At 47.5% G+C, this 49,779-nt stretch carries 47 protein-coding genes, 2 tRNA genes and 1 pseudogene (1 of these 50 only partly in view); 23 read left to right on the top strand and 27 right to left on the bottom strand.

The window, feature by feature from the left end; translation table 11 throughout:
* Window positions 1-707, bottom strand: partial view of a protein kinase domain-containing protein gene (locus tag ACQY2K_RS01055; RefSeq protein ID WP_428040412.1) — the start only. It extends 784 nt beyond the left edge of the window; only the first 707 of its 1,491 coding nucleotides appear in the window; its start codon is at window positions 705-707; its stop codon lies off the left edge, out of view.
* A gap of 64 nt (window positions 708-771) precedes the next feature.
* On the opposite strand from ACQY2K_RS01055, the gene murI reads away from it, so the two are divergent.
* Both murI and ACQY2K_RS01065 read left to right on the top strand, forming a co-directional pair.
* Complete coding sequence (gene murI, locus ACQY2K_RS01060; RefSeq protein ID WP_428040413.1) at window positions 772-1,569, top strand: glutamate racemase; 798 nt, start codon at window positions 772-774, stop codon at window positions 1,567-1,569.
* Entirely contained in the window at window positions 1,566-2,264 is a 699-nt protein-coding gene (locus ACQY2K_RS01065; protein ID WP_428040414.1) for a polyphenol oxidase family protein, read from the top strand. Before murI ends, ACQY2K_RS01065 begins: the two co-directional genes overlap by 4 nt.
* Before the next feature lie 30 nt (window positions 2,265-2,294).
* Here ACQY2K_RS01065 and ACQY2K_RS01070 read toward each other — a convergent pair whose 3' ends face one another.
* Window positions 2,295-3,548: a cation:proton antiporter gene (locus tag ACQY2K_RS01070; protein ID WP_177747719.1), complete on the bottom strand. Its 1,254-nt coding sequence runs from the start codon at window positions 3,546-3,548 to the stop codon at window positions 2,295-2,297.
* Between the two features lie 60 nt (window positions 3,549-3,608).
* Between ACQY2K_RS01070 and ACQY2K_RS01075 the strand changes: the two genes are divergently transcribed.
* Window positions 3,609-4,541, top strand: a complete 933-nt coding sequence (locus tag ACQY2K_RS01075; protein ID WP_177747716.1) for a response regulator — start codon at window positions 3,609-3,611, stop codon at window positions 4,539-4,541.
* A gap of 65 nt (window positions 4,542-4,606) precedes the next feature.
* Here the strand turns inward: ACQY2K_RS01075 and crcB are convergent, their stop codons facing one another.
* Window positions 4,607-4,969: a fluoride efflux transporter CrcB gene (gene crcB, locus ACQY2K_RS01080; protein WP_428040415.1), complete on the bottom strand. Its 363-nt coding sequence runs from the start codon at window positions 4,967-4,969 to the stop codon at window positions 4,607-4,609.
* A 65-nt stretch (window positions 4,970-5,034) separates the two neighbouring features.
* Window positions 5,035-6,579 carry a phosphoglucomutase gene (locus ACQY2K_RS01085; protein WP_428040416.1) on the bottom strand — a complete coding sequence of 515 codons (1,545 nt, stop codon included), beginning with the start codon at window positions 6,577-6,579 and terminating at the stop codon, window positions 5,035-5,037.
* A gap of 111 nt (window positions 6,580-6,690) precedes the next feature.
* Here ACQY2K_RS01085 and ACQY2K_RS01090 point away from each other — a divergent pair, with 111 nt between their 5' ends.
* The 3 genes from ACQY2K_RS01090 (at window position 6,691) to ACQY2K_RS01100 (ending at window position 8,451) form a co-directional block, all read left to right on the top strand.
* Window positions 6,691-7,389: an outer membrane beta-barrel protein gene (locus ACQY2K_RS01090; RefSeq protein WP_177747707.1), complete on the top strand. Its 699-nt coding sequence runs from the start codon at window positions 6,691-6,693 to the stop codon at window positions 7,387-7,389.
* A gap of 6 nt (window positions 7,390-7,395) precedes the next feature.
* Window positions 7,396-8,295: a UDP-N-acetylmuramate dehydrogenase gene (gene murB / locus ACQY2K_RS01095; RefSeq protein ID WP_428040417.1), complete on the top strand. Its 900-nt coding sequence runs from the start codon at window positions 7,396-7,398 to the stop codon at window positions 8,293-8,295.
* Between the two features lie 81 nt (window positions 8,296-8,376).
* Window positions 8,377-8,451 (top strand) — tRNA-Asp (locus ACQY2K_RS01100).
* A gap of 261 nt (window positions 8,452-8,712) precedes the next feature.
* Here ACQY2K_RS01100 and ACQY2K_RS01105 read toward each other — a convergent pair.
* Entirely contained in the window at window positions 8,713-9,201 is a 489-nt protein-coding gene (locus tag ACQY2K_RS01105; protein ID WP_177747675.1) for a deaminase, read from the bottom strand.
* A 91-nt stretch (window positions 9,202-9,292) separates the two neighbouring features.
* Here ACQY2K_RS01105 and ACQY2K_RS01110 point away from each other — a divergent pair, with 91 nt between their 5' ends.
* Both ACQY2K_RS01110 and ACQY2K_RS01115 read left to right on the top strand, forming a co-directional pair.
* Window positions 9,293-10,585 (top strand): POTRA domain-containing protein, encoded by a 1,293-nt coding sequence (locus ACQY2K_RS01110; RefSeq protein WP_428040418.1) that lies wholly within the window; start codon window positions 9,293-9,295, stop codon window positions 10,583-10,585.
* A 101-nt stretch (window positions 10,586-10,686) separates the two neighbouring features.
* Entirely contained in the window at window positions 10,687-11,211 is a 525-nt protein-coding gene (locus tag ACQY2K_RS01115; protein WP_428040419.1) for a ferritin-like domain-containing protein, read from the top strand.
* Window positions 11,212-11,258: 47 nt separating this feature from the next.
* Here the strand turns inward: ACQY2K_RS01115 and ACQY2K_RS01120 are convergent, their stop codons facing one another.
* Complete coding sequence (locus ACQY2K_RS01120; RefSeq protein ID WP_428040420.1) at window positions 11,259-12,488, bottom strand: protein-glutamine glutaminase family protein; 1,230 nt, start codon at window positions 12,486-12,488, stop codon at window positions 11,259-11,261.
* A gap of 157 nt (window positions 12,489-12,645) precedes the next feature.
* Here ACQY2K_RS01120 and ACQY2K_RS01125 point away from each other — a divergent pair, with 157 nt between their 5' ends.
* Window positions 12,646-15,006 (top strand): sodium-translocating pyrophosphatase, encoded by a 2,361-nt coding sequence (locus ACQY2K_RS01125; RefSeq protein WP_428040175.1) that lies wholly within the window; start codon window positions 12,646-12,648, stop codon window positions 15,004-15,006.
* A 74-nt stretch (window positions 15,007-15,080) separates the two neighbouring features.
* Window positions 15,081-15,935 carry a hypothetical protein gene (locus ACQY2K_RS01130; protein WP_428040421.1) on the top strand — a complete coding sequence of 285 codons (855 nt, stop codon included), beginning with the start codon at window positions 15,081-15,083 and terminating at the stop codon, window positions 15,933-15,935.
* A gap of 44 nt (window positions 15,936-15,979) precedes the next feature.
* On the opposite strand, the gene ACQY2K_RS01135 is transcribed toward ACQY2K_RS01130, so the two are convergent.
* Complete coding sequence (locus ACQY2K_RS01135) at window positions 15,980-18,025, bottom strand: M3 family metallopeptidase (RefSeq protein WP_428040422.1); 2,046 nt, start codon at window positions 18,023-18,025, stop codon at window positions 15,980-15,982.
* A 67-nt stretch (window positions 18,026-18,092) separates the two neighbouring features.
* Here ACQY2K_RS01135 and ispH point away from each other — a divergent pair, with 67 nt between their 5' ends.
* From ispH to rlmB, 3 genes are read left to right on the top strand one after another with little or no spacing between them, the layout of a single operon-like run.
* Window positions 18,093-19,784, top strand: coding sequence for a 4-hydroxy-3-methylbut-2-enyl diphosphate reductase (gene ispH / locus ACQY2K_RS01140; RefSeq protein WP_177747654.1), 1,692 nt, complete (start codon window positions 18,093-18,095; stop codon window positions 19,782-19,784).
* Between the two features lie 18 nt (window positions 19,785-19,802).
* The gene (locus ACQY2K_RS01145) at window positions 19,803-20,903 is read left to right on the top strand and encodes a 6-phosphofructokinase (RefSeq protein WP_428040423.1); all 1,101 of its coding nucleotides are present in this window, start codon (window positions 19,803-19,805) and stop codon (window positions 20,901-20,903) included.
* 7 nt (window positions 20,904-20,910) lie between these two features.
* Window positions 20,911-21,660 (top strand): 23S rRNA (guanosine(2251)-2'-O)-methyltransferase RlmB, encoded by a 750-nt coding sequence (rlmB, locus tag ACQY2K_RS01150; RefSeq protein WP_177747648.1) that lies wholly within the window; start codon window positions 20,911-20,913, stop codon window positions 21,658-21,660.
* Window positions 21,661-21,704: 44 nt separating this feature from the next.
* Here the strand turns inward: rlmB and ACQY2K_RS01155 are convergent, their stop codons facing one another.
* Both ACQY2K_RS01155 and ACQY2K_RS01160 read right to left on the bottom strand, forming a co-directional pair.
* On the bottom strand, window positions 21,705-22,337 hold the full coding sequence (locus ACQY2K_RS01155; protein ID WP_428040424.1) for a pilin: 633 nt from the start codon (window positions 22,335-22,337) through the stop codon (window positions 21,705-21,707).
* A gap of 623 nt (window positions 22,338-22,960) precedes the next feature.
* The gene (locus ACQY2K_RS01160; RefSeq protein ID WP_428040425.1) at window positions 22,961-24,175 is read right to left on the bottom strand and encodes a metallophosphoesterase; all 1,215 of its coding nucleotides are present in this window, start codon (window positions 24,173-24,175) and stop codon (window positions 22,961-22,963) included.
* Window positions 24,176-24,258: 83 nt separating this feature from the next.
* On the opposite strand from ACQY2K_RS01160, the gene ACQY2K_RS01165 reads away from it, so the two are divergent.
* Genes ACQY2K_RS01165 through ACQY2K_RS01180 form a run of 4 tightly spaced genes read left to right on the top strand, consistent with a single transcriptional unit; the run spans window position 24,259 to window position 27,426 of the window.
* A complete protein-coding gene (locus tag ACQY2K_RS01165; RefSeq protein WP_428040426.1) occupies window positions 24,259-25,137 on the top strand; it encodes a hypothetical protein in 879 nt (292 codons plus the stop codon).
* Window positions 25,138-25,146: 9 nt separating this feature from the next.
* Entirely contained in the window at window positions 25,147-25,899 is a 753-nt protein-coding gene (locus ACQY2K_RS01170) for an ATP-binding protein (RefSeq protein WP_177747636.1), read from the top strand.
* Entirely contained in the window at window positions 25,896-26,417 is a 522-nt protein-coding gene (locus ACQY2K_RS01175; RefSeq protein ID WP_428040427.1) for a hypothetical protein, read from the top strand. Before ACQY2K_RS01170 ends, ACQY2K_RS01175 begins: the two co-directional genes overlap by 4 nt.
* On the top strand, window positions 26,407-27,426 hold the full coding sequence (locus ACQY2K_RS01180; RefSeq protein ID WP_428040428.1) for an AI-2E family transporter: 1,020 nt from the start codon (window positions 26,407-26,409) through the stop codon (window positions 27,424-27,426). The genes ACQY2K_RS01175 and ACQY2K_RS01180 overlap by 11 nt, the downstream gene beginning before the upstream one ends.
* 157 nt (window positions 27,427-27,583) lie before the next feature.
* Here the strand turns inward: ACQY2K_RS01180 and ACQY2K_RS01185 are convergent, their stop codons facing one another.
* From ACQY2K_RS01185 to ACQY2K_RS01245, 13 genes are all read right to left on the bottom strand, one after another.
* A complete protein-coding gene (locus ACQY2K_RS01185) occupies window positions 27,584-28,087 on the bottom strand; it encodes a hypothetical protein (protein ID WP_428040429.1) in 504 nt (167 codons plus the stop codon).
* Window positions 28,088-28,114: 27 nt separating this feature from the next.
* The gene (locus tag ACQY2K_RS01190) at window positions 28,115-28,687 is read right to left on the bottom strand and encodes a hypothetical protein (protein WP_428040430.1); all 573 of its coding nucleotides are present in this window, start codon (window positions 28,685-28,687) and stop codon (window positions 28,115-28,117) included.
* Complete coding sequence (locus tag ACQY2K_RS01195; protein WP_428040431.1) at window positions 28,687-29,385, bottom strand: FKBP-type peptidyl-prolyl cis-trans isomerase; 699 nt, start codon at window positions 29,383-29,385, stop codon at window positions 28,687-28,689. The genes ACQY2K_RS01190 and ACQY2K_RS01195 overlap by 1 nt, the downstream gene beginning before the upstream one ends.
* Window positions 29,386-29,394: 9 nt before the next feature.
* Window positions 29,395-30,333: a hypothetical protein gene (locus ACQY2K_RS01200; RefSeq protein ID WP_428040432.1), complete on the bottom strand. Its 939-nt coding sequence runs from the start codon at window positions 30,331-30,333 to the stop codon at window positions 29,395-29,397.
* Between the two features lie 8 nt (window positions 30,334-30,341).
* Complete coding sequence (locus tag ACQY2K_RS01205) at window positions 30,342-31,655, bottom strand: hypothetical protein (protein WP_428040433.1); 1,314 nt, start codon at window positions 31,653-31,655, stop codon at window positions 30,342-30,344.
* A 5-nt stretch (window positions 31,656-31,660) separates the two neighbouring features.
* The gene (gene lpoB / locus ACQY2K_RS01210) at window positions 31,661-32,251 is read right to left on the bottom strand and encodes a penicillin-binding protein activator LpoB (protein WP_177747615.1); all 591 of its coding nucleotides are present in this window, start codon (window positions 32,249-32,251) and stop codon (window positions 31,661-31,663) included.
* A 9-nt stretch (window positions 32,252-32,260) separates the two neighbouring features.
* Window positions 32,261-32,701 carry a hypothetical protein gene (locus ACQY2K_RS01215; RefSeq protein ID WP_428037476.1) on the bottom strand — a complete coding sequence of 147 codons (441 nt, stop codon included), beginning with the start codon at window positions 32,699-32,701 and terminating at the stop codon, window positions 32,261-32,263.
* A 39-nt stretch (window positions 32,702-32,740) separates the two neighbouring features.
* Entirely contained in the window at window positions 32,741-33,688 is a 948-nt protein-coding gene (locus ACQY2K_RS01220; protein ID WP_428040434.1) for a DMT family transporter, read from the bottom strand.
* 90 nt (window positions 33,689-33,778) lie between these two features.
* Window positions 33,779-35,518, bottom strand: coding sequence for a [FeFe] hydrogenase, group A (locus ACQY2K_RS01225; RefSeq protein ID WP_177747607.1), 1,740 nt, complete (start codon window positions 35,516-35,518; stop codon window positions 33,779-33,781).
* A gap of 1 nt (window position 35,519) precedes the next feature.
* A complete protein-coding gene (locus ACQY2K_RS01230; RefSeq protein ID WP_428040435.1) occupies window positions 35,520-37,403 on the bottom strand; it encodes an NADH-ubiquinone oxidoreductase-F iron-sulfur binding region domain-containing protein in 1,884 nt (627 codons plus the stop codon).
* A complete protein-coding gene (locus ACQY2K_RS01235) occupies window positions 37,393-37,878 on the bottom strand; it encodes an NAD(P)H-dependent oxidoreductase subunit E (protein ID WP_177747601.1) in 486 nt (161 codons plus the stop codon). The genes ACQY2K_RS01230 and ACQY2K_RS01235 overlap by 11 nt, the downstream gene beginning before the upstream one ends.
* Before the next feature lie 193 nt (window positions 37,879-38,071).
* The gene (locus ACQY2K_RS01240) at window positions 38,072-39,256 is read right to left on the bottom strand and encodes a hypothetical protein (RefSeq protein ID WP_428040436.1); all 1,185 of its coding nucleotides are present in this window, start codon (window positions 39,254-39,256) and stop codon (window positions 38,072-38,074) included.
* A gap of 79 nt (window positions 39,257-39,335) precedes the next feature.
* Window positions 39,336-40,400 carry a DUF1646 family protein gene (locus tag ACQY2K_RS01245; protein ID WP_428040437.1) on the bottom strand — a complete coding sequence of 355 codons (1,065 nt, stop codon included), beginning with the start codon at window positions 40,398-40,400 and terminating at the stop codon, window positions 39,336-39,338.
* 131 nt (window positions 40,401-40,531) lie between these two features.
* On the opposite strand from ACQY2K_RS01245, the gene ACQY2K_RS01250 reads away from it, so the two are divergent.
* Window positions 40,532-41,158 (top strand): hypothetical protein, encoded by a 627-nt coding sequence (locus ACQY2K_RS01250; protein ID WP_428040438.1) that lies wholly within the window; start codon window positions 40,532-40,534, stop codon window positions 41,156-41,158.
* A 161-nt stretch (window positions 41,159-41,319) separates the two neighbouring features.
* Here the strand turns inward: ACQY2K_RS01250 and ACQY2K_RS01255 are convergent, their stop codons facing one another.
* Window positions 41,320-41,877 carry a manganese efflux pump MntP family protein gene (locus tag ACQY2K_RS01255; protein ID WP_428040439.1) on the bottom strand — a complete coding sequence of 186 codons (558 nt, stop codon included), beginning with the start codon at window positions 41,875-41,877 and terminating at the stop codon, window positions 41,320-41,322.
* Window positions 41,878-41,907: 30 nt separating this feature from the next.
* A complete protein-coding gene (locus tag ACQY2K_RS01260; protein WP_428040440.1) occupies window positions 41,908-42,474 on the bottom strand; it encodes a manganese efflux pump MntP family protein in 567 nt (188 codons plus the stop codon).
* Between the two features lie 48 nt (window positions 42,475-42,522).
* On the opposite strand from ACQY2K_RS01260, the gene ACQY2K_RS01265 reads away from it, so the two are divergent.
* From ACQY2K_RS01265 to ACQY2K_RS01280, 4 genes are all read left to right on the top strand, one after another.
* Complete coding sequence (locus ACQY2K_RS01265; protein WP_428040441.1) at window positions 42,523-43,755, top strand: L-serine ammonia-lyase; 1,233 nt, start codon at window positions 42,523-42,525, stop codon at window positions 43,753-43,755.
* A 5-nt stretch (window positions 43,756-43,760) separates the two neighbouring features.
* Window positions 43,761-44,261 (top strand): nitroreductase family protein, encoded by a 501-nt coding sequence (locus tag ACQY2K_RS01270; RefSeq protein ID WP_177747954.1) that lies wholly within the window; start codon window positions 43,761-43,763, stop codon window positions 44,259-44,261.
* 50 nt (window positions 44,262-44,311) lie between these two features.
* Window positions 44,312-46,507 (top strand): EAL domain-containing protein, encoded by a 2,196-nt coding sequence (locus ACQY2K_RS01275; protein WP_428040442.1) that lies wholly within the window; start codon window positions 44,312-44,314, stop codon window positions 46,505-46,507.
* Window positions 46,508-46,660: 153 nt separating this feature from the next.
* Window positions 46,661-46,737: transfer RNA gene (locus tag ACQY2K_RS01280), tRNA-His, on the top strand.
* Window positions 46,738-46,932: 195 nt separating this feature from the next.
* On the opposite strand, the gene ACQY2K_RS01285 is transcribed toward ACQY2K_RS01280, so the two are convergent.
* From ACQY2K_RS01285 to ACQY2K_RS01295, 3 genes are read right to left on the bottom strand one after another with little or no spacing between them, the layout of a single operon-like run.
* On the bottom strand, window positions 46,933-48,372 hold the full coding sequence (locus ACQY2K_RS01285) for a recombinase family protein (protein WP_428040443.1): 1,440 nt from the start codon (window positions 48,370-48,372) through the stop codon (window positions 46,933-46,935).
* Window positions 48,369-48,812, bottom strand: a complete 444-nt coding sequence (locus ACQY2K_RS01290) for a DUF2924 domain-containing protein (RefSeq protein ID WP_428040444.1) — start codon at window positions 48,810-48,812, stop codon at window positions 48,369-48,371. The genes ACQY2K_RS01285 and ACQY2K_RS01290 overlap by 4 nt, the downstream gene beginning before the upstream one ends.
* Before the next feature lie 21 nt (window positions 48,813-48,833).
* A complete protein-coding gene (locus ACQY2K_RS01295; protein WP_428040445.1) occupies window positions 48,834-49,481 on the bottom strand; it encodes a master DNA invertase Mpi family serine-type recombinase in 648 nt (215 codons plus the stop codon).
* A 58-nt stretch (window positions 49,482-49,539) separates the two neighbouring features.
* Between ACQY2K_RS01295 and ACQY2K_RS01300 the strand changes: the two are divergent.
* Window positions 49,540-49,779, top strand: a pseudogene (locus ACQY2K_RS01300) (hypothetical protein); the annotation flags it as partial.

Raw genomic sequence — 49,779 nt, forward strand, 5'->3', positions numbered from 1 at the left:
CGGATAAAATCGTACTGTTCTTTTACGTCCACTTCGCGGCGGCTGAAAGCATTTTTCGGTTGGCGGAAGACATCTTCATAACGCCAATATACAAACAGCAATACCGCCACAAACACCGCTAAAAAGTACAGCGTTACCCAACGCGGTGCGGGCTTTTTGGCCGCTGTTGGCGTGGTTACATCATTGGCTGTTTTAGAGGCTGTTTTTTCGTTTAATTCCAGTTGTAATTTTTGCGCCAGACGAGAGGCGGGATTCAGTTTTAAGGCCATATCCGCATCTAACCGTGCGCGCTCATAATTTTGCTGTTGCAAATAGGCCCCTGCGCGCAAGATATAGGCGCGCGAGTCCTGCGGGGCTACGGCAATCGCCTGTCCGGCCGTATAAATAACATCATCATATTTTGTCAGGCCATCATACGCAATAGCCAAAATCAAATGGAAGCGGTTATCTACAAAATTTTTAGCGGTTAAATCATTTACGCGCTTGATAGCCTCTTGGAATTTTTGTTGGCGGAGCAAATCGTTTAAGCGGGCAATTTCGGCATTGCGGGCAGCCTGATTGAAAACAGCCGCATTGGGGGCCGGGGTTGCGTGCGACGAGAAATTTCCCCCCACCAAAAGCGGAGCACTTTGGTTTTTGGGCGCGGCAAACGCGCTTGCGGACAAGCATAGCGCAACCATTAATAAAAACAACGCCTTTTTCAGCATAAGGATATTCTAGCACAAAGAAAGGCCTTTGTTCCAACCGATATATAATTACTATAATAAGCATATGACAAAAAAAGCGATTGGCGTGTTTGATTCCGGGCTGGGCGGGCTGACAATTTTAAATGCACTGCGCCGCACCTTGCCGCACGAAAATTTAATTTATTTCGGCGATACCGCCAATGTGCCGTACGGTTCCAAATCCAAAGAAGCCGTAACGCGCCTATCCCTGGCCATAGGCCGCTTTTTACAGGAGCAAAACGTCAAACTGATTGTGGTGGCCTGCAATACCGCCTCGGCCCAAGCATTAGACGAACTGAAAAAGAAACTTGCCGTACCTGTTATGGGTGTAATAGAACCCGGCGCCACCAAGGCGGTCAATGTTACTAAAAACGGACATATTGCCGTACTAGGCACAGAGGGCACCGTAAACAGCAAGGCTTATCCCAAGGCACTTTTAAAAAAACTCCCCAACGCACGTATTATTCAGCAGGCTTGCCCGCTGTTTGTGCCGCTCGTGGAAGAAAACTGGACGAACAAACCCGCCGCCGAACTGATTGCGCGCGAATATTTGCTTCCTATACAACAGAGCAGAGCCGACACCGTTATTTTGGGCTGCACCCATTATCCGGTACTAAAAGCAGTATTAGCCCGCATTTTAGGTGAACAAGTCAAGTTGGTGGACTCCGCCGACACCTTGGCCGAAGCCGCGCAAGTTTTCCTACGCAAGCACCATTTAGCGCAAACCACAGGAAAAGGGCGCATAACCGTTTATGCCAGTGATGCCCCGCAACGCTTTAAAAGGCTGGCGCAAATTTTACTGGCGGATAAAATATCCACGGTGCATTTAAAAAAACTTTTATGAAAATTTACGCAGATAACCAAATGCTGGCAGCAGGTTTAATTGGCGGGACACTTTCGCGCCAGACAGGCAATATGCGCGAAACTGCCCTCCAAACGCCCATTTATCAGGAGTTGGATATCCCGCCGGAAAAAATTTTGCATTTTCACCAAACGCACAGCGATAAAATTATTTTTATTTCCTCGCCTGACGAAGCCCGGACTTTTGCCCAAAAACCGCTCCAAGAGGCTGATGCGTGGGTATTTACTAACTGCCCGGGGTGGGGAGCGGCTGTTTTAACCGCAGATTGTGTACCTTTGTTTTTATGGAACAATACAGGGACCGTTTTTGCGCTCGCCCATTGCGGGTGGCGCGGGGTGGCTAAAAAGTTGCCCCACAAAACCGCTTTGGCCTTAAAACAAGCCGGGGTAAAAAATCCGCTTTTCGCCTTTTTGGGGCCACATATCCAAAAGTGCTGTTTTGAAGTACAGACGGACACCGCCTGCCAATTTTCAGCCCAAAGCGTACTTCACCAGAACGGTAAGATTTTTGTAGATTTAAATGCAGAAATACGCTTGCAACTGGAACAGGCCGGACTAGCGCCCGAAAATATCCACGCGCCGAACCGTTGCACTTGTTGTGATAAGGAAAATTTCTTTTCGTGGCGGCGCGACCACATTAGGCAAAATTTGCTTTCCTTTATTTACAAACCCTTGTAAAAATGCCCCTGTTACGGGGCATTTAAACTCTTATTTGCTTTCCGGCGGGAGCGCCTGCGGGCCTGTGTGCCGGCGAAAGAAGGAATCACTAAGCCATTTAAGCCCGCCTTTCTCTATACGGAAAGACATCAGGTTGGAACCGATTACGCTAAAAAAGATGACCGCATAAATTACGTCTTGCACCACGGAACCGTCCGGCAGTTGGGAGGCTATCATAGCCGCCAACACCGCGCTGACAAGCCCGTTGGGGCACATAGCCAAAACAGCGGAACAATCCTCGCGGGATAAGTCTTTTGACAAGCAATAATTTACCACCGGAGCGCGGAAGATAAATTTGGCTGCCGTTAATATAAAACCAATAGCCACCAAATCTAACCGTCCGATTCTCATACAAATACCCATATATACGAAGAAAAGCGTTTTAAAGATAAATTCTACTTCCTCAAAAAACACCTTTTCCCCGTTATTTAAGGTAAGCAAATTACGGAAATCTAACCGCGGCAGGCGCAACCGTTTGATAAGCCGCATATTCCCCGCCACCACGCCAAATGCAAGCGTGGCAATCGCCCCGTCCCCACCGATAATACCACTGACACTATACACTAAAAGAACAAACGCAAATGTAAGCGAAATGGCATTTTCCAATCGGCGCACGCGGTTTAAAATACTCATCCAAAACACCCCGGCCGCCAACGCAAAAACAATACCGATAGCAAAGGATTTGATAACATCAGACACTAAAACGGATGCAGTTAATGTTTCCCCGTGCGAAGCCGCCGACAAAAGCGCAATCGCAAGCACAATGGAGTAAACCCCCGTTAAATTGGCCTCCAAAAACAAAATGGTTTTGGAAGTTTTGGAAACCTGCAATTTAGCAAGCAAGGGCGAAATAATAGCCGTAGAGTTATCCGCCACAATCACGCCGATAATCAGCGCATAGATTTGTGGCACTTTTAAAAGTTCCTGCGCCAGAAACGCAATCACCAAAGTTACCAAAGCAAAGCAAACCGTAGTTAATAAAAGCCCCTGCCCTACGGCTCCGCGCAAGGACAAAATCCTAAATTCAAGTCCGCTTTTAAACAACACCACAATCAGGGCCAATGTGGTAAAAATCTCGCCGGCTTGGCCGAAAGACTGCGGGTCAACTAAATGGAGTACCGGCCCCATCAGCATCCCCAACACCATCAGGGGTAACACGTCCGGCAGGCGCGTTTTTTCAAACAAAGAAGAAAAGATATGCCCCAATACAAGGAGCAAACCGATAAATAAAATGGCATAGGTCATATATTTATTATACGAAAAAGGGCTATTGCACAGGACAGGAATATTTAATTAAATATCCCTATGGAACACAATGCAAAAATTTTACTGGCGGACGATTCACACGCTATCCGCTTTTTAGTTTCGGAAATTTTAACCAATGCCGGGTTTACTGTAATAGAAGCCGAAGACGGCCAGGAAGCCATTGATAAAACCTATAAAGAAAACCCTGATTTGTTGATTTTAGATTACGAAATGCCCCACAAGACGGGCTTTGACGTAGTCCGCGAGGTCCGCAGCCGCACCGGCTATTTACACACGCCGATTATTATTTTTACCGCGGTGTCAGACAAGTCAACCAAATTGGAAGGATTGGGATTGGATATTGACGATTATCTAACCAAACCTGCCGACGAGGACGAAATTGTCGCGCGCGTAAAACTGTTATTAAAACGCAACAAGCAAAAAATGGATTGCAATCCTCTTACGCGCCTGCCGGGGAACCCTTCTATCCAAGCCCGCGTGGAACAGGAAATTTCCTCTGGGCGGACTTTTGCCGTTCTGTACTGCGATTTAAACAACTTTAAGTCCTTTAACGATAAATACGGCTTTGAAGCAGGCGACCGCGTGTTAAAAACCGAGTCCCAAATTATTGTATCTGCCGCAATGCAGGACCCGGCCTCTTTTGTAGGGCATATAGGCGGAGACGATTTTATTGTCGTTTGCTCCTTTGATAAGGCGGACACAATTGCCCAAGAAATTACGTCCAAAACAGATGCCGTTGCTCCCTCTTTCTACAACGAAGAGGACCGCACCAACGGATATATGATTTCCACCAACCGCAAAGGCGAAACGGAAAAGTTTAATTTCCTTTCTATCGGTATCGGCATTGTGCATAACACCAAAAAACCGCTTACCTCGTTTGCAATGGTCAGCAATATCGGCAGTGAACTTAAATGCTTGGCTAAAAAGCACGAAAACGGCAGTTTTTATGTAATGGACCGCCGCGGCGCTTAATTTGGAAACAACTACAAAGGCCCGGCTCTTAACGGGCACGGGCCTTTTTTAATAAAAAAATATCTCTATAACATTTGGTGCAATTTAAACCCGCCCCACACCGCCGCCAAACAAACCAGCACGTTTAACAGCACATTAAGCCCAGCCCAAATAAATTCCCGGTTGTGATACAGCGTAAGCGTATCCAAAGAAAAAGAGGAGAACGTCGTAAACCCGCCCAATACACCTACTATCAAAAACAACCGCCCGGGGTGGGTGGCAGATTCAAAATACGGAGCCAAAAACCCTATCGCCAAACTCCCCAACACATTGACGGCAAGCGTAGCCCAATGCCCGCGCCACGATAACGCGGCGGCAAACACTGTAACACCGTAACGCAAAGAAGCCCCGGCAAAGCCGCCCAAACCTACATATAAAAAATTTATCATATTGCTATTTTACCCAAACAAAAGGAGCGGGCTACCAAGACCGCTCCCGATAAATATTTTCCTTTTTAAGCCAACAGCCGTTGGGCTTGTCTGATGAGTTCGTCCAAGTGTTTCTGGCTGATAAAGGTTTCGGCATAGATTTTTAAAATATTTTCCGTGCCGGAAGGGCGCACCAACAACCACGAGGACTGCAAATAAATTTTAATGCCGTCCGTATCACGCACGCGGGTTACCCGTTCGCCCGCCACTTGTTGGAGCGTATCAAAATCGGCCGATTTTAAGCCCTTTACGCGCTTTTTGGTGGCCTCATCTGTCGGAATATCCACGCGCGTATAATAGGGAGTGCCATACTTGGCGGTCAGCCCGTCATACAGCGCAGCAATATCGCCTTCTACGGCGGTAATTTCCATTAACAGACATACCGCCAAAATGCCGTCCTTTTCCGGGGTCCAGCCGCTGACAGACATTCCTGCGCTTTCTTCGCCGGCCAATACATATTTGCGCTTTACAATGCCCTCCACAAAATATTTAAAACCGACATTTACTTCATCCAATTTTAGCCCATACCCTGCCGCAATCCGGTCCAACAACGACGTTGTACCCAAGGTTCTACCAATGGAACAGGCTTCGCGCACCTTTTGGTGGCGGTATAAATAATCTGCCATTACGCACAAGGCGTGGTTCGGCGGAATCAAACCGCCCTTTTTGGTCGCGCAACCGAAACGGTCCGCGTCCGGGTCGCTGGCGCCGGCAAAATCGTAAGTGCCGTCTTCCACCAATTTGATAAGCGGCGACATAGGATATTTAGACGACGGGTCCATACGGATTTTACCGTCGTGGTCAATCGGGATAAAGTAGAAAGTCGGGTCCTGTATCTTGCTGACAATTTCCATATTATCCAAATGGTAGGTTTTCTTAATGGCTTCGTAAAAAGCCAAACTGCTTCCGCCTAACGGGTGTATAGCAAATTTAAGCGGGGAAGCGGCAATCTTTTTAAAATCAATAAATTTAGACAAGGCAGTAACATAAGGGGTAACCAAATCGGCCTCGCGCACAAGCCCTTTTTCACGCGCCTGCGCCAACGGCAAGGTTTTTATTTCTTCCGTATGGGCCATATAATAATTGGCATACTTTTCAATTTGACCCGTTACCGCAGCATCCGCCGGCCCGCCGTTGGACGGGTTGTATTTAAGGCCCATATCTTGCGGCGGATTGTGGCTGGCGGTACCATTTAACGAGGCACTCGCACGCCCGCTAATAATTTCAAATGAAAAAACCGGCGTGGGTAAAGGCATATCGGGCAAAATAACGGTTAGTCCGTTTCCGGCTAACACCTCGGCGCACAAATTGGCCGTATCACGCGACATTAAACGCGTATCCCCCCCTACCAAAATAGGCCCTTCAATATGCTGCTCCTGATGAATCCGCGCCACCGCCTGCGCAATCGCGCGGGCGTGCAATGCACAAAAACCCGTCCCCAAACTGCCACGGTGGCCGGAGGTGCCGAATTTCACAGGCACAGGCGTACCTTGCGGGTTAAAAAATTGTTCTCTTAATGCGTTTACGTCAATTCTTTCTTTTGTCAGAGTTCCGGCTAATTCGCTTACCATAATTCACTCCTGGGCGGACGGTTTCTACTCCGTACCCGCCGGACGGGTTGCACATCCCCCCGTCATTTTCTATCATATTATATATCTTGAAATTTCGCAACGGAGAAAACTATGAAAAAACTGTTAGCCCTTTTGGTCGCATTTTTCACCTTGGCAGGCTATGCTTCCGCCACCAATATCGCAGACGATTTCCGCGCGCATTATTCCGCGTCTTCCGATTTATCTGCCTATAATAAGGACATTAACGCTATGATTGGCGTGGCCGATTTTCATACAGGCAAAGGCACTGCGTTCCCGGGGTTTGATATCGGGGCAACATTAAGTGCCGTAAAACCCTCCGACAAGAACAACATCACCACGGACGATTACCTGTATGCCGGTTTTATTACCGCAGAAACCAAAATTCCCGTGCTGGATTTGGGTGTAGTGGTGCGTGGTACGGATATGAACGGTTTTCAGTCTTTGGGCGGCGGATTAAAATATCATTACAATTTATTTGATACGATTCACTTGTCCTTGGCTGGTTTTTATGACCGTGGCAAGACTGATTGGTACACTACCGACCATTACTCCGCCTCCGCTGTGGCCTCTATGAACGTGTTGTTCTTCACCCCGTATGTGGGCGTGGGTTACGACTATGGCGAACTGAAAACCAAAAACCTGGGTGCAGAACGCTCCACCAAAGACGGAGCCGTACGCTATACGGCAGGCGTAAACGTAAAACCGTTCCCGTTTGTCTATATGTTTGGCGCTTACACTTACACGGCTGACAACCACGCCTTACAAGGCGGCATCGGGCTGAACTTTTAACCTTTTATGGATTACAAACAAGAATTAAAAACTTTCTTTGGCGAGAACTGCCTTTTTAACGAGCCGATGTCCAATCACACCACCTACCGTGCGGGCGGCCCGGCAGAGGTGTATGTTTATCCCCAAACGCACGAGGAATGGAGTTTTGTTTTAAAATTGGCCCGCACCGCCAATATCCCCCTGCGTCTTATCGGCTTTGGTTCCAATATCTTGGTAAGCGGAAAAGGCTTAGGCGGCATTGTCTGCTCTACCAAAAAAATGAACAATATCCGCGTAGAGGGAGACCACATCCGCGCCGAAGCCGGAGCCGCACTAGACAAAGTATGTGAACTGGCCTGCAAAGCCGGTCTTGCCGGTATGGAAAAATTATCCGGAATACCGGGCAGCGTGGGCGGCGCAGTATATATGAACGCGGGTGCGTTCGGACAAGAAACTTTTGATTGTTTGGAATATTTTGACGTAATAGATTTGGAAGGCCGCCCGGGAACGCTGTTAAAAGAGGACCTGAAATTCGGCTATCGCCGCGTGGAGGGAATTTCAAACTGTATTATTTTGTCTGCCGCCTTTAAACTGGCCCCAGGCGAATTTACACAACTGCTAGAAACCCGCCACACGATTCAACACAAGCGGATAGAAAAACAGCCGCTTGAATATCCCTCCGCCGGGAGTGTGTTTAAACGTCCGGAAGGAGATTATGCGTCGCGCCTGATTGATGAGGCGGGCCTGCGCGGGCTGTCTGTCGGCGGGGCAAAAGTGTCCGAAAAACACGCCGGGTTTATTGTTAATTTCAACCACGCAACTCCGGAAGATATTAAATCCTTGATGGACCAAGTTCGCCAAAAAGTAAAGGAAAAACACGGAGTGGAATTGGAATTAGAACAAATTTTGTGGGGAAATTTTGATTGATTTCCCTATACAAATAAAGTTTTTTGAAAAAGTGTTGACGTAAACCGCAGAATTAGTTAAAATATATATGTAGCAGGTAAAGGAGTCGTGGTGTAGCCTGGTTAACACGCTGCCCTGTCAAGGCAGAGACCGCGAGTTCGAATCTCGTCGACTCCGTATTTTAGTTTTGAATAATTAGCATTTATCCCCGTTAGGATTAACTCCCGACGGGGATTTTTTTGTGCGCCACTTTATATAAAAACGGCGCATTCATTTCAGTTTGTTGGATATCAGGAAAATCCGGCATTTATCCATAAACAAGGCTTAAACGGATAAATATTTTTGCCGCATAAAGCGGGGTAGCCAAATATCCGTCCAAGCCTTTTTTATAGAGGGGATAGAAATTTCTTTTGCTTTTTTCCGGAGCAACTAGCCAAACTAATATCCCCTTGTGCCGCTCAAAGATTCGTCGTTCTCCACCCAGTCCTGCACATTAATTACACGGTAATCATTTTCCGTATCGCGGATAACCACTTTCTCTATCCCCGCATTAATCACCATACGTTTGCACATAGAACAACTGGACGAATTTTTAATATATTCTCCGGTATCGGCTTCACGCCCGGCTAAATAGAGGGTTGATCCCAGCATTTTATCACGCGGGGCACTGATAATGGCATTGGCCTCGGCGTGTACACTACGGCACAGTTCGTAACGTTCCCCGCGAGGAATATTTAACTGTTGGCGGATACAATATCCCAAATCTGTGCAATTCTTCCGTCCGCGGGGCGCCCCCACATATCCGGTAGAAATTACTTCGTCATTTTTGACGATAACCGCCCCATAGCGGCGGCGCAGACAAGTGCCCCGCTGGGAAACCACATCGGCTAAATCTAAATAATAATTTACTTTATCGCGCCTGGGCATAATCCCTCCTATATCTTTGTTGGTTATTATAGCAAATATGCTTTAAGCAATAAATTACCTACCGGTAAGTATAAAAGATATAATTTTATATATGAAGATTTTTTTATCTCTTTTGCTGATTTGTTTTTCCCTTTCCGCCTTTGCCCAAACTGTGGGTAACGTGTCGGTTTCGTCCACGCGGATGCGGCCCGAAACCCTTAAAAAATTATTCTTGCTAAAACCAGGAGATACATTTTCGCCGGAAATCTATGAAAAAGCCCAAGATGATTTGCACCGGTTGCGCGTATTTAAAAAGTTGGATTTTACCGCCACCCCGCAGGGCGACAAAGTAGATATTGCCATTAATGCCCAAGACGGCAGTTATATTTTTCCCCTCGCCTTTGCGGCCGGCGGTGCCAAAAGCGCGGCAGGTGTTTCTTTGGCGGGCGGGAACTTGTTTAAACAGGGTGAAAGCACCTTCCTGTTTGGGGGCGGCAGCCAAGACGGCATCACCGCCAGCGCCGGAATCACCCAAGGGGATGAACATCTGTCTGTATCTTACACCAAACTGAATTTTGACCAACGTTTTTACAGCGGATACCGCTCCAATATGTTTGGCGTTTTCTCCACCACTAATGATGAGGATAAATACACAAGCGATTTAAAGGCGCAAGTCCACTCCAAAAAAGAACAATTTTCCGTTACCTATTCACACCGTTTTTCCCGCACCGTCCGCGCGTTTATCCGCCCGGAATATGTCCGCTATGCTTATTCCTCTCCGGGGTTTGATAACGGTAACCACAATCAAATTACCTTGGGCCTTCACCTGACGGACGATATCCGCCAAGGTACTAATATGGGCGCACTTTCGGGCTATGGGCTGACCGACAAGGAAAAAAGTCTGCGCAATTTACCCCGTGTCCGCCAAGGCTACGCCACCGGTATCTATTATACGGGCGGCGGAAATTGGACGGGAAGTGATTATACCCTTGCAAAACTGGGTCTAAATGCCGCGTGGGTACTGGAACTTAAAAACCGCCATATGTTTATTGTACAGGGCAAAGCGCAGGACGCGTTTAAGGCTTCTTTCAGCGACGAGATTTTATCGGCCGATTTACTTACCTTCGGCCGTTACGACCGCCAAATCCGCGGCGAAAGGGGGGCCGGTATCGGGGCCTCGTTTGTTTATTATCTGTTACGAAACCATACGGGTCTTTTGTCCTTGGCTCCGTTTTACGAAAATGCCTATGTATATGCAGGCGGGAAATACCGCGCCCACAGCGGTGCCGGAGCAACACTTTCTTATAAATTATGGCGTTTTCCGCTCCCGCTGGGTATTAATTATACCCACAATCTGCAAGACGGCGGGAACTTGGTCGGCTTTGTTATCGGCGGGGCCCTTTAACTAACCTTTTTTACCCCAAGTAAAAAGATGCGCTAACTGCTATACTGGCGGTAAGGAGCGGCTTTGCCGCATCCGGCAATAATTAAACAGGGGGTAAAAATATGGGAATGAAAGGAAGAGAAATTGTACAACGAGCAGGGCTGGATGTTCAAGCGTTAGTAACCGCTTTAAACAAGGCTTATTGCGATGAGTGGCTGGCGTATTACCAATATTGGGTAGGTGCCCAAGTGGCTACGGGGGTGCTCGCACCCAAACTGATAGAGGAAATGGAGGAACACGCCGCCGAAGAATTGGATCACGCTAAAAAACTATCCAAACGCATTATAGAACTGGGCGGAACACCCGTTTTATCACCGCAAGATTGGTACAAAGAAAGCACTTGCGGCTATTTAGTACCCAAAGACAGTGAGTCCAAAATTCTGTTAGCGCAAAATCTTCAAGGTGAAAGATGCGCCATAGAAGTTTATAATAAATTGTTAGATATGGTAAAAGGCAAGGACCCGATTACCTTCCACTTACTCCGAGAAATTTTAGAAGACGAAGTGGAACACGAACAAGACTTGGAAGATATCGGCCTGGATATTAAAGACACCATAGGAAAAGATTGCGGCTGTTGCGCCGGATAAAAACCTCTTCCGCTAAAAAGCCCCGCTACTAAGCGGGGCTTTTTAAATCAGTTTCCTATGGGATACGGTGTATAAGTCCTGCCGTTTTTCACAATATTTTTCCCTTTTCTGCTATCCGGACGGACAAGACGTTTTTCGTCCGCTTCCCGTAGCCGAAAGGGCTTCAAATACATTACCGTTGTTTTAGAATCAAACTTTTTCAGCCAAGCAGAAAATTCTACCGGTTCTGTAAACAAAAATTTATCTATTACCACCGGCACAAACTGTCCTCCGCGCCGGATTACCGCCAACGCGGCGGCGTGATATTGCCATTTTGGATATTTTTGGCCGTCCGGCGAAACAAAATTATTTTTTCCGTCCGCCGATACTAGGTATTCTCCTTTTTGCGAACGCATTGTAATTTCATACAAACGCAAGGTGCTTGTACTCCGTGTGTTTTTCCGGCCGACTACGGCGCGGCAAATTTTGCGGCACGAATCATACGTGCAAGCGGCACACTCGTCCGTAGCGGGACGATACAGGTATTGTTTGGAACTGGAATTATAGCGTCCGGCAGTTTTATCCAAAACATCCAAACTGGGCGCGTTTTCCTCATACAGCACCACCTGACGGCTCAACTCTTGCAAGGACGCCTGCATATATTTTTTAAAAAAATTCTTTTCCGTCCCGGGAACAGAGGCCGTCCATTTGGCCCGGGCCAAAACAAAGCCCGCACGTCCGTTTTTCCCGGCGGAGTTTTTCAAGGTATTTAAAAAAGCCGTTTCCACATAATCATTTTTCAAATCATCCACCTTGTATTTGGGCAAATGTGCCTGGCGGAAATAATCAGCCAAACGGGCTTTGATTTCCTTTTTATGACTGCGATAAAAATCTAAACTATCCTGCACATTAAAACGGTCGCGCATATGCTCAAACGCATCCAACGCGCCAAAATAGTTTGCGTTCAAGCGCGCCGGGGCCTGTGCGGCTCCGTACACGGAGGCCGAAATATACATTTGGTACAAATACCCCGCCATTGCGGAAATGATGTCAGACGAATCAAACCAATACGTCATCCGCTCCCAAGTGCCCACCTCGTCAAACACCTGGGTTGACACCGGATAGTACCGCATCCACGCCAAGCGGTTTAAGCCGGGGTTCTTTTGTGCAAAAACGGAACCCGCCATTTTTTGTTTTAACTGTGTATAAAAAGGAGACGAGAGCCGCTGTGCCTGCGCAGAAACGCCCAGCAACCCCAAAGTGCAAACGAATATAAAAAACCTTTTGATACTCTTCATAATGTATAGTATAGAAAACAAACTACTTCATATCAAGGGACTTTGGGTACTCTTTTGTCTGGGCCAAAAGACCTATGTGCCGGGGAAAAGCGATATTTACCAGATTATTTATTATAATATAGGAGAAGTTTCACTTCCGTTCAAAAGGAGATATGCTATGTGGTATGGAATATCGGCCCTACGCACCTTTGAACAATACGCGTTGTTCGGCGTACTGTTTATTGCGGTGTTGGGCCTTTTGTATGCCTTATTTTTGCGCAAGCAGGTTATCAGCGAAGATGCCGGCACCCCGGAAATGTTAAAAGTTTGGGGCGCCATTAAGGAGGGCGCAAACGCCTACCTGAAACGACAACTCAAAACCATTTTGCCGTTGATTGGGTTACTGACAGTCTGCCTGTTTTTATCCGTCTATATTGTGCCCGTATCGCAAGATTCTATGGAACGCTTTGCGGGGTTGTCTCCTGAAAAAGTTAAACTCATTGCCGCTTTTGGCCGTGCGGGGGCGTTTATATTAGGGGCGGTCTTTTCGCTTTTGGTGGGCCAGTTGGGTATGCGTATCGCCGTGGATGCAAACGTCCGCGTAGCGGCGGCTTCCAAACGCAGTTTTGGTGATGCGTTGCGCATTGCCTACCGCGCCGGAACCGTTACAGGAATGCTGACAGACGGACTCGGCCTTTTGGGCGGAACGCTTATTTTTATTATTTTCGGCATTGCCGCGCCGGATGCGCTGTTAGGTTTTGGTTTTGGCGGCACGTTACTTGCCTTATTTATGCGTGTAGGCGGCGGTATTTACACCAAAGCCGCTGATGTGGGAGCAGACCTTGTCGGCAAAGTGGAGGCAGGGATTCCGGAAGACGACCCGCGCAACCCCGCCGTGGTAGCCGATTTGGTAGGCGACAACGTGGGAGACTGCGCCGGTATGGCCGCTGATATTTTTGAATCTTACGAAGTTACCATTGTTTCCGGGCTTATCTTGGGGATTGGCTTATGGAGAATTACGGGCCATCACGAGTGGATTGTTTATCCCCTTTTGGTGCGCGGTATCGGCGTTTTGTGTTCCATTATCGGCACTTATGCGGTAAAAGATTCCAAACGCTCCGCAGGAAACGCTATGAAGGCTATTTTTAAAGGGTATAGCATTTCTGCCGCTATTTCCGTAGTCATCTTCGGGGTATTGGCTTATTACTATATGGACCAAGTCCCCGGCGGCTGGTGGAGACCGTTTGCCGCCACTACCATCGGCATTATTTTGGCTATCGGCATTGACCGTTTAACCGAATATTTTACAGGTACGGAAAATAAACCTGTACAGGAAATCAAAAAAGCTACCGCCACCGGCTCCGCCACTACGATTTTGTCCGGTATTGCGGTAGGCTTTGAATCGGCCGTATGGACCACCCTGGTAATTGCGGCCTCTATCTTTTGTTCCGTCTTTATCTTCGGTACTATTGACGGCCTGACTCCGGCGGAAAAGTTTAACTTTATCCTCTACGGGGTAGCGATGACGGGTATCGGGATGCTGACCCTCACCGGCAACAACGTGGCGATGGACTCCTTCGGCCCGATTGCCGACAATGCCAACGGCATTGGCGAAATGAGTTGGCACGGACAAGAGGATAACGAAACAAAAAAAGCCCGGCAGATTATGGCGGACCTAGACGGTGTGGGAAACACTACCAAGGCTATTACCAAAGGGGTGGCTATCGGTTCAGCCGTAATTGCGGCGGTATCGTTGTTTGCCTCGTATATGGTGGACGTGAGCAACGTACAGCGCTTACTAAATGATGCTTGGGCCGCCGCAGGCGAAAGCAAAATGCTTACACTTTTGTCCCAAGTAGGCATTGTGGTTTCCAACCCGGTTGTGTTTGTCGGGATGCTGATCGGCGGAGCGTTGCCGTGGCTATTTTCCTCCTTTGCTATCAACGCCGTCAGCCGTGCGGCCGCGCTTATCGTGCAGGAAGTCCGCAGACAGTTTAAAGGCGGGGTATTGGAAGGGAAAACCCAGCCGGACTACACCCGCGCCGTAAGTATTTCTACCGTCGCAGCGCAAAAAGAATTAATTATTTTGGCCCTGTTGGGAATTGTCTCCCCGGTGGTGGTGGGTCTTGCGTTTGGGGTGGAAGCCTTAGGCGGATTTTTAGCCGGGATTATTGTTTCCGGCCAGTTGCTTGCCGTATTTATGTCCAACGCGGGCGGTGCGTGGGATAATGCCAAAAAGGTAGTAGAGGACGAGCCTACGGACTTAGCCGCCAACACAGGTAAAGGCTCCGAACGCCACAAAGCCAGTGTGGTGGGCGATACGGTGGGCGACCCGCTCAAAGATACGGCAGGTCCGGCAGTCAACCCCTTAATTAAGGTGGTAAATATGGTGGCTGTTATCGTAGCGCCGATTATCGTCAATTATCACAACGATTTTACCCCCTTGGGCAAAATCGGCTGGGTGGTAGTAATTGTACTCTTGGCGGTATTAGGCTGGGCCATTTTAACCAGCAAAAAGCCCGCCCAAGAAATTAAATAAACCGCTTGCATTAAAAACTCCCCGCTTGTAAAAACGCGGGGAGTTTTTCTTTTGTTTTTTGGTATGATATGAATATGACGATTGTAATTATTCTTATTATGCTTGGCGCGGGTGTGGGCTTATGGGCCACCACGCGCACCCGCACCGCCCGTTTGGCGCAAATGGCGCGCCTGAACGGCTGCCGCTTTGATAAAGAAAAGGACACTGTAACCACCGAACTGACAGCGGGGCGGCTGGAATTTTTTACGTTATTTTTTCATCAATACCAAAACGTCTGCACCTGGTCGGACAATTTGGCCTTTATGCGCGTAGCCGACGATAATATTTACACGGACGACAATCCCAAAACAAAGCCCCTCAAATTAACGCTCTTTACGGCTGAACTGAAAAAGAGGCAGTTTCCCGCGCTTAAAATAGCACCGATAGACTCGCAGTTTGCGCCGTCGCAATATGCGTTAATGAAGACGAATATCCCGGCGGTGGACAGCCGCTACCGCGTACACGCGCCCACACCGGCGGCGGGCCTTGTATTAACCCCATTTTTAATCGGGCTGTTAAAAACACGCGGGAATATGTATTTGGAACTCAACGACAATGCCCTCGTTTATCACGAAAACACCTGCATTTCGGTAGAAGATTACCAATCTTTCCGTTTCCGTGCTATGCAGATTTTGCACGAACTGGAAAACGCTCTTATTAAAATGGAAAAAACCGACCCGGCATCCACTGCCACTTTATCGCCCAAACCGCAGGACGAAGCCGAATTGCGCGCCGAAGCAATGCTAAAAGCACTCTGCTCCCCGCGTGAAGCGGCCGGCCAAAAGGAAGGCAGCGGCTTTCGCGGAGTATGGATTATTATGCTGCTTGCGGTACTGCTAGGCATATCGCTTTTGTCTTGGTTTGCGCTTAACAACTGGGTACAACGGTAGTTTTACATATAAAAAATCCGCGCTCTATAAAAGCGCGGATTTTTTTATTTAATTCCCAAACTTTTTAAAAAAGCCTTGTCGTTATATGGGCGGCCCAGGAATTGCTCCACCATTTCGTTTTCGTCATACACCGTACCGGGGGTATAGATGTACTTACGCAATTTGACTCCTAATTCCGCATTAAACAGCCCCTCCTCCTCAAAGCGAGAAAAGATATCCTGCGCAATCACCAAAGACCACGCATACACATAGTAGCCCACGTCATATGGGTCGGTCAAACTCATAATATGCCCGAAACTCGCCTGAGGATAAGTGCCCTTTGTCATCGGGATACCGCTGATATTGTGCATCATTTGGGCATATAGTTTAGTAGAATCCACGCGCTTGGCGGCTGTATGCAAAGCCAAATCGTACTGGCCCAAAAAGTTCTGCCGCAGAAAAGCAACCGCCACGCCCACATTTTTGGACTTGACCAAAGATGAAATCAGCCCGTCCGGCAAGGCTTCGCCCGTTTTGTAATGGGCGGAAATCTTTTTAAGCACTTGCGGCTGCCACGCCCAGTTTTCCAACAGTTGGGAGTGGGCTTCAATATAATCCCACGCTACATTGTCGCCCGTGAGCGTAGCGTATTTGGAAGTAGCCATAGACATTTGCAAAACGTGCCCAAACTCGTGGAACAAGGTTTCCACCTCGCTGTGCTCCAAGAGGGACGGCATCCCGTTGCCCGCCGGAGTAAAGTTAGCCGCAATCACCACAGAAGGGGTTTGCATTTGCCCGTCCGGTAGTTCAAAGCGGTCCACAAAACTCCAAGTGGCGGCGTGTGTATATTTGCCATCGCGCGGGAACAAATCCAAATAAAAGTTGGAAATCAATTCGCCCGTTTTTTTATCCTTAATTTGATACACCACTACTTCCGGGTGCCAAACGGGCAAATCCGCTTGGGTAAATGTAATTCCAAAAAGGTTTCCAAACACTTCAAACATCCCGCTAATCACTTTATCCGCCGGGAAATATTCCTTAATTTTATCGTCATCTACCTGGTAATATTTCTTTTTGTACTGGTTGCTCCAATACGGCAAATTCCACGCGGTCATTTCGTCCGCCTGCTGCCCGGTGGTTTTCTCTTGTAGTTTTAAATAGGCCTTCATCTCATCCTGGGCAAGCGGTGTAACTTCCTTTTGCAAATTCTTTAAAAACGCTTCCAACGTTTCGTAATTTTTGGCCATACGCACCGGAAGTACATAGTCCGGGTAGCGTTTAAAACCTAACAAAGCGGCCTGTTTGCGGCGCAGTTCAACGGTATCTTCCAGCAATTTTACGTTTTCTTTACCGCCGCGGCGGGCAAATTTTTCCTGCAAGGCTTTGCGCGCTTTCTCGCTCTTGGCTGATGACATAAACGGATTATAGTCCGGGTATTTTAATGTAACGATATATTTTCCGTCCTTCGTGCGTTCCAAACGGTTGATGTAGGTTTCGCCCAAGCCGTCCAGTTCCTCACGCCCAACCACCAGTTCATCTTTATAATTATTTAAATTAACATTATACCGGGTAATTTTATTTAAACGCGCCGTATTTAGTTTGGCATACGCTTCGGCATCCTTTTCCGACAGGGCCATACCCGCCCGTTCAAAACGCTCCAACCATTTGGAAAGCAAGCGCATATCTTCGTGGTTTAACTGCGGGTTCGTGTCTGCGTATTCCTTTAAAGCCTTATACACATCTTTGCGCGCAAAAACGGAAAGTTTTTTATCCACCCCTTTGGCCTCCAAATTAGCGGCGGCATCACGCACGGCAGAATCTTGGTGAAAATACGATAAGAGCGATAAATTCTTCGGCACAAACCAATACGAGGTATAGGCATCCTCCAACGCGCGCACAGTATTGGTAAAGTCGCGCCGGTCAGCCGGGATAGCGGCCAAAAAGTTCAAATTGATATCCAGTTCCTTCGCTGCACGTTCTTCCAACGCGGAAATTTCTTGGGGCGTATAGTCAAAGCGGAGATATCCGTTTTTAAACATATCGCCGTAAGCGCCTGCAAAAGCGGCACAGGGCAGCGTTAAAGCCGCCATACTCATTATTATTTTATTCATAGGTAAATTATAGAAAATCCGTTCTCTCCGGGCAAAAAGCAAGCGCGTAATTTCCTATAATATAAGTATGGAAAAAGAACAAGACGTAACCGTAGCAAAAAGCGCGGGCTTTTGCCCCGGAGTGAAACGCGCCATTGATAAGGTGCTGGAATTGGAAGCAGCCGGGAAGAAGCCTGTCTACACCATTGGGCCGCTTATCCACAATAAGCAGGTAACGGATATGCTGGCTGCCAAGCAAATCACGTCCATTGACCGCCCACAGGAAGCGGCCGATAAAGCGGGCGTGTTAGTTATCCGCGCGCACGGCATTACGCCTTCGTTTCAAAAAGAAGTGGAAAATTGCGGAATGGAAGTAGTGGATGCGACTTGCCCCTTAGTTAAGCACGCGCAAAACATTATTGCCAAATACGCCGGACAGGGTTATCACACCATAATTGTAGGCGACGGCGGGCACGCAGAAGTAATCGGTTTATTAGGCTACACCCAAGGCAAGGGAACCGTAGTTTCCGGACCGGAAGAAGCCGCCAAACTCCCCCACTTTGAAAAAGTAAATGTCGTTTCGCAAACCACGCAAAAAGAAAGCGTTTTTTATGAAACCGCCGAAGAAATCAAAAAACACGCGGACGAGTGCCAAATTTCCAACACTATTTGCCAACCGACTAAGGACCGCCAAAAGGAAACTATTGAACAGGCCAAAAATGCCGATTTAGTGATTGTCGTAGGCGGACGCCACAGCGCAAACACCGCACGGCTGGCCCTTTTGTGCAAGGGCTTGGCCCCGAGCGTACAGCACGTGGAAACGGAGAACGAAATAGACCCGCTCCCCGTGGTGCGGGCCAAAAAGATTTTTATTACCGCCGGGGCATCTACCCCCAACTGGGTCATTGACCGGGTGGCCGCCCGTGTACGCGAACTGCGAAAGCCGGACCCAAAATCTGTTTTATCCCATTTGCCGCAAGCCATATGGCACTTTTTGGTGCGCAACTGTTTTTACACCGCCTGTGCGGCTTCGGCCTTGACCTATGTATGTATGCGTCTGGAAGGCATACCGTCTAATGGGTTATTTTTAGCCTTTGCGGGTTTATTTGTTTATGCGTTAACGGCCTTTAACCGTGCAGCCGAAGCGCAACCCGGGCAGAACAAACGCTTTTTAACGGGAGCCAGTATAGTGGCCGCTTTGGGAGCCACTGTAATGGCCGTTCTGTTAGGCAAGGGAACCGCCGTACTGGGTGTACTCTTTTTAGCCTTGGGCTTTGCGTATCCGTTTAGGCACTTGCTCAAACTCCAACTTTTATCGCTCCCCGGCACCAAAGACATTGTAACCGCCTTGGGCTGGGCGTATGCGTGCGCGTTTTTACCGGCTTATGCTAACGATCTTTTATTAAGAAAGGCCTCATACCTGGCGGTATTTTATACGGTACTGCTTGTTTTTATGCGCTCCGTAACACTGGGTTTTACATCTGCCAACAAGGACCTGATTATCGGGCGCGAAAGTTTTTACAAAGCCTTTGGGATGACAAAAACAAAATGGGCCGTTACGCTCATTTTGCTTGCCTTAACGGCGGCATTGGGCACCTTGCTTACGATGACCTGGAAGCCGGCCTTGGTAGCAATGCTTTTACTGGGCCATTTATACACCGTTTTTATTGTAATATATTATTATAGTAAGACCACCACCCGCAGCGTGAAAGATGAAACGCTGATTGACGGCCAGTTTTTTGTACTGTGGGCGTTAAGCGCATTAGCCGCTTATTTGTAATTTGGAGGGGATAAAAATATGACTATCAAAAAAATCGGTATTTTAACCGCAGGGGGCGATTGCCCCGGTTTAAATGCCGTCGTCCGCGCAGTAAGCAAAAACGCTTTGCGCCACGGCATTGAAGTTTTGGGCCTGAAAAATGGCTTTGACGGACTTGTACGCAACGAATTTATCCGCATTACGGACGAAACCGTTTCCGGTATTTTGACCTTAGGGGGAACTATTTTGGGTACGAGCAACATTGCCAACCCCTTTAATTATACACTTCCGCCCTTTGGCTCACCGGAAACCCCGCGCGACTTATCTTCCGTAGCCATGCACAATTTTAAAGAAAACCAGTTGGATGCGCTGATTACTATCGGCGGAGACGGCACATTGCATATGTCCCAGCAGTTTGTGGATATGGGTATGCCGATTGTAGCCGTGCCAAAAACGATTGATAACGACTTATCCGCCACCGACCAGACCTTCGGGTTTGACTCCGCCTTGGCGATTGCTACCGAAGCCATTGACCGCTTGCACACCACCGCGCAGAGCCATCACCGCGTAATGATTGTGGAAACAATGGGCCGCTACGCGGGGTGGATTGCTTTGCGTTCTGCCTTGGCCGGCGGGGGCGACATTGTACTTATTCCGGAAATTCCGTATAACGAGGATGTTATCGTCAACTCCATTTTGGAACGCCGCAGTAAAGGAAAAAATTTCAGTATCGTAGTAGCCGCCGAAGGAGCCAAAAACGAACAAGGCGAACAGACCGTTGCCCGCACTTTGCCCGGCAGCACGGACCCGATTCGCTTGGGCGGTATTGCGGCTAAGTTGAGCAATATGATTGAAGACCGCACCAAAATTGAATCCCGCGCCTGCGTTCTCGGACACACCCAAAGGGGCGGCACTCCTACGGCCTTTGACCGCTGGCTTTCCACCCTCTATGGCGCCAAGGCTTTGGAAATGGTGTTAGAGGGTAAATTCGGCTATATGGCTGCGTTTAGAGATTTTAAAATTACAGAAGTAAAAATTACGGACGCAATTTCCGATTTGAAACGTGTGGACCCGAACGGGGACGAAGTGAAAGCCGCGTTGGAAATCGGTATGAGTTTCGGCTCGTCCACCATTGGTTGAGGGAAAAATGCAAGATAATTTAGATATGATTTACGGGATTCACCCGGTGATGGAAGCGCTGAAAAGCAAAAAGCGCAATGTTACGCAGTTATATGTATCGGACAGTAAGGCCGGCCACCGCGCTGTGGAGGAAATCATCCGCCTGGCGAAACGGTGCAATGCCAAAATTGACCGCATTGACAACAAAACGCTGGACCGCTTAACCAGAAATGCCAACCACCAAGGGGTAATGGCTAAAATCCAGCCTATTAAATTAATGAAACTTTCTACCGCAATGTATGAGGCTGACGGCAACAAAAAAGACCTTTGGCTCGCCGTGGACGAAATGACCGACCCGCAAAATTTGGGTGCCATTATCCGCAGTGCGGCCTGCCTGGGCTTCTCTACCATTATTCTGCCGCAACGGCGCACGGTGGGTATTACGCCTGCCGTATATAAAGTAGCCTGCGGGGCCATTGAAAATATTAATATTGTGGAAGTAGCCAATCTGTCTGCCGCCCTCAATGATTTGAAAGAGGAAGGCTTTTGGGTTTATGGGGCCGATATGGCCGGGAAACCCATTAACACAATGGAATATGCTTCCCCGGCGGTATTGGTAATCGGTTCCGAAGGTTTTGGTATCCGCGAAAAGACGGCTGAAAATTGCGACGAAATTATATCTATTCCGCAAAAAGGCGGGGTAGAAAGTTTAAACGCTTCCGCCGCGGCGGGTATCATTATGTACGATATGATGTCCAAAGTGCAGTTAAAGAAATAACTGTAACTCTCTTAGTAAAAGCCCCGCTTCCGCGGGGCTTTTTATTACATTACTCTGCATTGGTTACCACCGCAAAGTGATTTACAAAGGCCTTTCTTCCCAACAGGGGCATCGTCGCCCTCTCCACAAATCCAATGGATATCCTCGGAATTTTCATTTGCCTCGTCTAGGTCTGGGACAAAAGCATAGGTGGATAATTCATCATCACATTTACCGTTAATCACTTCGGTTACGGCAAAACCAACCCAATAGGCGTGCGTATAACAATAATGCTTGCTCTTTACTCCGCCCATAATTTCATCTGTTTCCGGGAAAGGCAAATCCTCAAATAAATCACAATCGTCTGTACCCGACAAGACGCACATTTTGTAATTATTGGATATTTTACGCAAGGTTACCAATACTTCCGTAACGCGGGCCTTTTCCACCGCTTTATTGTATTGCGGCAGAGCCACCGCGGACAAAATGCCGATAATGAGGACAACGACAAGCAACTCTATTAAGGTAAAACCAGCACTTGCAATTCGGACAGGTATGATGAAGTTGTCATTCCCGAGTGTGGGGCGGCCCGCAGGGCTCGGGAATCTATCGTTTTTCTTTTTTAATAACAACAGATCCCCGACTAAATTCCTCGGGGATGACGGCAACAAACGCCAAATTCTGTTAAACTCTTTCATTTTTATCTCCTTGTTAAGACCTTTATATTTAACCAAAACGGCCTTTTATACACATTTTTATACGGCAGATACATCCGGGTATATCCACTGCGAATTATCCAAATTTTAACAAAAAAAAAAAACGAAACAACCCCTTTAAAAATAAGTCCTGCGGACGGCTTACCTTTTTCCCCTCTTTTGACTCGTGTAGCCACACTGTTTTTGTAATGTCGCAAACCAACGAAACATCATCAATAAATAAAACAAGGCCGTCATAAAAATTGGGGTCATTCTGAACTGCCGCCCTTACCGCTAGGCGGCACCCCGTAAGGTTTCTGCACGGGATCTATTAATAGGTTTCAGAATCCACATCTTGGGTAGTTGCCGTCATCCTGGAAAGTTGTAGTCCAGGATCTGTCGTTACTCTAAAAGAGGACAACAACAGATACAGGAACGCTCCGCGCCGGCAAACCTTCCAGTACGACCTTGATCTCTATAAATGCCAAACAACACAATCGGTAGATTCTGAAACCCTGCGGGCCACACCCTAGCGAGCCGCCCGTTCAGAATGCCCTCTCTAAAAAATTAAACGGGGCAAGAATATAAAAAATCCTTGCCCCGTTGGTTCGCTTTCAAAAAATACTTTATAAATAAATTTCTAACGTGTCTAACAATTTTCCATTTTCGTTATAGGCTTTTAAGGTCAGTTTACGGTCCACCACTTTGACGGAAGCAAAGTGCCGCGCCGATACAAAGCGCGCCGTGGAAGAATCCCCGTGCTCGCGTTTGGTGGGGGCCGGCGCCGCCGTACCCAAAGTTACATACGTTACCCCGCGCGCAGACGGTTCACCGCGGAACATTGGAAAGGTTCGCTCGTAGTCAGCATCCCCCCCCTGGATAACTAAGTCCACGCGGTAATCTTCAAAAATCTTGCCCCAAGCGGCAAAAACTTCGTTGCGGCTTCCGCGCGCCCCAGTAGAATATGCCGGCGCGTTCATTACCACAATTTTCCATTTTTCTCCGGCCGAAGCCAGGGTGTTTTTCAGCCAGTCGGTCTGCGCCGATTTCTCGCCGATTTCCGGCGCCCAGACGGCCCCCTCGGCTACATTGGTATCCAAAAACACAAAGCGCACATTGGCCGTATCAAACGAATAATACTTTGGGGTGGCCTTGCTCCAAGACATATCGTGAAAACGCGTGTAATTGGTGCGAAGGAAGGACTTGCTGTCACGGCTATCGCGGTTTGGACCGTATTCATTGGGGCCCAATGCCACAAAAAGCGGATTTTTGGCAAGCACCGCTTTAAATGGAGTAAAAAATTCCCGGTCGGCATCTGCATTTAAGCCGGATGCCGTAATATTGCCCGTGTGAATTAAAAAGTCGCTCTTTTCCTTTACCATTAAATTAGCAAGCGCTTCGCGGGCACGGGTGGCTTCGTCCATCGGTTCCGGATTTTCCTCGGTGGGCAAAGGCTCCGGCGCACCCGTTTGGCCTAAAACCAAAAAGTTTACCACCTTTCTTTCTGCCGAGAACAACGTGCGGAAAGAACCCTCTATCGGCTCCTGCACACCGTCGCCCGCCGTATTGTTTACATACAGGCGGTAACAAAAATCTTGGTTAGGTACAAGACCGTACAGCACCGCCTTGTGAACGGTGCCTTCGGGAGTAACCGTCATAATTTGGTTACAACGAGGAGCGGGGCCGTATTCCAACCACGACGGGGTATCCGCATCCGTCTGCCATTTTAAAATCATAGTGGTTTGGGTCGGGTCCTCAATATACGGGCCTCGGACTACTTGGGCCGCCTGCGCAAACACGGCGGCAAAAAGAATTAAAAATAAGGTGGAAAATTTCTTCATATTTTTTATTCTACCAAATAAAGCGGCTCCGTATAGTGAAAAAACATACCGCAAACGCTTTAAATTTGGTTAAATGGGGGTATATGAAAAAAATCACTTTATTTTTTACCTTGTTGTTGCTTTCTTCCGCCGCTTTGCAGGCCCGCACCGTAGATGTATCGGCCGCGTATATCGGCGCATCACATTTTGACCAGGCCCGCGTCAGCGCGGTGGCTGCTTGGAGTTTGAACGTACTGGCCGGGGTAGAAGCCAAATATGTAAAGGAAAACGCCTTTAAGGACCCCGTTTATTCCGTCAATTTGCCCATAGAACTGGATTTTGGCTATTTAAAATTAGACTTAAAACCCTTTTACTATTTTAAAAATAAAAGTCAAAACGAATCTTTCCAAGATTCCTCCGCTTACGGCGTTTCCACGCGCCTGATTATGACATTAGAAGATGATACCGTCAATGATTTATACACGCACGCTTATTTAGGAGCGTCGTTTGCGCGCCAAAAAGGCACCTTGAATTATGCGGACGGAACATGGTCTAACGAAGATTACTCCCAATTTGCCTACACATTGGGCCTTACCAAAAATTTCTTCCGCCGTTTCGGCTTTGAAGCCGCAGGGACAGTCTTTCAATATCCCAACGGCATTGAGGGTGTAAAATCTTTCCGCGGTATTATGGACCAACAGGAATTGGCTCCCACCCAAACCTATGACGTTGTACACGACTTGGGCAAATATGCCTTGGGCGCGCGGATGACGTGGATGTGGCCGGACAGCCAGTCCTCTCTTTATTTAGGCTACCGCTACGGAGAATTTTATACGGCTGACCCGGAGCATTCTTTTATGGCGGGAAATACCTTTGCCATTACCCGGGATATCCACGCGGACTTGGCTTATAACCACGTCCGTACCGTGCATAACGACAACAAACGCGACATTTTATATGTCCGGCTGGTAGGCTCTTTCTAGGAGAAAGATATGACCGAAGAAGAAAATGTATCCATTAATGCACGGGCGTTGACTTTAATTTCCCATAAGTTAAAAACGCCGCTCTCCATTATTAACGGCTATTCGGAAGCCATTTTATCCCAAGCCGGAAAGGAAAAATTTTCCCCTTTTACCTCCAAAGCCTTGGAAGAAATCAACAAACAGGGGGGCAAAATGTCCCAACTGGTGGATAAGTTACTGGCGTTTAACAAAGTAATTACCGCCCAACACGAAGGGATGGAAAAACAATCTGTTTTATTAAAACCGCTTATCAAAGAGTGCGCCTCCAAGGCCATTACCTTGGAAGAAGAATGCGCCTTGCCTGTCAGACCGCAAGAGGACAGTTCCGTTAAACGCGGCACCTTTGTAGAGATTGATTGCCCGGAACGGTTAAGCGTTACCGCCAACGAAGAAATGTTGCGCCTGTGCGTACAGGAGTTGCTCGCCAACGCCATTAAATTTAATAACAAAATGGAAAAAATTATTAAGGTACAATGTGCCAACCACGGCGACAGCATATCCCTGTCCGTACGCGATTACGGCGCAGGCATCCGCCCGCAAGACGTAAACCGTATTTTTGAACCGTTTTATCAGGTAGATGATTTTTTTACGGGGCAAATAAGCGGTTGGGGGCTTGGCCTGCCAATGGTTAAACGTATTTTGGACCTGCACAACGGCTCTATCAGCGTTGTGTCTGACAGAGGACTCGGCTCTATTTTTACTATTAATTTCCCGGTATTATGACTTGTGAAGAATTATTAACTAATATTTCGCACCAATGCGACCTCTTACGCGACGAAATCGCCGCCGCGGCACAGTCCCTGCGCGAATTTAACCGCCGGTTGGAACAAATTTTACAGCAACTGCGCAAAAATATAGACGTGCGAGACGGAGATTTTGCCACACAGTTTAATGATTATTGCTTGGTTTTTCGCAAACAATTAGACGACCGGGAACCTTTTTGGACACAAGCCCGTGCCGCCGCACGCCAAAGCAAGGACAGAGATTGGACCGCTGACTTGGCCTTAGCCGCCAAGGGTTTAAACAGCCGGGCAAAGACGCTTTCCCGCGCGTGTGATGAACTGACAACCGCATATGATTTATTTGCTAAAAATTACAAAAATTTTACCGCCGCCAAATTAAACGTATGGTTGCTTACTTCCTGCCAAAGCGACGTGGAAGCCCTGACAGGGAAAATTTTATTTTTAGCACGGGAAATAGCCAAAAAAACAGAAAAAAACAGGGGGCAAAATGCGTTCTGATAAACCGTTTTACTACTATTTAAAAGCCAGTGCCATTTGCCTGACAATTATTGCCGCGGGTGTAGTAACGGCATTTTTGGTCTATACCAAGACGCTGTTAATTCCGCTGGTTATTTCGGTTTTTCTCTACACTATTTTAACGCAAATCACACTGTTTTTAAAGCACAAATTTTCCTTTCCTTCGTGGCTCGCGATGACGGTATCTATTGTTCTGTGTGCGGCTTTTTTTGCGGGAGTAATTTTGTTTACCGTTAATTCCGTAGGCGGATTTTTAAAGGGAGCGGAGGTCTATCGCCAGAATCTTATTGATACCATTGCCGATATTACCTCCCGTCTGCACCAACACGGTATTACATTAGACCAGAAATTTATTGAAACGTACCTGCGCGATTTGCCTGTTTTTAATTGGCTTAAAAACTTCGGCAGTAAAGTATTTAGTTTGGTATCCAACACCACGCTGATTATTTTGTTTATGACGTTCTTCCTGCTCGGAAGTAAAAAGGCTCCGCCCATTACCAACCCGGCTATTAAGGAAATGCTATCCAATGTGTCCGTATATTTATCCGTCAAATTGGTGGCGTCCTTAGCCACAGGGTTTGTTGCGGCGGCTATTTTATTTGGCTTTCAAGTAAAATTAGCCGCGCTGTTTGCGCTGTTCGTCTTTTTGCTGAATTTCATCCCAAGTGTAGGCTCTATTATTGCGGTGCTATTGCCTACCCCGGTGCTGTTTTTGCAATACGGCTTAGGGCCGCAGTTCTTTGTGGTCGTAGGCTTATTGTCCGCCACGGAGTTCGTCATCGGCAACTTATTAGAGCCGCGCTTTTTGGGCGAGGGGATGGACCTGCACCCGGCGGCGATTGTATCTTCCCTTATCTTTTGGTCTCTTGTTTGGGGCGTACCCGGTGCGTTCCTTTCTGTGCCGATTACGGCCTCTATTAAAATTGTATTAAGTAAAATCAAGCATACGCGCCCGGTAGCCGAGTTTTTGGCAGGCCGCCTTCCCCATTAATACAAGCAATAAAACCGTTGTGTTTTAGCCCGCATTTTACACCATTAACAGCCCCCGCCAAAACCGGGGGCTGTTGCTGTATGTTTTGGTTGTTAAGAAGCACGCAAAAACGCCGTTCCTGCAAACAGAAGCGGCGTTTTATAGAACAATTAGATTTTTATTTAGCGGCGGCTACGTCGCGGCGGACCTTATCAAATAAGTTGCTCTTGGTCGCGCGCTGTAAGAAATCTTCCCACTCTTCGGGAGTCAGTTCAAAATCGTCCATTACCTGATAGGAAATTTCCTTTGCCGTGTCCTTAGTCGTTTTTTTGGCCTGGGCATATTCGTTTTCCAGTTCCACATAGCGGCTGGCGATAGCGTAGTCAATATCCTCTTGGGAATAATCCACCCCGGCATTATCCGTTGCCAAAGAATTGGTATCGGTAATACCTTCCACCTTTTGCTCTTGGCTCGCGCTCTGGCGGAGCGGCTTGTCGCCGGACGGGATAAACATTTCGCTATGGTCAGCGGTGCTGGCAGGCAGCGCAATCTGCGGCTCGGTATCGGGCGAATTGGTTACGCGCCCCATCATTAAGTTAGAGCACGCACTGGGATTTACAATAAAATAAATACTTAAAATAATAAAAACCAAAATGGCTGCTTTGAGAAAAATTTTAAGCACAAAGACCTCCTATTCCCTTATAGAATACTAAATTTTCCCCTGTTTTTTCACGTTTTTTTGCAAATTTGCCCCTTGCAGTTGCTTTACGCTTTCAATAAATTGGGGATTTGTAAAAATTTGCTGAACCGTTTTGGCAAATTCGGGGTTCTTCATATTTTCTGATACAATCTGCCCCACTTGCGGATTTTCCTGTAAAATCTGCGCTAATTTATCCCCGCTGAGCACGCCTAAATTATCCACTTTACCTTGTGTGGCCTCGGCCAAAGCACGATTAAATTGGCGGATATTAGGGTCATCTTTATAATCATCTAAAATAGACACAATGGTATCTTGTGCCTGTTTGATTTGCTGTTCCTCGGTTAAAGGAGCATCTTCCAAATACACATCTTCGGGCACTGGTTCAAAAGCCACCGGATAACTAACAGGCTGGGCTTGCGGCGCCGCCAAGGACACAGGTACATTTTGAAAGGAAAATGCTGAAACGGCCGCCGCTTCCCGCTCGGCCACCTTGCGTTCGTACACTTGGTAAACGCGGGCCGCGCCCATATACAGGAGCGCGGCCGCCATAACCGCTATTAAAGCGTAACTGGTCTTGGACATTATTCCATATCCAGCAGTTCAATATCAAAAACCAAGGCCGAATTGGCCGGAATTTGACCCACCGGGCGGTTGCCGTAAGCCGTATCCGCCGGGCAAACAACCTTGGCGCGCGCACCGGGTTTCATTTGTTGGACAGCCTTTGTCCAGCAAGGAATTACGTCGGTTAAGCGGGTTTTAAAGGCTTCGCCGCGGTCGCGGGAACTGTCAAATTTCGTCCCGTCAATCAAGGTTCCCGTATAATGTACCTTTACGGTGCTGTCGGCCTTAGGCATTTTACCCTTGCCCGCGCGGGTGAGTTTAATCATAGTGCCGTTATCTAAGGTTTTTACTCCTTTTTCTTTTTGGAAATTTTCCATATATTCCTGTTGGGCGGCCTGGCGCTTGGCGGAAATCGCTTTGGCATCATCCTGGTATTTTTGAATGATTTGCGGTTTGTATTTTTCCAAGTCCGTTTGCGCTTTTTTGTTAAGCAGACTGTCGCGCATACCTTGGGAAAGGGCTTTGTAATCGTCCTCGTTATCCAAGATTAACTGGCGTTTTAAATTATCCCCCAACAAAAACCCAAGCGAATAAAGCATTTTATTGCGTTCGGCCGGGTCCTCCACGGCGACGGTATCAGCCGGTTTATCGGCTGCCGCCTGCTGCGCCAAAGCCAACACCGGCGCACATAACAAAACGAATACTAACAGTTTTTTCATTATTATCTCCTATTTGGTTTTTAAGTAGGCTTCCAACCGGGCGGTAATCTGTCTGGCCGCCTGTTCCCCCACGCTCTGCATACTCTGGCGTTGGGAATCTGCCGCACGGGAAGTGCCCGCCCGTTCGTGTACGTTAAAGCGGGAAAAAGTTGCCCCCCGCGCCACATCCACCAAACTGACCGAAGCCCCGCTGGAACACCACACAAGCCCTTGAACTTTTTGGGAGTCGTAACCGTCAACCTCTGTGATAATTTTAACGAGCACCGCTTCACTCCCGTTAGCGGCATCCGCCACTCCCAACCCCATTTGGTTGAGGGCATCTACCACATAAGTTACCATTACTTCGCTTTCCACTCCTTCCACTTCAACCGCCACTAAGACAGCGGCCATTTTTTCTTTAAGAACATCTTTATAAGCGGAAAATTTTTCTGCCTCATACGCTTGTTGCCCCGCATCTAAAAACTGGTACATATCATCCAGCGCCGCACGGCGGGAAATAAGCGGCTGCATTTTAAAGGCTATCTTTAAATCGGCAAGCGGTTGTGCGGGCGCAGAAAACTGGGCAGATAACCCCGCCAGTTTAGCATCCGTTTGGTCCAATAACGGCATAAGCACTTTGCGTGCTTTTTCACGCGGTAAAACCGCAAGCGCGTAATAATGCTTGGCGGACACGTCCGCATCCCGCCACACTTTTTCCACGTCGGCATTGGCAATTAAATCCGGAACGACCCCTTGGTCGGCGGCGGCTGGGGCATTCTGCACCATTTCGCGCTGCATATTGGTAAGCGCATTTTGTGCGGCCTCGTTTTTGCTCATTCCCTCTCCGGCTACCACATAGTATTTAGCCGAATCATATTTGGACATTTGATAATTGACCGTGTTTTTATTCATACCCGCGCACGCACTTAATAAGAACGCTGCGGCACACATCATAAGCATTTTTTTCATAGTTCCCTCTAATAAGCCGTACGGTAGTGCAAAAACACCCGCCCTCCGCGTGGCACATTTACATTTTCAAAGGTATGTTCTCCTATTATATTACCATTTCCGTCCCGAAACAACACCCTGATATTTTGATTACCCGGCAAAACAAAAACCCGCGTCATACGCACCTCGGCTGGCAAGGTGAACCATTGGCGGGTATCGGCCTTTTCCAAGGCGGCCCCCAACGCGCTGACAAACAGCCCGGCCAAGTCGCCCGCCGCGCTGTTATCCGCCGCCGACGCTGCCGCTTGGCGAGCCTGAACGGCGGCAACTTCTTTTACCACCGCGCGCGTAGCCGTACGGAATAAAATACCGGGCATTTTTTCTTCTAAATCCAATTTGGCGAGTGCGGCAAAATCTGCCGCTTTTTGCGTTGTATAAACTTGCCCGCCGGCCAACACCCACGAGGATGCCACCCGGTAGGGTTGGTTTTCCAACTCCGGGAAAGAAAGTGTTACCGCCGAACCGTAAAGTCCCACCATAAGGGCGTTTTGCACTTCGGGCGCGACCTGTTCCGCAGTTTCCGCCGGAGAGGAAGCCATCACCAAGGCCTTATCCCAAGCCACCTGAATCGTTTGCGTTTTTTTAAGAGGCAACAAGCCGTTATAGTGTAGAAAAATCACTTCACCGAAAGAATTGGCATCCGCGGGAACCGAAAATTCCGGCATTACGATTTTTAATTTATCCCCCAAACGCGCATAAGCATTTTGGGCATTTTGGCGGCAAATGCGCGCATCCGAACGCTGGCCGACAGATTCAAAAATCAAACTGGCAAAATATTGTATAAAAGGGTCGTCGTTATATCCGGTGCTTTTGGTGCCGCGCAACTCATCCAAAAAGAAAACAGCCCGGCGCATTTCTATTGCGGCGGCAGACAAGTTTCCCTGTTCCAAAAAATTTACGGCGCGGTAATAATAAGTAAGGGCGTGCTCGTAATTAGCCGCGTAATACGGAGCAGTTAAATCGTTAATCACAAAACGGCCCAGGGAGCCGGTAATGCTTTTAGCATACAAGTCATCTATATATTCTTGTGCCGAGGCAAACAATGCGTCGCTTTCGGCGGGCTGTCCGGCATCGTGCAAAAGGGAAGCGCGGTCCAAATAAAAGAGCGTGGCATCTTTCTTTTTGTAATACTTATTTTGTTTGGAAAGGATTCGCTCCTCCGCCTGTTTGAACTGCCCCGCAGAGACCAATTGATTTACTTCTGTTTTAAAACGCAAAGAAGGCGCCGCACAAGCGGAGCAAAACAAGACCAGCCCCAAACAAAATGCACGCGCCTTCTTCATAAAAACTACCAGGTTACTTTACTGCGTTTAACGTATTTTTTAATCTGCTTTTGTCCGTTCCAGACAATTTGGTTCGTTTCAATGTTAATCAGTTTCATATTGACCTGATAAAAAACCAGGGCTTTACTGCCGGACTTATCCACCACGGAATTTAAAACCCCGCTTAACATAAAATCGGCCCCGACTTCCTTGCCAAACGCCTTACGCGTTGCTTCGGAAGCAAATTCATCCTGCTCCAAACGCTCCGTGCGAATTTCGCCCCGCTCCGTAGAGGACGCCACAAAATCCACCTTGGCCGAATTAATAAGAGCGCGTTGGATTTCCTCCACGAACACACCCGTATTGATATGTTCCATTGTGTTATTTGTTACCGTGCCGACAATCACCACAGGTTCTTTGCCCTTGCGGGTTAAATAGCGGTTATACCAGCCGCCCTGCAAACAATCGGTAATCATTTCCTGCGCTACCATTTGTGCGTCCGTATCGTTCCACCCGCCGCTAACATCTTTCACCAAATTGGTCTCCACACGTTTTACGCTGGGAGAGCAGGCAAATAATAGCGGCAAAGCCAAAAAGGCTAATAAGAGTTTCTTCATATTTTCTCCTTAATTTTTAGAATTTGACAAATTTACCCGGTCGCATATGTGCTGACCGACCAAAGAACCTTCCTCGTGCGAACAATCAATAGAGCCTTGGTCTATATTAATATCAAACCACTTGGGATAATTTTTATGCGCTACACGCACCAAGTTTCCCTCCGCAAGCGAAAAGGTATAATCACTGCATACCATTTCCGTTTTTCCGTCCGTGCGTTCCACCGGACAAGGCAGGTCTGCGCCCAACAGTTCAAAATCCGGCGTATAGGCTTTATAATGCTCTTTATAAGAAGCCTCGGCAAATGCCAGGGATTTACCAATGTCTAACGCTTTTTGCGCGGCGGCAATCGTGCGGTGTTTTTCGTACTGAGGCCAGCCTAAGGCCGCGCCAAAACCTATCAGCATTACCAATACTAAAACGATTGTATGAATAGAACCGTTACGTCCCATAATTTCTCCTTTATTTTTTTATATTGTAGCAAAAACCTGCTAATGATACGGCACAATATTGGGATGAATTCCCTTTACCTTTGTAATATACAAAAATTTTCCTGTACGATACCCCTTTTCCAAAGCCGGGGACATAATCACCAAAGTAACCGCAAAAATAATCAACACCACCCCCAAAGCCGTCGTGCGCGTAAACGGTTCTCCAAACACACATACTCCCACCGTCATAGCAGTTACCGGCTCCATAGCACCCAAAACGGAAGCAAAGGTGGAACCAATCGCCTTAATAGCCGCCACCAAGGTAATGTTGGAAATAACCGTTGGGATAACGGCAAGCAACAGTAAATTTGTCCAGCCTTTCGGCGAAGCGACCCCCTGGAACTTTCCTAATAAAACCGTACCAAGCGTTAAAAAAATGCCGGTAAAAACGAATAAATAAAAAGTAAGTTTAGTGGAACTCATATCCTTGACACACGATTTATTAACCGCAATAATGTATATCCCATAAGATAAGCCGGACAAAACCGCCAATGCGATACCCGTCCAACTCACCCCGCCGCCTTTGCCGTTCCAAGAAAGCAAGGCCACCCCGCTGACGGCCAGCAAAATAGCGAGCATCGTCCAAATAGAATTGCGCTCCTTAAACACCGTAATCATAATAAGTGCAACAAAAACAGGATATAAAAACATCATTGTCGTGGCTATGCCGCTTGCCAAATAATGATACGACCAAAACAAAAATACGGCCGAGCCGATATACAAAATGCTAAGCCCCGCCAATGTACCAAACTCCTTGCGGTTCACCTTAAAGGCGCGCCCCGTTCCCGCCATAAAAACACCCATTAAAACAGCAGCCAATAAAAAACGGTAACACAAAATAGACGGAACGTTCAGTCCGTCTGTAAAAAGGGGCAGCGTAAACAGCGGAATCAGCCCGAAGGTGGCCGAAGTAATCACCCCGCAAATAAATCCTTTCCAGTTAAACATATATATATTCTATCTTACTTGCCGCGCGGGCGTAAAACACCCGGAGCGGAGTCATTCCGTTCCGGGTGTTTTTATATCATAAGGCTCTGTTTATTTTTGTTGGCCGGTGCGGTCTTTCTTGTCGTGATAGTGCGTATGAAGCAATTTATGCGCCAGAGGGCCGCCCACTTTATCCAAAATACGGCCGTACAATGCATTGACACCGCTGTTATCCTGCGACTTGTATGCCAGTTCTGTATCTTCTTGATACAGGCCTTCGGCACGTTTTTTACGGGGAGCCCATCCGTCAAACTGCGGCTGGCCCGCCCCCGCCACACATCCGCCTTGGCAGGACATCACTTCAATAAAATCGTAATGGTCCTTACCGGCTTTAATATCGTCCAAGAGTTTGCGGGCATTTTTTAAACCGCTCACTACGGCAGTGCGGATTTTCACTTCGCCAACTTCTACTGTCTTTTCTTTAAACACACTGCTTTTGCGCAGGCTTGAAAACTTAACGCTGCGCGCATTGGCCGGGTCCAACTCGGCTAAGGCATAACGCAAAGCGGCTTCCATTACACCGCCGGAAGCACCAAAAATTACACCTGCACCTGTTTTGGAACCAAAAGGCATATCAAACCACTCGTTTTCCAGGTTTACAAAATCAATACCCGCCTCTTTAATCATACGCGCCAATCCCACCGTGGTTACCACATAATCGGTATCGGGATTGTTGTCCACATAAAATTCGCCGCGCTTGGCTTCGGACTTTTTGGCCGAACAAGGCATTACGGCAACCACAATTAAATCCTCGCGCTTGCCACCTTTATCCTCAAAATCGGCTTTCAGCACCGGTCCCATCATCTGCATAGGGGAACGGGCCGTAGATAAATTAGGAATAAACTCAGGCGCAAATTTTTCCACATAATTTACCCACGCCGGGCAACAACTGGTAAATTGCGGTAAATTAACTCCTTTTTTAAAGCGTTCCAAAAATTCGGTGGCTTCCTCCAAAATCGTTAAATCTGCCGCAAAGGCCGTATCATACACATAGTCAAACCCCAGCATACGCAAAGCGGCGGCAATTTTCCCGTCCACATTTTGCCCTTGCGGCAGGCCGAAGATTTCTCCCAGCCCCACACGCACCGCAGGAGCAATATGAACTGCCACCTTTTTATGCGGGTTATTAATCGCTTTAAAAACGGCTTCTATTTCCGAAGAATTAGGCATTAACGCACCCGTCGGGCATACGCGGGCACATTGTCCGCAGGAAACGCACTCGTGGCTCTGCCCCAATTCTTTATTAAAAGCCGTGGCGATTTTGGAGCGGAAACCGCGGAACGCAAAATCAATGGCGCCGATGCCCTGCACCTCGTTACAAATACGCACACAGTTTCCGCACAAAATACACTTACTGTGGTCGCGAACCAAGGCAGCGGAAGTGGCATCTTTATGGCTGTCCAACTTTTTAGATTTAAAGCGGATTTCCGTTACGTCCATATCCTTGGCCAATTTCTGCAATTTGCAATTATTAGATTTGCTGCATAATGTGCAATCGTGGTTTCCCGACGACAAAAGTAGTTCCAAATTAATGCGGCGCAAATGGCGGATTTCGTCGCTGTTTACGCGCACTTTCATCCCGTCTTTGGGGGCTACCGTACACGAGGCCACAATGCCCATCCCTTCTACCTCTACCAAACACAGGCGGCACGCGCCGTAGGCGGCCAGTTCGGGGTGGTAGCAAAACGTCATAATATTAAAATTAGCCTTACGCACTAATTCCAACAGGTTTTTTTCCCCCTCAATAGGGACTCTTTTGCCTTCAATAGTAACAAATTGTTCTTTTTGCATATTACGCTCCCGTTACAACCGCGCCGAATTTACAGGTGGATTTACAACCACCGCATTTAATGCACTTTTTGGGGTCAATGTGGTGGGGTTTACCCACTTCGCCGCTGATGGCTTGCACCGGGCAGGCGCGTTTACACATACCGCACCCCTTACATTTGTTCTCTCTAATTTCAAAACGCGCCAAGGCTTTGCACACACCCGCCGGACAGCGTTTATCCACCACGTGCGCCAAATATTCCTCTTTAAAATGTTTGAGGGTGGAAAGCACCGGATTGGGAGCCGTCTTGCCCAAAGCACACAGGGAAGCCTTTTGCACCGCTTTGGCTAAGTCTTCCAAGTTTTCCAAGGTTTTTAAGGTGGCGCGCCCTTCCACAATATCATTTAACATTGTGAGCATTTGCTCGGTACCCTCGCGGCACGGAACGCATTTACCGCAAGATTCGCGCTGTGTAAATTCCAAGAAAAAGCGGGCCACATTAACCATACAGGTTTTGTCGTTCATTACCACAAGTCCGCCGGAACCCACCATCGCTCCTACTGATTTTAAGGAATCAAAATCTAACGGAAGGTCCAAATGCTCCCGCGTCAAACATCCGCCAGACGGCCCGCCGATTTGCGCGGCTTTAAAAGCGGCTTTATTAACAGTACCGTCGTCATTAGTAGTGCCGCCGGCCACATCATCAATCACTTGGCGCAAGGTGGTCCCCATGGGCACTTCCACCAAGCCTGTATTGGCAATATGCCCCGTTACGGCAAAGGTTTTCGTACCCGGGCTGCCCAATGTGCCGATTTTGCGGAAGGCTTCTGCCCCCATTTCAAGCACTTTGGCTACGGTAGCCAAGGTTTCCACGTTATTAATAACCGTCGGTTTGCCGAACAACCCGCATTGGCTGGGGAAAGGCGGCTTAATTTTAGGCATACCGCGCTTGCCCTCCACAGACGCAATCAAGGCGGTTTCCTCTCCGCAAACGAAGGCTCCGGCTCCTTCCATTACATTAATTTTAAAATTCTTACCGGAACCGAAAATATTTTCGCCCAACAAGCCCAAGGCTTCGGCCTGTTTAATAGCGGTGCGCACGCGCTCAATAGCCAACGGATATTCCATACGCACATAAATATATCCCTCGTCCGCGCCAATCGCCCGTGCGGCTATCATCATCCCTTCCAAAACCGCGTTAGGGTTTCCTTCCATTACACTTCTGTCCATAAACGCGCCCGGGTCGCCCTCGTCCGCGTTGCAAATGACGTATTTTTTAGGACCCGGTTCCACACGAGTTAAATCCCACTTTTTGCCCGTAGGAAAACCGCCCCCGCCGCGGCCGCGCAGGCCGGAAGCAATCATCTCTTTACAAACTTCCGCATCTGTCATTTCCGTATAGGCGCGCTTGGCTTGCTGATAACCGCCGTGCGCAATATATTCGTTGATATCTTCGGGATTAATGCGCCCGCAATCGTGCAGTAAAATACGTTCCTGCTGGGCATAAAAGGGAATATCGGCGACTGTTTTGGCCTTTTGGTTATTGGCCGGATTATGATATAACAAACGGTCAATCACTTCACCTTTTAAAAGTGTTTTTTCCACGATTTCGGATACGTCCGCCGGTTTTACTTTGGTATAAAAAATATCGCCCACGCTCACCAAGGGGCCTTGCGCACAAAAACCGCGGCAACCGGAAAAACTTAAATAGTTTTCGTGGCAATCTTTGGTAATTTGCAAGCAAAAGCCGATTTTGCGTTTTTCCATTTCTTCCTGGAACGCCTGATACACTTTTTTAGAACCGCCGGCAATACACCCTGTACCGCCGCAAATAACCACGCGTCCGGTAATTTTTTTGTAAGCCGAGTTATATTCTTCGGCTATTTGTTCAATATTTTTAGTCGGCATTTTTGGCCTCCTGGCGGGCAATTTCGTCAATAATTTCTACGGCCTTAGCCGGGGTGATTTGACCGTGAACCACATCGTCCACTACCATTACGGGAGCCAAACCGCACGCCCCCAAACAGGAAACGCACTCTAACGTAAACATTCCGTCTGCGGTGGTGTCTTGTCCGTCTTTTAATTTCAGTTTATCTTTGACCGTATTAATAACAAAGGACGAACCCTTAACGTGGCAGGCCGTACCGTTGCACACTTTGATAATGTGTTTGCCTTTTGGGGTAATGGCAAAGTGCGCAAAAAAAGTGGCTACACCAAACACTTTGGCAGGCGAAATATCCAACTCATTGGCCACAAAACGCATAATATCTTCGGGCAGATAAGCATATTCGTCTTGTACTTTTTGCAAAATAGGGATTAACTTGGCACTATCGTACTGATGGTCTTGCAGAATCTTTACGGCAGGTGCGAAACGGTCTGTCATACGCGTTCCTCTCTTATAAAAATTAAGCGTTTAAAGCAACGGCGGAGCGAGCGCTCCTGTTTACGGCAGACAACTTATAATTTCGTGTATTACGAAAAGAACAGATATTTCCATTATAACTAGGTTTCTTTAACCTGTCAAACAAAAAACGCGGCAGGCCGAAACCTAACCGCGTTTGCTGAAAAAAGTTCTCTTACCGCTTCCAACCGTTTAAATCCCGGTAATAGAAATAATTGTTAAAATGCTCCATCATTTCCAGCGGCCACTCTTTATTCAATTCAAAGTTTTCCGGCAGAGAAAGCATACCGTCAAACCCTTTATTAAAAAGCCCAATACTAAGCCGTTCCTCGGGTTGAAAAGCCGTAGCGGCCAAAATAACCCCGCCAAAACCTTGGTGGCGTAAGGACGCCGTTAAATAATACCCGCCGCCGCCCGGCACCATTAAGTCCGTAAGGATAATGTCGTATTGCGCACGTCCGTATTTAATATCGTTTAATAACGCTTCCGTATCGTGATAGGCGGTAATTTCCCATTTGGGGCAGAAAACCGTTTTATGTTTATCTTGTATAGCCTCCAACGCACTTGCGCGGTCGTTTAGTACGGCCATTTTAATACCGGCAGGCATTTTGTTTGCGGCCTGGCGCAAACGCAACGAATAGGGCAAATAATTTTTCAAGGAGGCAAGTCGTCCATCTTTCGGCGGTTCCATCATAAATTCCTTTTGGTTAAATTTGCGGTCCGTCCTTTTTTCCCGCAAGCCGGAATCTAACAGTCCCACAAAGTTTGGCTCTATTGTTTCCATGGCATACTGCACATACAGATTGGCTTGAACCAAGGGTTGGTCGTGCGGCGCCACTAAAATATTCAACGCGCGCAGTTGGTTGTGCATTGCCAAAATTTTATCCACCCAACGGGCTTTTTCCACAGCGGGCAAAACGCGCCGTTCGGACGGTTTCATCTGATAATATAAAACGGGATTAATTTCCTTTTTAAATTGTTGGAAATTCTCCAAGGTGGTTTTATATTGCTTTGCTACCGCTAAACGCTGTTCATACGACGGGTCAATCAATAAAAGCGGCAAACGGAACGGCTCCGTAGGCGGCAAAGTCTGCGCTATTAGCCGCTCGGCAATTAAACTGCTTTGCGGAATATTCGGCACGGGGGCTGATAAAATCACTTTCCCCTGCACTTTGCGCACATTATTTAATACAAGCGTAGAAAGCGGAATTTGTGTAAGCGCATTTGCTTGTCCGAGCGTGCGGACTTGCTGTTTGATAATACGCGCTTGTCCTTTTATTTTGGGTGCTTTCGGAACTTTTTGCGCGAAAGAAGGCGCAGCCATTAGACAGGCCAAAACAAAAATTAAGTATTTTTTCATATTTTCCCCTCTATATAGGGTACTAATTAGGTAAGCAAGCCACAAGGGCCAAAAGGCCCTGTTTGATATAGGCCCAGGCCTATAAAGCAATCCACAAAATGATGAAGTAAGCACCCATAAGCACGAGACCTGTCGGCACGGCGACAGAAGCCCACTCGCGGCTTTTAATGCCCAACTTTTCAGCCGCCACAATGTTGGGCAAATTCCCCTGAACCAGCATACTTCCAAACGCCGCCAGACCGATCACCATATAGATAAGGTCGTTCATAGAGATAGTGGGTACAATTTCAATCGCGGCCAAGGTCGCGTTATCAATAATCACAGACACCGCATTGGCCAAAAAGAGGACTTTTCCGCCCAAATGTGTAATGGTACTTTGGGCCAAGGGTCGTAACCCCGCGCTAATTAAATTAAGTGCAGCCACGAACATATAAATATGCCACGTCCGGCGCAACATAGAGCCGTATGTTTCTTTATCCTCGCGGATGTGCATTTGCATCGTAGTACCCGCGTGACGCGCCGAATACCCCGCCGCCGCAGACATTAACAAAATAGCGGGAGCAATCCACACAAAGAAATGACGCATTAAAAAGAAGAAATCCGCAAAGTGCGGCGCCCCGGTAAGAGCGTTATTAATAATTAGCCCCAACGGTTCGGCAAGCGGCGTAAGCACTGCGCCCAACCCAATAGCGTAGCAGGCAAAAACGGTAATCCGAACGGTGGAGAGACGCTCCAAATTAACAACCTTTAATACTTCGGCCAAAACCAAGGCCGCCACTGTTACGCTAACGAGAGAAGACGTAATTCCAAGCAAAAACACCAACAGAGCAAAACTGTATTGCGGCTCTAATTTGCGGAAGAACGCAAAAAGCACGCGGAAAATATAGCGGGAATAATTATTGAAGATAACGCTTACAACCAGCACGATAAACGCCACATTAACGGGATATTGCAAGGTTTCGTAAATAAAATCTACGCTCCAACCGCCGCTAATGGTTACCGCCGCGGCGCCCACTGCCAACAAAAAGATTTCCAAGTGGCTTTCCACCCAGCGCGACGCAAGCGGCCACACCAATAAATTGGCTACCACTATACCTAAAAGCGCGTTTATCCACCAAGGGGTAGAAGCAACTATCGTTTCCATATATATTATTTTATCAAAATTACATCCTCCGCCAAGAAAAAAAATTAATTAAAAATCGGGCGTTGAGTGCGTAAAACGAATTTTTGTAAAATAAAAAAGTAAGATATTTAAATTTCAAAAGGAGAAACAAAATGAAGAAAACAATCTTGTTCGCGCTCGCGTTGACGTTGTCCGCCGCGTGGCCGACTGCCGCTTCTGCCGCTACCGATAACTGCGGTTGCGCCGCTGCGGATGTAACCTGCATTAACGAATGCACGATGTCTAAGGTAACCACGTTAAGAAAGAATCTGGAAACCCAAAAAGCCAATGCCAAAGCCAAGTTGGAAGCGGCTAAGGCCTCCAACAACTCTGCTGACAGCAAGGCCAAAGCCGCCGAAGCCAAGGCCCAGGCCAAAGCGAAGGCTAAACAGGCTAAGGCTGATGCCAAAGCCAATGCTAAAAAGGCTGAAAAAGATTTAAAAGCCAAAGCCACCACCGCCAAAGCGGATGCCAAAACCAAAGCGGCCAAGGCTAAATCTGATGCCAAGACAAAGGCCGAAACAGCCAAAGCCAACGCTAAAAAAGCCGAAAAAGATGCCAAAGCGAAAGCCAAGGCTCAAAAGGACGCTTTAAAACAAGCCAAAGCCGACGCCAAGGCCAAATCCAAAGCGCAAAAAGAAGCCAACGAGGCCAAGAAAGCCGAAGCCAAAAAGGCCGCCAAAGACGCTAAAAAAGCGCTCAAAGACGAAGCCAACTCTTGGAAACAACTGGCCAAATAAGCCTTTTTAGTTTTACTAAAAACCGCGCTCTTTACGGGCGCGGTTTTTTATATGAAACTCCCCAGGCTTACGCCCAGGGTTTATTGTGAGCAGTAGTTATAAACAAACAGGCCCCGGTAGAAAATAAACCGGGGTCCGAACACAACCAACTAAAAATTGCTTTACAAAATAATCAGCCGCACCGCCATTACAATCAGCACAATGCCGGAGGCCAGTTCTACTTTTTTGCTGGCAATCGTTTTAGAAGACTGGCTGCCCAAGTGAAAACCAATAAGCGTCATCAAGAACGTCAGCACGAACAAGATTAGCACTTGCGGGAAAAAGGCCTTTTCCATTGTTTCCACCGCATAGCCCACCAAAAAGGCATTGAGCGCAAACACCGAGGACACCTTTATCATTTTGCGGTTATCATCTGCGTCCAAGTTGCTGAAACTGGGCGATTTTTCAATAGATTCCAACATAAACTTAATACCCAGTAAAAGCACAAAGGCAAACGCCACCCAATTATGTGCAAAATACGCCCATTTGTGAAAGAAAATCGCACTTATGCCATACCCTAGCGCAAAAAACAAAGCATTAAAACAGGAAAAGAACAGCGTCATTTTAACCGAAAAAACGCTCTTTTTTTCAGGGGACATCTTCATAGCGGACATATTGGCAGACACCATATTATCCACACAAATACACAAAAAAATGATACTCACGGCAATTATGCCCATAGGGAACCTCCCGGTTGAGATACCTGCATTTTACCAAATGCCCAGCCCTTCTAGCAATAATTTAAGGCCAATTAAAATTAACGCAAGTCCGCCAAGGGTTTCCATCACCTTGCCAAACCTGCACCCCAAAAACGCTCCCAAATAAAACCCCGCCCAACTGGTAACAAACACACACGACGCCAGCGTAAGCACCGTTACCAAAAAAGGCATCCCGGTAAACGCGAGTCCAATGCCCACCAAAAGCGCATCCAAACTCGTTGCCACCGACAAAGCAAGCAAGGTTTTAAAGGAGTGCAACACTCCGGTCTCTTTTTCTACCAGCGGATTTTGCGCTTCCTTTACCATACGCGCACCGATAAAGGCCAAAATACCAAAGGCAATCCAATGGTCCACCGCGCCGATATAGCGGTCAACCCCGGCCCCGCCTAACCAACCCACGGAAAACATCATAAAATGTGCCACAGCAAACAGCGCACTCACTTTACCGATATAAGACAGGGGAATTTTGTTTTGGTGGGAACAGCCGGAAGCAATCGTAACAGCCAGATTATCCATAGATAACCCCAGTGCCACCAATAAAGCAGATAGAATATTCATATAAATTATGATAACATTTTTTATATATCCCCCATTTTAGGGAGCACTATGCAATCGCTTAAAGAGTTATACAAAATCGGTATGGGCCCTTCCAGCAGCCATACAATGGGCCCGCGCAAAGCGGCCGACGCGTTCAACCGCACTTATCCGACCGCCGAATCCTTTCGGGCGGTACTTTACGGTTCCTTAGCCGCTACCGGCAAGGGGCACTTGACCGACTTCGCTATTAAAGAAGCCTTTTATCCAAAACCTGTTACTATTGAGTGGGAATACGATACTTTTCTGCCCAAGCACCCCAATGCAATGCGCTTTGAAGCCCTAGACAAAGCCGGACACATTATGGGCGCGCAAGTGGCGTACAGTATTGGCGGGGGAGATATCCGCACCGACGAAGCCTTCGGGCGGGAAATCAATCATATTTACCCGCATAAATCAATGGCGGAAATTTTACAGTACACCTCGGACAAACGTATGCTGCTGTGGGAATATGTGGAGGAGTTTGAAGGGGCTGATATTTGGCAATACCTGGGTACTATTTGGAAAACAATGCAAACCACTATGAACCGAGGTTTGGAAAAGCGCGGTGTGCTGCCCGGCTCTTTAAATTTGGAACGTAAAGCCCGCCGTTATCTGTATAAGGCCGAAAACTCCCCCCAATACCTGCGCCGGATGAATAACCTTTTTTCCTATGCGCTGGCTTGCTCGGAAGAAAATGCCGCGGGCGGAGTAGTAGTTACCGCGCCCACGTGCGGTTCCTGCGGTGTCGTGCCTGCGGTGTGCCGTTTAATCCAAGAAATTTACGAATTTGAAGACACCACTATTTTACACGCCCTGGCTACCGCCAGTTTGTTTGGCAATATGGCCAAAACCAATGCCTCTATTTCCGGTGCGGAAGTAGGTTGCCAAGGCGAAGTGGGCGTAGCGTGTGCTATGGCAGCAGCAGCCGTCTGTCAATTAGAAGGTGGCGACAACCGCCGTATTGCATACGCGGCGGAAATGGGCTTGGAACACCACTTGGGGCTTACCTGCGACCCGGTGGACGGACTTGTGCAAATTCCGTGCATAGAGCGCAACGCACTGGCTGCTTCCCGCGCGCTGGACTGCGCCACCTATGCGCTAATGTCTGACGGGGACAACCGCGTTTCGTATGATGACGTTTTAGCCACTATGATGCAAACGGGCCTGGATATGAACAAGGACTACCGCGAAACCGCACGCGGGGGTTTGGCCCGCTTCTTTAAAGAAAAAGTATTGCGGCTTAAAAAAGGGGGTAACAAATGAACGTAATAGAAGGTATTTTAAAGCGGCGCAGTATCCGCCGTTTTACGGACAAACCGATTGAAAAGGGAGATATTACCACGCTTTTGCGTGCGGCTATGATGGCACCTACGGCGCGCAACTGCCAAGAGTGGGAATTTATCGTTGTGCAAGATAAAAACACGCTGCACAAAATTACGACGGTTCATCCGTATGCGCAAATGTTAAAGGAAGCCGCCTGTGCCATTATTGTATGCGGCAACACGAAAAAGGAACACGCGCCGGGCTACTGGATGGCCGATTGTGGGGCGGCTACGCAAAATATTTTACTGGCCGCCACCGAACTGGGTATCGGCAGCGTATGGCTGGGGGTTTATCCCAATGAGGAACGTATGAACGCATTATCCAAAATGTTCGCGCTGCCGGATTATGTTAAACCGCTTAACGTAATTGCACTGGGTTACCCGGATGAACAAAAGCCGGACATTGACCGCTTTGACCCGGAAAAAATCCACCTTGAAAAATGGTAAAGTAAAAAGAGCCGCCGGATTGCGGCTCTTTTTCTTCACAGGGGGCTGAAATGACTGATTCGCTTTCTTTTAAAAAAATTTCCGTAATTATTTTGCTCTGTACCGCCGTATTATCCACAGGCATTTTTTTGTATGTAAACCAGATTGAACGCACCTTAGAGCGTAACCGCACTATGTACTTGGAAGAAGTCGCCCGGCAAACCACCGACGAGGTGGAAACGCAAATCCACAACGATTTGACCTTGCTTCGCTCTATTGCCACGGCTATTGAATCTCTTTCCAAGCCGACCGCCAGCCACATTGACCGCCTGATGAAAAACGAATCTGCTATTAATAATTTCAAGCGTATGGGTTTTGTCCGCCCGGACGGTATGGCAATGTTAAGCGACGGCTTATTATTGGATATTTCCGGCGAGAAGCATTTTCAAAAGGCTATCGCGGGCGAAGCCAACATTTCGGAACGCATTACGGATTCGGCAGACGGAAAAGATATTTTGGTAGAAGCCGTCCCTGCCCACAGAAACGGCAAAATTATCGGCGTTTTGTTTGCTACGCGCTCGGTAGAAGAATTTGCCAAAGAGTTAGACACGCAAAGTTTCCGCGGAGAAGGTTATTCCGCTATTGTCCGCGCAACCGGGGACAGCGTGGCCCGCGCCGTACACAAGAACGCCGTCAGCCAAGTGGTAAACATTTTTAATCTGCCAGACGACCCGCGGGGGCAGTTAGCCCAATCTCTCCGAGAGCCGATGCACCAGCGCCAAAGTGGCACCGTAAAATATACCTCTGCCGAAAAAGGCGAACTGCACATTAGTTACCAGCCCTTAAATATTAACGACTGGTATCTGCTGTCCGTCGTTCCTACCGCACAAATGACCCATCAAATCAATGTGCTCGTCTGGTGGCTTTTAGGGTTGTGTTTGCTGGTCGTAGCCGCCGGCCTGTGCGCGTGGGGCTATATTTATTTCCAGCAGAAAAAAGCCCGGAGGAAATTATTTGTAGCCGCCTTTATTGACCCGCTTACCCGAGGCAAAAATTTAGCCGCTATCCGCCCGGAAATGGAGCAACTTATCCGCGAAAATACCCATCAACCTTACGCACTGGTCGCAATGGATGTAGGTAAATTCCAATCGTTTAACGAGCGTTACGGCTTTAAAACAGGCGATACCTTACTCAAACATTTGGCCCGCGTGATACAAGAGAGTTTAAAGCCGGACGAACTGTTCACCCGCGTGTATGCAGACCGCTTTGCTATATTACTACACTATACAAGCGAAGGGGAATTAAAAAACCGCTTGGAACTGTTGGCCGAACAAATTACCAATTTTCAAACGGAGGACAAAAAGACCTTTGCGCTGATGTTGGCCTTTGGGGTATATGTTATTGAGGATAGAAACGAATCCGCACAGGAAATGTACAACCGTGCGTGCGTAGCCAAAAAACGCATAAAGGGCCGCTACGATGAAATTGTGGCTTTCTATCAAAAGAGATGGCACCAGGAACTCACCGAAGAGGCCCTTATTGAAAGCCGGATGCGTCAAGGCATAGAAAAAAAGGAATTCCGTTTTTTTGTGGAGCCTATCCGCTCTTTGAAAGATGACACCCTTTTCGCGGCCGAAGCGGTGGCGGACTGGCCCATTCCCGGCCGCCAAGACCCGTTGGAACAAGCAGTTTTCCGCCCGGTGTTTGAAAAGAACGGCTTTATCTACCAATACGACCGTTACTTATTAGACTCCGCATTGGATACACTCGCCAACTGGCAAGCACAAGGCAAACAGATGATACCCTTAGTGGTTAAAATTGCCGACGAACATTTAATTGCACCGGGCTTTGCGGACCGTTTGGCGGCCAAAGCCCAAGAAATGAAGGTGGCTACTAAGTGGCTTTATTTAGAACTGACGGAAACGAAGCGCCACATTTTAAACGCGCGCTTAAAAACAGCCGGAGAAGAACTGAAACAAAAAGGGTTTAATTTAACCGTGCGCTACACAGGGCTTGTGTCGCCCGCATTTAAAGAAATGCCGATAGACGGAGTAAAAATCGGACGGCAAATGTGGACCAAATCCCCAGACCGCAAAAGCAATATGCTGGCGCAATCTTTGGGCAAAGTCTGCCAAGAGTTGGGTATCTTTTTGGCGGCAGATGACGTGGCCAGCCAAGCGGATATGGACCGCATCAAAGCATTGGGCTTTTCTTATGCGCAAGGCCCGTTTATCGGCCCAATGATTAAGCCCGGAGAATTGCGGTAAGCGGGAGCCGTCAGCGTTGCCTACGCTCCCACTTTCCCGCTAAGGCTAATTGAAAGATTAGTACGGGTGAACTTTTCTAGGGAAAAAGCCACGCGGAAAGAATAATTTTGGCACACGCACCGGAAAATTGGTATAATATAGTACCGATTTATGGTGGATGTAGCTCAGCTGGTTAGAGCGCCGGTCTGTGGAACCGGAGGTCGCGGGTTCAAATCTCGTCATCCACCCCATATTATATCCCGCTTAACTTTTGGCGGGATTTTTTAATGCCTAATTTAGGGCTTTCCCCTCTTTCGCCGTCGGTAAAAAAGGCCTAATTCCCCTGCGATATCAAATAGATAGATTTTCCTTATCCCGTCTTTTCGCCCTTTCAGCTACTTTTTTGCTATCTTTCTATCTATTTTGCAAAATTTAACACTAAAAACTTAATTTTCTTTTAAGAGTTGGCTAACCCGAGCCGCCGTAAGCCCCAAAGCCCGCGCACATGCGGCCTGGCTAAGGCCGTTTAGGCGCATATATTCGCGGATTTGTAGCGCCAAGGTCTGTTTGTACAATGCTTTATCAACCTTGGGCTGTTTGTCCGCTTTTCGGGCCACCAATTCGGACCGTTTCCAAGGGCCGGAGTGCGGTTTTACATTGGCACAGAACGAAAATTCGGTTCCACTGCGCAATACAACCGTAATTTTGCTTTCTTGGTATTCGTACCCAATACGGCAGATAATAGATTTAAGGGTTTCTTCTTGCTCGTATTCGGATAATTGCTCAAATAGGGCCCGGCTGAGAACCCCATTTTTATCCAATTCTGCAATAAGCGCCAAATGGAACTCTCGTTGCCGTACCGTCCGTGTGGGACAGGACTTATAACCCTCTTCTCGGCACTTCCGGCAAATGTAATAAAAATGTTTCGTATTTTTCTTTTTCCCATAAATAGGAACCATTGGGCTGCCACAGGCTTCGCAAAACAATAAACCACGCAAGATGCCAGGAGTTGCTTTCCGTACCGTCTCATACATTTTTCGTCCATTATTTAACAGTTCTTGCACCGCCTCAAAGGTTTCTATGGACACAATTCCATCGTGTTCACCATCATAAATTTTCTTTTTGTAAAGGACCTTCCCAATATACAGCGGATTATGAATAATATGATAAAGTTGCGCACGCGAAATAGGGCGTGCCGGTAAAACCCGCCCATTTTTGCATTTCCGCTCCCGAAGAACAATTCCCCGCTTTTCTAGTTGCGCAAGTACCGGAACAACACTTTTTTCTTCCAGTACGCTATTAAAAATGAATCGTACTTCTTCGGCGGTTTCTGGGTGTGGTACCAACTTATGGGCTTTTTCATCTAACTGGTACCCAAATGGAATTCCTCCACCTAAAAACTTTCCTTTCATACGGGAGGCCGCCATTTTATCCCGCGTGCGTTCACTAATAATTTCGCGCTCAAATTGAGCAAACGATAACAAGATATTAAGCGTTAGCCGTCCCATAGAGGTTTTGGTATTAAAATTCTGCGTGACAGATACAAACGACACCTCACGCTTATCAAAAAATTCTAGTAACTGGGAGAAATCCAGCAAAGAGCGTGATAATCTATCCACCTTGTACACGACCACGCAATTTACCTTGCCCAGTTTGATGTCCTCTATCAAGCGCTGCAAACCGGGGCGATCGGTATTCGCCCCGGTATAGCCACCGTCATCATAAGAGGTTTCTAGCGCCTGCCAGCCTTCCCCACGCTGGCTTTTAATAAATGCCATACAAGCCTCACGCTGGGCATCTAGCGAGTTGAAATCCTGTTCCAATCCCTCACTGGTAGATTTGCGGGTATAAACCGCACAGTTCATCGGTTTTATAATGTCACTCATAAGCCGAAGAAATAATACCCGCTTAAATGTTGCCCCGTGATGGCACACGCCACGGCGGACAGGGTTTTGAAATATTTATTATTGTATTCAAAACCGTGTTCCAACACTTTGACCACAACAAGATGCCCTTTGTACTTTTTCTCCAATATAGAGCCGGGCAGCGGGATACGGATATCCCGCAGTTTTTGATCCTTATTGTTGTATTTTTCGGCCCGCTGCTTATTTTTAGAAATTAATTGGGCTAGTGGATTAATCTGTGTGGCCACTTCTCGCAGTTTGGCCAATTCTGTGGGGCCAGATATGGGTTTGGAGGATTGTAGGTTATTCCCAGTCGGTTTAGCAGTAATCGCTACTTGCGCCTTTTTGTCTCCGTTCCCCACCTGTTGAGACTTGTCGCTTAATTTATTTCCAGCATTTAATGTCGCAGTTTTTTTCTTCATAAAAACTCCCGATAGTTAAGTTTAATGGGCTATCTTTTGCCCATCTCTATTACTGCTTACTATCGGGAGCGAAGTCAAATTATGTTTATGCATAAAATCTGCCAATGTTAACCGGTGAACTCCTAACATCCTGGCAATTTTATTTTTTGATATTTTAAGTTGTAAATACTTTTCTATTTCTGCTTCTTTACCTTTGAGTTTTGTTCGCTGAGAAGTTGCCCCAATAGGGCGACCTAATTTTTTTCCTTCTGCTTTGACTCGGGCTAGCGCTTCTCTCGTGCGCTGTGAAATCAGATTTCTTTCTATTTCAGCAGAAAGGCCGAAAGCAAACGCAAGAACTTTTGCATTGATATTATCCCCCAATTCATAATGTTCCTTTGTTGTGATGATCTTAACTTGGTTAGTCATACAATGGTTTAAAATGCCCATAATTTGCATCAAATTGCGTCCTAGCCGAGATAATTCTGTTGTAATGATGACATCCCCCGGCTGTAATTTCTCAAGCAATTTACCGAATTTTCGCTTTTTTAACTCTTTTGTCGAGCTAATGGTTTCTTCAATCCATAAATCTATCTTGATTTTATGCTCTCTTGCGAATTTCCCAATCTCAAATTCCTGATTTTTGACAGTTTGTTTATCTGAACTTACACGAATATAACCGTATATCATTGTTTTCTCCTAAAAAATAAGATGTATCTAAATTATAGGAACCTATACGCGTCCCACTTTGGCCCATGTGCTACATGGTAATAATAAGCAAATCAACATCTCGGGGAAACAATGGTTAGAAAATACTTTTGATAGCAATTCCTGGGTAATTTTGTCTCCAGTTGAGCAGAGTATCAGGGCCAAGATAGAAAAATATGGAACACCGCTCAGAGATTGGGATATTAAGATTAATAGAGGTGTTTTAACAGGCTGCAACGAAGCATTTATAATTACTACTGCAAAGCGTGAAGAGATTTTA

The sequence above is a fragment of the Candidatus Avelusimicrobium fimicolum genome, from assembly GCF_021632165.1.
Classification (GTDB): domain Bacteria; phylum Elusimicrobiota; class Elusimicrobia; order Elusimicrobiales; family Elusimicrobiaceae; genus Avelusimicrobium; species Avelusimicrobium fimicola.

Bases quoted from the DNA above. Each gene is read 5' to 3' on its own strand.
- murI (WP_428040413.1), top strand. From the start codon at position 772: ATGACAAAAAAAGCGATTGGCGTGTTTGATTCCGGGCTGGGCGGGCTG.
- ACQY2K_RS01085 (WP_428040416.1), bottom strand. From the start codon at position 6,579: ATGGTAAGCGAATTAGCCGGAACTCTGACAAAAGAAAGAATTGACGTA.
- ACQY2K_RS01145 (WP_428040423.1), top strand. From the start codon at position 19,803: ATGACTATCAAAAAAATCGGTATTTTAACCGCAGGGGGCGATTGCCCC.
- ACQY2K_RS01135 (WP_428040422.1), bottom strand. From the start codon at position 18,025: ATGAATAAAATAATAATGAGTATGGCGGCTTTAACGCTGCCCTGTGCC.
- ACQY2K_RS01165 (WP_428040426.1), top strand. From the start codon at position 24,259: ATGAAAAAAATCACTTTATTTTTTACCTTGTTGTTGCTTTCTTCCGCC.
- ACQY2K_RS01130 (WP_428040421.1), top strand. From the start codon at position 15,081: ATGACGATTGTAATTATTCTTATTATGCTTGGCGCGGGTGTGGGCTTA.
- ACQY2K_RS01175 (WP_428040427.1), top strand. From the start codon at position 25,896: ATGACTTGTGAAGAATTATTAACTAATATTTCGCACCAATGCGACCTC.
- ACQY2K_RS01275 (WP_428040442.1), top strand. From the start codon at position 44,312: ATGACTGATTCGCTTTCTTTTAAAAAAATTTCCGTAATTATTTTGCTC.
- ACQY2K_RS01190 (WP_428040430.1), bottom strand. From the start codon at position 28,687: ATGTCCAAGACCAGTTACGCTTTAATAGCGGTTATGGCGGCCGCGCTC.
- ACQY2K_RS01220 (WP_428040434.1), bottom strand. From the start codon at position 33,688: ATGTTTAACTGGAAAGGATTTATTTGCGGGGTGATTACTTCGGCCACC.
- ACQY2K_RS01260 (WP_428040440.1), bottom strand. From the start codon at position 42,474: ATGAATATTCTATCTGCTTTATTGGTGGCACTGGGGTTATCTATGGAT.
- ACQY2K_RS01195 (WP_428040431.1), bottom strand. From the start codon at position 29,385: ATGAAAAAACTGTTAGTATTCGTTTTGTTATGTGCGCCGGTGTTGGCT.
- ACQY2K_RS01070 (WP_177747719.1), bottom strand. From the start codon at position 3,548: ATGACCTATGCCATTTTATTTATCGGTTTGCTCCTTGTATTGGGGCAT.
- ACQY2K_RS01170 (WP_177747636.1), top strand. From the start codon at position 25,147: ATGACCGAAGAAGAAAATGTATCCATTAATGCACGGGCGTTGACTTTA.
- ACQY2K_RS01230 (WP_428040435.1), bottom strand. From the start codon at position 37,403: ATGCCGACTAAAAATATTGAACAAATAGCCGAAGAATATAACTCGGCT.
- ACQY2K_RS01160 (WP_428040425.1), bottom strand. From the start codon at position 24,175: ATGAAGAAATTTTCCACCTTATTTTTAATTCTTTTTGCCGCCGTGTTT.
- ACQY2K_RS01240 (WP_428040436.1), bottom strand. From the start codon at position 39,256: ATGAAAAAATACTTAATTTTTGTTTTGGCCTGTCTAATGGCTGCGCCT.
- ACQY2K_RS01090 (WP_177747707.1), top strand. From the start codon at position 6,691: ATGAAAAAACTGTTAGCCCTTTTGGTCGCATTTTTCACCTTGGCAGGC.
- ACQY2K_RS01255 (WP_428040439.1), bottom strand. From the start codon at position 41,877: ATGGGCATAATTGCCGTGAGTATCATTTTTTTGTGTATTTGTGTGGAT.
- ACQY2K_RS01125 (WP_428040175.1), top strand. From the start codon at position 12,646: ATGTGGTATGGAATATCGGCCCTACGCACCTTTGAACAATACGCGTTG.
- ACQY2K_RS01250 (WP_428040438.1), top strand. From the start codon at position 40,532: ATGAAGAAAACAATCTTGTTCGCGCTCGCGTTGACGTTGTCCGCCGCG.
- ACQY2K_RS01295 (WP_428040445.1), bottom strand. From the start codon at position 49,481: ATGATATACGGTTATATTCGTGTAAGTTCAGATAAACAAACTGTCAAA.
- ACQY2K_RS01265 (WP_428040441.1), top strand. From the start codon at position 42,523: ATGCAATCGCTTAAAGAGTTATACAAAATCGGTATGGGCCCTTCCAGC.
- lpoB (WP_177747615.1), bottom strand. From the start codon at position 32,251: ATGAAGAAACTCTTATTAGCCTTTTTGGCTTTGCCGCTATTATTTGCC.
- ACQY2K_RS01075 (WP_177747716.1), top strand. From the start codon at position 3,609: ATGGAACACAATGCAAAAATTTTACTGGCGGACGATTCACACGCTATC.
- crcB (WP_428040415.1), bottom strand. From the start codon at position 4,969: ATGATAAATTTTTTATATGTAGGTTTGGGCGGCTTTGCCGGGGCTTCT.
- ACQY2K_RS01110 (WP_428040418.1), top strand. From the start codon at position 9,293: ATGAAGATTTTTTTATCTCTTTTGCTGATTTGTTTTTCCCTTTCCGCC.
- murB (WP_428040417.1), top strand. From the start codon at position 7,396: ATGGATTACAAACAAGAATTAAAAACTTTCTTTGGCGAGAACTGCCTT.
- ACQY2K_RS01105 (WP_177747675.1), bottom strand. From the start codon at position 9,201: ATGCCCAGGCGCGATAAAGTAAATTATTATTTAGATTTAGCCGATGTG.
- ispH (WP_177747654.1), top strand. From the start codon at position 18,093: ATGGAAAAAGAACAAGACGTAACCGTAGCAAAAAGCGCGGGCTTTTGC.
- ACQY2K_RS01215 (WP_428037476.1), bottom strand. From the start codon at position 32,701: ATGGGACGTAACGGTTCTATTCATACAATCGTTTTAGTATTGGTAATG.
- ACQY2K_RS01225 (WP_177747607.1), bottom strand. From the start codon at position 35,518: ATGCAAAAAGAACAATTTGTTACTATTGAAGGCAAAAGAGTCCCTATT.
- ACQY2K_RS01235 (WP_177747601.1), bottom strand. From the start codon at position 37,878: ATGACAGACCGTTTCGCACCTGCCGTAAAGATTCTGCAAGACCATCAG.
- ACQY2K_RS01180 (WP_428040428.1), top strand. From the start codon at position 26,407: ATGCGTTCTGATAAACCGTTTTACTACTATTTAAAAGCCAGTGCCATT.
- ACQY2K_RS01205 (WP_428040433.1), bottom strand. From the start codon at position 31,655: ATGAAGAAGGCGCGTGCATTTTGTTTGGGGCTGGTCTTGTTTTGCTCC.
- ACQY2K_RS01155 (WP_428040424.1), bottom strand. From the start codon at position 22,337: ATGAAAGAGTTTAACAGAATTTGGCGTTTGTTGCCGTCATCCCCGAGG.
- ACQY2K_RS01285 (WP_428040443.1), bottom strand. From the start codon at position 48,372: ATGAGTGACATTATAAAACCGATGAACTGTGCGGTTTATACCCGCAAA.
- ACQY2K_RS01120 (WP_428040420.1), bottom strand. From the start codon at position 12,488: ATGAAGAGTATCAAAAGGTTTTTTATATTCGTTTGCACTTTGGGGTTG.
- ACQY2K_RS01115 (WP_428040419.1), top strand. From the start codon at position 10,687: ATGGGAATGAAAGGAAGAGAAATTGTACAACGAGCAGGGCTGGATGTT.
- ACQY2K_RS01290 (WP_428040444.1), bottom strand. From the start codon at position 48,812: ATGAAGAAAAAAACTGCGACATTAAATGCTGGAAATAAATTAAGCGAC.
- ACQY2K_RS01200 (WP_428040432.1), bottom strand. From the start codon at position 30,333: ATGAAAAAAATGCTTATGATGTGTGCCGCAGCGTTCTTATTAAGTGCG.
- ACQY2K_RS01065 (WP_428040414.1), top strand. From the start codon at position 1,566: ATGAAAATTTACGCAGATAACCAAATGCTGGCAGCAGGTTTAATTGGC.
- rlmB (WP_177747648.1), top strand. From the start codon at position 20,911: ATGCAAGATAATTTAGATATGATTTACGGGATTCACCCGGTGATGGAA.
- ACQY2K_RS01245 (WP_428040437.1), bottom strand. From the start codon at position 40,400: ATGGAAACGATAGTTGCTTCTACCCCTTGGTGGATAAACGCGCTTTTA.